Raw genomic sequence first — 57671 nt, forward strand, 5'->3', positions numbered from 1 at the left:
TAGGACCTCGAAGCGGGGACGGGCAGTGCTGCGTGGATGACGCCCGACAGGGCGTCGAGGTCGGCTTCGTAGAAGAACCCCACCCAAGGGTCTGCGGGCTCCTGCGCCCTGGCGAAGGCGTCGTAGGCCCTGGCGAGGGATTCCCCGGACCGCTTGCCGTCACCGAGGACGGCGTAGGCCCACGCCACGTTCGCGCACATCAGGGCCACGGTCCGTTCGCACCCGGAGTCCTGGGCGGCGATCTGCCCCAGCTGGAGGAAGCGGAGGGCCTGGGGCGCGTGTCCGCGGTGTAGGTGGAGCCTGCCCATCCGGTACAGCACGTTGGCGGACAGGGAGGGCTCCTCGATGTATTGGGCCTGTTCCAGGGCCCGGGAGAGATGGGATGCGGCCGTGGAGTAGCGGCCGACATCGAAGCTCGCCCACCCGGCGAGGTTGTGCAGGTCAGCGATGGCGCGGCACATCTGGCGTCCGACATCCTGGGTCAGCTCGGTGGCCGTCAGAAGGCGGTAGGCGTAGGCGAGCTGCGTCATGATCGCGTTCAGGCATGAGCCGCCGCCGAGTTGGTAGTCGGTGGCTCGGAGCGTCTTCGTGGCGGTCGCCACCCGTGTGACGTCGACCGACGTCACACGAGGAGGAGCCGTGCCGCTGGAGCTGGGAACGTCCGGGCCGCTCCACTGCAGAGGGTCGATGTCGGCTGCTCCCATAGCGACCTGCGCGGACCGCGCGAGGAGCTTGGTCGTCTCGTCGCGCTCGCGATCGGCGGGCGTCGCGGGTGCTCGCGGAGCACCGAGTCCTTCGAGGAACCGACGGAACTTCAGGACGTCGCGTAGCTCACGCTTGCCGGAGAGCAGCTGCGAAACCATGGACTGGGACAGACCGGTCAGCCTTCCGATGGCCTCCTGGGACAGAGAGGTCCGTGCATGGAACAGGCGCAGAAGGGCGCTGGCGTCAAGCCGCACCAGGGCCTGCTGTGCTTCCGGGAGTTCCCACAGCCCTCTTGGTATGCAGCGGCACCTCTTCTTCGTACCAGCGCCTGAAGTGCGCATTTTCCCGCAGTTGGTGCAAATGTGCACGAATTCCCCTTTCCGGGTTCTCTCTTTTCCATGGAACAGGGAAAACCCGGAGAGGGCCAGTCCATCGAAGAGAACCATCACCAGCGTAATAGCACTCATCAGCGCTGATTATGGGGCCATGGGGTGCGCGGGCCGAAACTGGGCGTGTACCAGGGCTCCGCAGCGAAGGGCGAAGCCCATAACCGGGAGGCGGTGATCATCGTGGGTTGGCACGTCAGCGTCGACCGCGCCCAGTACGCCGCTGCTGAACGCCTCCACCGGCGTCACCACCGGTTGTGGTGGGTGATGTGGGCCCCCGGAGCGCGACGCTTCTTCGCCTTCTACCAGGGCGACGCCGACCTCGACCCCCTCTCCGACCCCTCCCCGGACGGGTTGGAGGCCCGGATCCGCCGCGCCCAGACGGTCATCGCCCGCACCCACCCCGCCTCCTACTGGCGCTGCCCCCGCTCCGGATGCGCCTGGACCTCCATCAACCCGGACGTCCACAGCCCCTGCCCGCTTCCACCCCACGCCTACCGATGACGACCTCCTCCGTATCTGAGCGCACCCCGTGCCAGGACCTGCCCGACCCGGACCGCATGTTCGGCAACGCCCTCCAGAAACGACGGGTCCGCCACATCTGCGCGCCCTGCCCGTTCCGTCCGACCTGCCTGGCCGACGTCCTCGCCTCGGGTGTGACGACCGGGCTGTGGGGCGGGGATGACCCACTCCGAACGCAGGATCCTGTTCCGCCGCCACCCCGACGTGGCGGACTGGTCCACCGCTCTGACCAGCCGCACCCCGGCCCTGGCCGGAAAGGAAGACCGAACGTGACCCCCGACCCCATGACCACCAGCACCCCGGCGCCGCTGACACCTGCCGAGGTGGCCGCCCTGTTCTGGGTGGACCCCAAGACCGTGACCAGCTGGGCGCGGGACGGCAAGCTCCCCAGTTTCCGCACCCCGGGCGGGCACCGCCGGTATCCGTCCAAGGAGGTCTACGCCCTCCGGACGGCCAACTTCACCGCTGCCCAGGGTTGAGAACAGACGCACGCTCCGCACCGAGGGGCGGACGACCCGGGCCGGGGGTCCTCCTCGGACCGGCCCCGCCGACACCAGACCACCAACCACACACGAGGCAAAGGAGCCAGTGGAATGGCCTCTCAGGGGAGTCGGGGACCACGGCTTCCCCGGCGACGACCACGCCGGGGACACGAGCGCGCCTGCGACGGCACCCCGCTTCTGCGCCCCTATGCCCGCCACGGAGAACAGGCCGCCCCCACGGAGATGGCGCACCGGCGCTTCACTGCTCGGCGGGACCACTCGGGGCTGGTCGTCCTGGGACGCATTGCCGTGGATCAGACCCGCGCCAACGCCCACGCCCACCTGGACGCGCTCACCTCCAGCCTCGACCCGTGGGCCGAACCCGTCGGCTTGGGCGAGCTCGCCCGGGAGATCCGCCGCTTGATCGATCACCGCCCCGACCTCGCACGACCCGCGGAGAACTCCGCGTGGTCTTCCCTGATCCCTATGGAGCAGGGCAAGGGCGAACAATAGAAGAAATCAGAGAATTTCGGTCGATAAGGGCTCGCGGGAATGCTGCTTCAGCGCTTCGGCCGCGTGCCATTCTCGACAGTGCAAACGCCGGGCCCCAAGCGGCCTGGCCGGAACTACCAGGCCAAAAGGAATATCGGTGACCGACACCACCGCCGAATCGGCGCGAGCCGCAGAGCTGCGCCATAAGCTTGCCGACAAGCTCGTCTCCGCAGGCACCATTACGACCAAGCAGGTGGAGAACGCCTTCCGTACGGTCCCCCGGCACCTGTTCGCCCCGGAGGCGACGCTGGAGGCGGCCTACGCCCAGAGCATCGTGGCCACCAAGAAGGACGAACACGGAACCACGATCAGCTCCGTCTCCGCCCCCCAGATCCAGGCCATGATGCTGGAACAGGCCCAGCTCGGCCCTGGAATGCGCACCCTCGAAATCGGTTCCGGCGGATACAACGCCGCCCTGATGGCCGAACTCGTCGACCCCGGCGGAGAGGTCACCACCCTGGACATTGACCCCGACGTCACCGAGCGGGCGCGCACCTTTCTCAGTGAGGCCGGGTACGACCGGGTGAATGTGGTGACCGCCGACGGCGAACAGGGCGACCAGGCACACGCCCCCTTCGACCGGGTGCTGGTGACCGCCGGCTCCTGGGACATCCCCCCGGCCTGGGCGAACCAGCTCACCGAGGACGGAATCCTCACCGTCCCGCTGCGGATGCGCGGCCTGACCCGATCGGTTGCCTTCGTCCGTCAGGGCGACCGCCTGGTCAGCCAGTCAGCGAAGATCTGCGGTTTCGTCACGATGCAGGGAGCCGGGGAACACACCGAGCGGTTGCTCCTGCTGCAGGACAGGGAGATCGCCCTGCGCTTCGACGACGAATGGCCTGACGACACCCACCTGTTGGACGGCGTGCTCACGACCGAGCGCGCACAGGCGTGGTCGGGCGTGACGATCGGACGAGGAGAAACGTTCGACACGCTCCAACTGTGGCTGGCCACCGCACTGGAGGGGTTCTGCCTGCTGGCGGTGGATCCCGAATTCGACACAGGAGTGGTCACACCGCAGAACCGGATGGCGTGCCCAGCGGTAGTGGACACCGGGAACCTCGCCTACCTGGCCATCCGCAACCTCGACAACGACTCAGGCGAGCCCGTGTTCGAGTTCGGCGCGCACGCCTTCGGGCCGCAGGCAAGCACTCTGGCCAAGACCATGAGCGAGGCCATCCAGGCCTGGGACCGCGACCACCGCGGCGGCCCCGGACCGACCATCACCGCCCACCCGGTCGACATCCCTGACGAGGACCTTCCCCAAGGACGCGTCATCACCAAGCGGCACTGCCGCCTCACGATCTCCTGGCCCCCATCGGCTTCACGGGCCAGGTAACCCCCATCCCTACCGAAGAGGAGTGAACTTCCATGGCAGTTCCCCAGACGGGCGCCCCGGCGTTCGCCGACGAGTTCTCGCTCGACATCCAGGTGGTCGAGGAGTCCACCCAGGTCCTTCCCGGCCTGCTGCGCAGTACCAGTGACAACTGCGGTTCCACGTGCGACGGGACCGCGTGCGTGTCCTTCGTCAGCGACCCCGCCTGACGAATCCCGGTGGGGTCGGGCAGGCGCACTGCCCGACCCCACCGGGGCCACCCCACCGCGAGCCAGTCAGGACCCCCGTGACCTCATCGAGAACAGACCACATCCTGTACAGCCAGGCGAGCACGCCCCTGATACGCGCGACGACCTGTCCGCCCGACCTCGCCTTCCCCGACGCCCCGGACCTGACGGGAGATGCCGAGGAGGTAGCCGAACAGGGAACACGGTGGCTGGCCCACGTGTGGCGCAACGAACTCTTCCGGGACGCGGTCGAGACCGCCAGCCCCGTCCTGGCCGAACAAGTTGGTCGGACGTTGACAGGACAGCGCCTCGAAGCGCGCCGCGTGCGCCGCCTGGTCCACTCGCTGGGCGCCTACCTGCTGCGCTGGAAGGGCAGGGCCACGCCGTTCGGCCTGTTCGCCGGTATCGCCGAGGTCCGAGTCGGAACCCGAACGCGAGTGGACTGGACGACAGACCACCTGGTGGCCACCCACCCCGACGCCGACTGGCTCGGTGATGTCATCGACCGCTTGGAACAACATCCGGCGCTCATGGACCTGGTGACGGTGGTCGCCAACAACACCACGGCCGTCCGAGGCGACCGGCTCGTGATCCCCGGGCTCACGTCCGGCGAGCGCCCTTCTGAGCTGGCACCCCTGGAGGTGTCGATCCGCCACACCCGCCCCGTACGCACCGCCATGGTCGAGTCCCGAGAACCGTTGCCCTTCGGCGACCTGGTCAAGGTCCTGACCGCTGACCACCCGCAGGCCTCCGCCGAGCAGATCCGCTCCCTTCTGGCCGACCTCGTGGCGCAGGGCTTCCTTCTCACCGGCCTGCGCGCGCCCATGAACGAACCCGATGCCCTCGGCCACCTATGCGCCCAACTGGAGCGGATCAGCGCCGACCGGCTTCCAGAGGTCGGCCGACTCGTCACCGAACTACGCCAGGTCCACCAGGACCTTCCACGCGGCCGGGGAGCCGCCGAGACGATCAGGCCACTCGTCGGCCGTATGCGCGCGATCAGCGCTACGACCCGTCAACCGCTGGCCGTCGACACCGTCCTGGGCGCGGACATCACCCTCCCCGAGGAAGTGCTCAAGGAAGCCGAAGCGGCCGTGTCCACCATGGTCCGCCTGACCCCGTACCCGTACGGATACCCCCGGTGGAAGGACTTCCACTCGCGCTTCCGCGAACGCTACGGTCCCGGGGCCGTCGTTTCCGTGACCGCTGTCCTCGCCGACACCGGCCTGGGCCTGCCCGCCGACTACCTCGGATCCCCGCACACCAGCACCCGCCCCGCACCCACCGACCGCGACCAGGTCCTGCTCGCCCTCGCACAGGAAGCGGCGCTGACCGGCCGGACCGAAGTGGCCCTGACCGATCAGCTCATCGACCAGATCCGTGTGGGCGACCCGGCCGACGTGGTGCCCCCGCCCCGGGTCGAGATGGCCTTCCAACTGCACGCCCCTTCACCGCAGGCGATGGATCGCGGAGACTTCCGGCTCATGGTCACCTCGGCACCACGGCCGGGGAGCAGCATGGCCGGACGGGCAGCCGGACTCCTCCCCGCCCCGGCGCGCGACCACATCGCCGACAGCTACACCGCGCACCCGGCGCCCGTGGTCACAGCACAACTGTCCTTCCCTCCCCGCCGCCGACGCACCGAGAACGTCGTCCGCACTCCCCGACTCCTGCCCACCACCATCCCCCTGGCCGAACACCACAGGCCGGGAGAAGACGTGATCGGACTGAGCGACCTCGCTGTCACGGCCGACGCCCGCCAGCTCCACCTCGTCCAGCTCTCCACCGGCCGCCGCGTCGAGCCGCGCGTGCCCCACGCCCTCGAAGCAGCGGCGCTCACACCCCCGCTGGCACGCTTCCTCACCGAAGTGCCCACCGGCCGCTGCGCCGTCTACCAGGCCTTCGACTGGGGCGCTGCGGCCTGCCTGCCCTTCCTGCCCCGCCTCCGCCACGGCCGCACCATCCTCACCGCCGCCCGCTGGAAGCTGTCCGCCTCCGACCTCCCCACCACTGCCGCGCCGCCCTCCCGGTGGGAAGACGCCCTGGAGGACTGGCGGGCACGCCTGCACGCCCCGGCCTCCGTCATCATGTGCAACGCCGACCTTCGCCTCCCACTGAACCTGGACCGTGCATTGGACCGGGCGTTGCTCCGCACACGACTGGACCGCTCCGGCAGCGTCAAGCTACGCGAAGCACCCGCTCCGCGAGCCCTCGGATGGATGGGACGAGCCCACGAAGTTCTCGTCGCCTTCCACCGGCCAACGCCTGCCCCGACCCGGACGCCCCTGCCGTCGACCACCGTCACCACCCGCACCGACGCCGGACAACTGCCAGGGTGCTCCTCCCTGGTCCGCGCCCAGATCCACGGCCACCCCGCCCGCCAGGACGAGATCCTCCTGCACCATCTTCCGCGCCTGGTCGACGGATGGGACGGGTTGCGCTTGTGGTGGTTCACGCGCCACCGGGACACCGCGCACCCCGACCGGGACCAGCACCTCGACCTGTACCTCCGCCTGCGCTCAGCACAGGACTACGGCAGGGCGATCACACGGGTCGGGGAGTGGGTTGCCGATCTGCGCAGCCACGGACTCGCCTCCCACCTTCAGCTCGCCACCTACCACCCCCAGACCGGCCGCTACGGCCACCAGGACGCGATGGACGCGGCCGAACAGGTCTTCGCCGCCGACTCCGCCGCCGCACTCGCGCAGACCGAACTCGCCACAGCCGCCGGCACGCCCGGCGAAGCGATCACCGCCGCAGGCCTCACCGACCTCTCCACCTCCTACGTCACCAGCCCCCACACAGCCGCGGAATGGCTGACCACCAACCTCCCTCGCCACCACCTGGGGCTGGACCGCGGAGTCCGCGACCAAGCCCTTCGCCTGGCCGTGCTTGACGGCGAAAGCGAGGCGCTCAACGCGCTTCCCGGCGGACCGAACGTGCTCCAGGCATGGGGACACCGACGCGTCGCGCTGGAGGCCTACCGTGCCCGCCTGTCCTCCCAACGCGACCCGGACCCGGTTCTGCGCTCCCTGCTGCACCTGCACCACGTCCGCGCCCTCGGCGTCGATCCAGACCGCGAACGCATCACCCACCACCTGGCCCGAGCCACCGCACTGCGCCACCTCGCACTCACCAAGGGGGCGAGGCGATGAACACCGGCACCGCGACCACCGACGGTCAGACCCAATCGCTGGCCAAGGGTGCCATCGGCACCGCGCTGCTGCACATCGAACGCGCCCACACCGGCACAGGCGACTGGCCGACCGCACACGCCAGGGTTCGGGACGCGGCCTCCGCTCCGATCATCGCGACCAGTGACGCGTGCCTGTACTTCGGAGCCCCCGCGCTGGCGTTCCTCCTCCACGCCGCCGAAGCCGACGGCGTGCCCCGCTACGCCACCGCCCGCACCCGTATCGACACCGCCGTGACGGCGCTGGCCCACCGCCGTCTCGACCGCGCCCACGCCCGGATCGACCGGGCCGAGCCCGCGGCCTTCGCCGAGTACGACCTCCTCCACGGGCTGACCGGAATCGGGGCACACCTGCTCCACCACGACCCCGACGATGACGCACTCGGCCGGGTACTCGCCTACCTCGTCCGCCTCACCGAACCGCTGCACGTGGACGGACACAAGCTCCCCGGCTGGTGGGTCCACCACGATCCCCAACGGGGCGCTTCCGGCCCATTCCGTGGCGGACACGCCAACCTCGGTCTCGCACACGGCATCACCGGACCACTCGCCCTGCTCGCCCAAGCGCTGCGCCGACAGATCGAGGTCGACGGTCAGCACGAGGCCATCGACACCATCTGCACGTGGCTCGACCGCTGGCGACACCCGGGAGAGGCCGGAGCGTGGTGGCCGCAGTGGATCAGGTTCGACGGGCGAACCGATCAGACAGGGCCGCTGAGACCGAGCTGGTGCTACGGAACCCCCGGGCTGGCACGCGCACAGCAACTCGCCGCCATCGCCACCGGCAACACCGCACGCCAACGGATGGCCGAGACCGCCCTCGCGGACTGCCTCGCCGACCCGAACCAGCTCGCCCGCGTCCACGAGCCCGGCCTCTGCCACGGATGGGCGGGCCTGTACCAGACCGCGACCCGAGCCGCCTCCGACGCACTCACCCCCGCCATCAGCACCCACCTGCCCTTCCTCCTCGACCAGCTCACCCAGGAAAAAGACGACACCGAAGGGTTCCTCGACGGCCACGCCGGAACCGCCCTGACCTTGGACACCGCCGAACGGGGCGCACCGCCGGTCACCGAATGGGACGCCTGCCTCCTGATCAACTAACACCAGCCACGACCGAGGAAGGAACCGCGCACGGTGGACACACCCGGTACCGAACACCCCCTCACCCGAGGAGTCCTCGACGTCCTCGCCGGAACCCCGACAGAGGAGGTGGCCACACTCGTAGGCCTGGCCCCCGGTGAGCTCACCGAAGCGGTCGAGACCTACACGACGGCGGGCAACACCGCCCTCCAGACCCGAACCGCGGACGACGGCTGGCACCAGGTCCACATCGAGTTCACCGAGTGGCGCAGCGCCGAGACCGTCATGGCCGAGCGGCTCCGACCCCGGCTCCAGCGCTCCGGTGCCGTGGACACCTGGTGGTTCATTCGCAAAGCACCCTGTTGGCGGCTCCGCCTGCGGTCCAGCTCCACAGCGCCCGACGCCGACACCGTGCTCGGAGGCATTCTCGAAGGCCTCCCCCGCCCAGGCACCTCCGTCCGATGGGCGCGGACCAGATACGAGCCCGAAGCGTGGGCCTTCGGCGGCACCGAGGCGATGCGCATCGCCCACAACCTCTTCCACACAGACAGCGCCTCGTTCCTCGACTACCTGTGCCACCACACGGCCACCATCGGCCGACGGGAGCTGTCGCTCCTCCTGCTCGGTGCGCTCCTTCGCGGCGCGGACCAGGACGAGTACGAACAGGGGGACGTCTGGCACCGCGTCACGCGCATGCGGCCCCTCCCCGCAGATGTCCCCCCAGCCCGCGTCACAGAACTGGGCGCCTACCTTCGCCGGTTGCTCGCCGCCCGGGCACTGTCCGAGGCAGCGGACAACCCGCTCGCGTTCGCCGCCCCCTGGGAGGCCGCGTTCACCTCCACCGGCCGCTACCTGCACGAGGCCGCACACACCGGCACCCTCCACCGGGGCCTGCGCGCCGTCCTCGCCCACCACGTGATCTTCCACTGGAACCGCATCGGCCTACCCGCCCGCACCCAGAGCATCCTCGCCCACGCGGCCCTCACGCTGACCATGGGCGTCGAACCCGCCGACGACCAGCGGTACGGCCCATGACCCACCCCGAACCCGCCCCCGAAACCGCAACCAGGATGCAGACCGCACACACCCGCGCCCGCGCAGCCCTTGACGTCCACCGTGAGCCGGATTCCCCCGAGACATGGGGATGGCGCGGAAGAACCCTGAGCCAACCCGTGGCCACAGGGGATGGCCCCGCATGGCTGCGCTTGGCCAGCGCGCCGAACGACCAGCGCGTCGACACCTTCTGGAACGGATCTATTGACGCCGAGGACGCCATCCCCGTGACGGTGCCCCGCCCCCGGCTACGCGCGGTGCATGACTGGCAGGAAGGACGGTGGTCCTACCGGGCTGAACTGTACGACCGAGCTCCCGTCCGGGCCGCTTCGCGGTCAGCGGTGCTCAGTACGAACCCGAACGTGTGCCCGCACTGGTGGAACGATCTGCGGAGCACCTTGGACGCGATCTCGACCGTACGGACAAGCCGACTGACCGCCTTCCAGCCGTTCCTCGACCACGCCATGCCCCGCTACCTCGGCACCCCTGTCGACACGCGTGCCCCGTCCTGGTCCACAGCGCACGGAGACCTCCACTTCGCCAACCTCGGTGCGCCCGCCTTCCACCTCTTCGACTGGGAGGGCTGGGGGATGGCGCCAGCAGGCTACGACGCGGCCATGCTGCACAGCTACAGCCTTCTCGTGCCCATGACCGCGGCACGGATCCGCGCCGAACTCGCGCACGTACTGGACACCCCGGCCGGCCGGTTCGCTGAGCTCGCGGTCATCACCGAACTCCTGCACGGCACGGCGCGCGGAGACAACACCGAACTCCGAGAACCCCTCAGAAACAGGGCTCAGCACCTGTTGGGGCGCACGCTGACCGAAACGTGATCGCAGGTAGAGGCCAGATGCCCGTCTTCTTGAAGGAATTGACGTCACCACCTCTACCCCGCCGCCATCGGCATCCCCCGAACCGCCGCGACGGTGGGGCCAGGAGGGCACCGCCATGAGCGACCTGGTGTTCTTTCGGACCGACGCCGCTCACATGGTCCCCTACCCCGCCCCCGCTTCGGGGGCTGGTGACTTTTCCGAACTGTGGGGTTGAAGGTTCTCGCTCACCCAAGCGAACATCGACCAGTCTCACCAGGGCGGACGCCCATTCCCGAGGCGGTTTGGGTGAATTGTGGACGCTTGTGTGGATTCGTGGGTGAGAAGCACAGTTCCGAGGGGCGCGCGACTTCGGGGCCATTGACACTCGCCCCGAACCATACGAGCAGAAGGGCCAGCCCCGACGCGGGGCTGATCAGAAAAGAAAAGGGGTGCCCCGGACCGGTGACGCAAACACCGGTCCGGGGCGTGATTCCCACCTGATGTAGCAGGAGGAAATCGTGGAAAAGTCTAGCGGTCGACACCGCAAACGCCGCCAGGGATGGGGCGCACAAGTGTGCTGGCTGCTCGGGGCGGTGCTCGCCGCCCTGCTTTGCAGCCCAACGAGCCGAAGCGGCGTACGGGCGGCTGAGCTCACCCGGCCGTTGCCGTCGAGGCGGCCACGGAAGAGTCCGGCGCCTGTCTCGCAGCGGTCAGCGGGCGGGGCACAGAGGGAGGTCTCCCGGACCAGGGAAGCAGGGGACCTCGTTGGAGCGGTTCCTCGTCCACGGGCGCCGTACGCGGGGCGGCGCGGGTGGTGTGTGGACGACGAGGGGGTGCGCGGAGTGCGCCCTTACCTCGTCCGTGAAGAGGACCGCGTCCTGCGTGTGCACACCCGGCCACCTGTACGGGCGGACCGTTGCGAACGTGTCACCGCCGATCGCGGGCAGGCGGCGGGGCCGGGCGCCGGTTCGGGAGATGGCGGTGGGGGCGAGTTCGATGAGCTGGCCCGGCTGGTGCGCCGTTGGCAGGCCATCACTGCCTGACGGGTAACGCCGCTCGCTCGGGGTGGTGTTGACCGTGGACGCGGTCAGCGCCACCCCGGGCTGCCTTTCGTCCACCCGGTGTTTTCGCGGGTCAGCTATGCGACATCGGCAGTCGGTGGTTCTCTTCACATTTTTCGTCACGGCGAGTATCTGGAAAGGAGTTGTTTGACTACTCTTCGTGTGGCTAGTGTCGCTCTCCGAGGGCTCCGGGTGGTCCGCGAGCCAGCAGGTAGAGCGGTGGTGCGGTGTGCGTGCGTCGACGGTGTACTGGATGGTGGCGGGCACGGTTGCGCTCGCGGGATGCGCGACGGCTGAGAGCGATCCCGCGGACGAGTCGTCGCGCACACCTCCCACACTGGTGACACCTCCCAGCCTGCCACCGGAAGAGCTGGCCCTTGACGCTTACCGCGGTATGTGGGCCGTGGTGGTCGAAGGTTCCCACGACGGAGCGCTCGACCACCCGGATCTACCGGACTACGCCTCGGGGCAAGCGCTCGAACTCGCCTCGGCGATGTTGACCGGAGTCGAGGCCACGGGTGAACCCTTGTTGTCACCGGAGGTGGTGGACATCGACTCCGAACCCTCGCCACGGGAGGTGTGGGTCGAGGACTGTGGAGAGGATTCCGGCTGGCTGGTCACCGGGCACGAGGGCACAGCGCGCACCGAGTCCAGGTTGATCAAGGCCACGGTCCGCTACGCACCGGAGCCAGGGCGGTGGAAGGTGGACGAGTTGTGGATGGGGGACTACGGGTCATGCTGAAGGCTGGACGTGCGGGGGCCTCCTCCCCGGCCGTGGGGTTGATGGCTGTAGTACTCGTGAGCCCGGCGGCTCACGCCGACACCGACCCCAACTTCTGGTCCGGAATCGACTGCGGCGAATCCTCCTGCGAAGTGAGAGCCCACACCCCCGGCAGAGGCCCGGAGGTGTCCGGGCACGGACACGGCGACGGTGAGAACGCGGTGGAGGAGAGCGGACCGTCGTGTGTGGTGGCGGATCTGGAGTTCGAACAGTCCGGGCAGGAAGGGCCCCAGCAACTCCCTTCCGGTTTGGCTGAGTGCACGGCGTCTGCGACCGGTGGCGGGGGTGGAGCTTTCAACCCTGGGGTGGTGGCGGAGCAGGCACGGGCGATGATGCGTCTGCCCGAGCCCGAGATCGGTACCGCGCCGGCTCCGGACAAGGTGAGGTTCGTGAACCTCCCTTCCTGGATGTGGATCGACGAGGCCGATTGGAAGCCGGTGTCGGCGACCGCGTCGGTGAGCGCGGGGTCGGTGACGGTGACCGCGACCCCGGAGAGGGTGGTGTGGGACACCGGGGACGGCCACGAGGTGGTGTGCGAGGTGGCCAGAACCGTCTTCTCACCCGAGGTCTACCGCGAGGAGGGCTCGCCGGACTGCGGCCACACCTACACGACTCTTCCTCCGGGCGGGGCTGGGGCGGAGGTGGACCTGGTCGCGGATTGGGAGTGGGAGGTGTCCTGGGCCGCGAGCGACGGCCGGGGCGGAGGGCTGGCCCCGTTGACAACGAGTTCGTCGGTGTCCGTGCCGGTGAGCGAGATCCACTCGGTGGTCACCGATATCAGGTGAGGATTGCTCCGTCTGGTCCTTGACGTTGGTGCGTGGAAGGGGTGTCCGGTTTGCCCTGGGCCTGTGACTCCGCCTGTGACTGGGCCTTTCCGGGGGCCTGTGACTCCGCCTGTTCCTGGGCCCGTGGCAGGGCCGCTTTGATCGGCCCACCCCATGGGCGTTATCAGTGCAGGTGGGAGCCGCTTCGGGTGGGCCGTTGGGAAGCCAGACTTATACCCAAGTGGGTAGTCCTGTTCACGTAGGCGGGCGGGCCCGCCCCCGCTTGTCGGGGCGGGCCCGCCCGCCTACGCGTACCTTGACCTGGGCCCGCCTGCGCCTGTCTCCCTCTTCCGCTGCGTCTCCTTCCTGACGGCCTGATTTCTCCTTTCTGCTACGTGCAGGGTTCCCCTGGTCAAGAATCCATGGAAGGCGGGTTTTTCTCCTCCTGGGTGGCATTCACGAATCATTTATGCGAAGAGTCGGCCTGGCGTGATCGAGGTGGTCGGAGTGCTCTCGCCTGTCGGGTGGAAAGGCGCGGATTCATGCTCCTGCAAGGAGTGTAGGTGTGCTCTTCTCGCGACGTTGCGAGGAGGCGAGAAGGCGGGGTGTGAACCTCCACTGAACCCGAAGTGAACCCCTGGGCCAACGCATGGGCCGCCGCCCGGGCCGACGGGTGGGCCGCTCTTAGCTGGCCCACCCCTGCTTGTGCTTCTGCGCAGTTCAGCGGGCATGCGGGTGGGCCAGTGGCCGTCCAGACTTATACCCAAGTGGGTAGTCCTCTTCACGTAGGCGGGCGGGGCGCCCTCGCTCAGGGGCAAGCTCGCCCGCCCCGCCCGCCTCCACGGGCGCTCTACTCGTGTTGGACACCCCCCTTCTTCGTCTCTTATCTGATGAAAGACTTTCGTCTTCATTATGAGAGACAAAGCTGATCCCTTGATCCTGTGCAGGCTCCGAGATCGCCCGGTCCCGAGCGCTGTATAACGGCACTCTCTGTTGACTCCTGCCGCGTATTTTTTGTTGCCCAGCCTCGCGCTTGACACGGTCTCGTCTGCCAGCGGTACGAGGCGACGGAGGTCGAGCCGGATGAGGTTCTGATGCGGGTGTCGCATTTTCGTTGAGTGCGTCTTCATAGGAGTTCATCAGGGCGAAGAGGCCCAAGACGGCGTCATGGGAGGGGTCGAGGCGTGGTGATGAGGAGAAGCGTCGCTCTGGACCGGGGCGGTTCGGGGCGGTGTTCAGACCCATGGGGTGGTTCCGGGGTGGGGGCGGGTGGTGTGGGGCTGTCAGCGCCCCGACGTCGGCCTCGCTGTGCGGTGACGCCTCAAAGGGCCTGGGGCGTGCCGGTCGGCGCGGACGGGCCGGGTGGTGGGCTCGGTGGGGTTCGTGTCGTTGACCCCTGGATCGGCCCTGGTCGGAGCGGCGGCAGAAACAGGGCCACATCGGGCGTATCGGACGGTCTGGTGGGGTTCTGTGCCCATTGGACGACGTTCCTGCCGAATCCGCTTGCACTTCTCTACGAGGTCGAGCGTGGATGCGTGGTGCCCCGCCACACGCGGGGCCGCACACCGTATCCGCACAGTTCAGAGGGGGCGGGGAGGTGGAACGGGTGGGTGTGAGTACCCCGGTCACCGTGGCCGAGGTCGGCTCGCTGCCGGTGGTCCTGGAGCCGGTGACGGCCGGACGGATGCTCGGTCTGGGACGCACCACCACTTACCGGCTCCTGCGTCAGGATTCCTTTCCCGTTCCTGCTCATCGGGCCGGAAGAGCCTGGATGGTGCCTACCGCTGGAGTGCTCGCCTACCTCGGACTGCCGGTGGTCATCGGGTGTGGTGGGTGCGGTGTGCGTGGAGATCGAGACGAAGGTGAGGCTGCGCATGGCCGCGCGTGAAGGGTCCACGTTCAAACGGTGCGGATGCCGCGACGAGAACACCGACAGGGCGCTGGGGGTCAAGTGCCCACAGCTCAAGCGCAGGACCGGAGGCTGGAATCCAGCCCATGGAGCGTGGGCGTTCCAGTACGAGCTTCCCCCGACCAGTGAGGGCGGGCGTCGCCAAGCCCGACGGGTCGGCCTGGCCTCCCAGGAGCAGGCCCGTCAAGAACTGGAGCACGTCAAGGCACTCATCGCCCTGGCCGAGAGGGATCCGGTGGTGGAGGTGCAGATTGCCGACCTGGTTCAGGCGGCGTTGAAGCAGCGCCGACCACTTCCCAACCTCGAGGAGGTGCGTAGGCGGGTTGCGATGGCGGTGGACGTGCGCACTGAACCACCCGCCCTCGCCGCGTGGCTGGCCGAGTGGTTGGAGGGCAAGCCCGACCTCGCCGCGGGAACCCGGGCCTCCTACGCCGGGCACATCAACAAGTACCTCTCACCCCATCTGGGCCGGCTGCGGGTGGACAAGCTCCAGGCCCGCCACGTCGAGGCCATGTTCAACCTCATTGAGGAGACCAACACTCACATCCTGGAGTGCCGTGAGTCCGAGGACGCGAAGATACGGGCCTCGGTGCGCGGGCGGCGGGTGATCTCGCTGTCCACCAAGCACCGCATCCGCGCCACGCTGCGCAGTGCCCTGTCGGAGGCGGTGCGCCGCCCGGATCTACCGGTGTCGGTGAACATCGCCTCGCACGTGCGGTTGCCGTCGTGTCCGAGGAAGCGTCCGCTGGTGTGGACACCCGATCGAGTCCGCCAGTGGAAGAAGGACGGAACGGTACCGGGAGAGGTGATGGTGTGGACCCCGGAGCAGACCCGCGCCTTCCTGGCCCACACGAGGAAGCATCCGTGGCTGTATCCGATGTTCCATTTGGTCGCGGTCAAGGGCCTGCGCCGGGGCGAAGCTGTGGGGCTGCCGTGGTCCAACACTCGGTTGACCGATGGGCAGGTCGATATCCGCGTTCAGGTGGTGCAGTTGGCGTGGGAGACGATCACCTCCACGCCGAAGAGCGCGGCGGGCCAGCGCACGATCGCTTTGGACGCCGACACCATCAAGGTGTTGCGGGCCTGGAGGAGGTTCCAAAATGAGGCGCGGCTCAAGGCCGGTACGGGGTGGGTGGACAGCGGCTTGGTGTTCACCCGCCAGGATGGTTCGGGGTGGCATCCGGGGCAGGTCAGTGACTGGTTCTGCCGGATCGTCAGGGCCGCGGGGCTGCCGCCGATCACGTTGCACGGGCTTCGCCACGGCGCGGCTTCGCTGGCGTTGGCGGCGGGCACGGACGTGAAGGTCGTCTCGGCCGAGTTGGGGCACGCGACCACGCACTTCACTCAGGACACCTATCAGACGGTGTTCCCGGACGTGGCCAAAGCGGCGGCTGAGGCCACCGCCGCGCTGCTCCGCGGCAGCTCGGCTCCGGTCGGGTAGCCGGACCGGCGAGCACACCAGGAGCCACACGGCACCATCAACCCCAGGCCGGCCCACGGGTTCGCCCCTGCTGGCCTGGGGTTTCCTCCTGCCCCGGGCCGACAACCGATCGGATCAAAGGTCCCCTGGGTCGTTAAGCAGCATCGACGCTTCTTGCCGCTCGAACGCGGGCGTTCAGCCAGATCAAAGACACAGGCGAGGTGCCGAACGCTTCCAGGTCGCACCCATCCACCGCCCGCACGTGGGCGAAGCGCTACCGTGAACACGGCGAAGCGGGCATGGGCGACCGCTCGAGCCGCTCGCACCGCTCGCCCCGGCGCACCCCCGCCCGGTGCGAGCGCCGCGTCATCAAGCTCCGTGTCTTGCAACGGTGGGGGCCGGCCCGCATTGCCGGGCACCTGGGCATGCACACCTCCACCGTGCACCGGATCCTGACCGACAACGGGGCCTGCTACAAGTCCCGTGCCTGGCGCGAGGCGCTGGCCTCCCAGGGCATCAAGCACAAGCGCACCCGCCCCTACCGGCCCCAGACCAACGGCAAGGTCGAACGCTTCAATCGGACCCTGGCCGAGGAATGGGCCTACGCCCGCCCCTACACCTCAGAGGCCCAACGGCGGGAGGCGTTCACCGGATGGCTGTACCACTACAATCACTGTGAGACTTGGGGTGGCTGGTCTGGGACTGGCCGGTCAGAGTAGATGTCGGCCGCTCCGGCCCAGGTCGTGACCCATACAATCGCTGGCCCCGCCTGGGTGCCCTTCGGTGGACTTGTCCGTCCTGGAGCCGGAGCGGCCGACGCCGCCCTGGCCCACCTCGGTGTCCTGATCAGGAGATTGCCCGACCGTCAAGTCGTGGCCCGCCACAGTGCTGCCCCGAAGTGACTTCCCCCAGGCCGACGCCGGCCGCAGGCGGCCGGACCGTGTTCCTGGACCAGGAAGGACTTCCGACCGCCGTGGCCATCGTCGCGCACAACCACCCGTTCGTCATCGGCGTGGACACCCACGCCCGCAACCACGGCCTGGCGGTCCTGACCGCCACCGGGCAGCAGGTCGACTCGGCCCGGTTCCCCACGAGCAAGGCGGGCATGGCCCGCGCGATCGCCTGGGCCGCCCGCCGCACCGGCGGCGACCTTGCCACCCTGTGGGTGATCGAGGGCACCGCCACCTACGGCGCCCAGCTCACCCGTGCTGTGGCCGGAGCCGGATACGAGGTCCTGGAGGCGCCGCGCATGAACGCCCGCGCCCACCGCGGGGCCGGCAAGTCCGACCCCTTGGACGCGCGCAGGATCGCCGAGGCCGCTTTGCCACTGGAGGAGAACCAACTGAGGCACCCGCGCCGCGGTGAGGGTGAACGCGCCGCACTGCGAGTGCTGGTCGCTGCCAGAGACCACATGACCGGCGAGCGCACCGCGGCCGTCAACGCGCTCACCGCGCTCGTGCGGGCTGTGGACCTCGGTGCTGAGGCCCGACGCCCGCTGAGCAACCGGCAGATCGTCGAGATCTCCCGCTGGCGCACCCGCGAGGAGCCGCTGGCCGCCGCGATCTCCCGCGCCGAGGCGGTGCGTCTGGCCAGGCGGATCGTCGCTCTCGACGAAGAGCTCGCCACCAACCACGATTCGATCGAGACCCTGGTACGCGCCACCCCCGCGGCCAGGCTGCTGGACAAGACCGGAGTCGGGCCGATCACCGCAGCGGTCTGCCTGACCGCCTGGTCGCACCACGGCCGGGTGCGCTCAGAGGCTGCCTTCGCCTGCCTGGCCGGCGCGAACCCGGATTCCCGCATCGTCAGGCAACACGGTCCGCCACCGACTCAACAGGGGCGGCGACAGACGCCTGAACCGCGCCCTGCACATCGCGACCATCACCCGTATGACCCACGACCCCGCCACCCGCGAGTACGTTCAGCGGCGCCGCACTGAAGGGCGCACCACGAAAGAGATCCGACGCTGCCTCAAGCGCTACCTCGCCAGACAGATCTACCGGCACCTGAACGCAGCCCGCACCTCGCCGCTACCTACTTGACAGACATAGGAGAGTCCACCGGTTCCACACCGCACTCGGCGGCCCTCCCGCCTCACGTGTTACCAACCTGTCAGGTCAGTACAGCTAGGCATCTGGTTTTCATGCTCCTCTCGTCCACGCCCAAGGCTGGCGGTTCGCACCACACGTCAGCACGACTCCGGGAACTATCCTCTGAGAGGGGTACAGGTATTACCTACCGGTCAAGTTGGGATTTCTCTCTGTGGCACTGAAGTTTCGTATTCCTCTGGAAGCTTCGGAGGAAGCTGGTTATTCTGATATGCAGAACTTGTATAATTGCGGATTGCTCTTTGGTGATACGGGGCGACTGGGAAGTGCATGGAGTCGTAATCCCCGGCGTGAGAAGGGGGCTTGGTGATGGAGGCCGAAAAGCAAGAAATACTGAAGCGATTTGTGCTGCGCGCTCGAAGGATTGAGTCGCATTCTCTGGTGAAAAACTGGGATGAGCTTGTTTATCACGCCCGAGGGGTGTGGAAGATTAGCATTAACGATTCCGGAAACTCGACCTTGGTTCGCCGCCTCCCGGAAAGCGAAGAGGTATTTGAATCATTGGCCGCTCGGGTTCGCCCTCTGATGTTGCAGAGCGAGTCGATCTACTACACCAAGGTAATCAATGCGGTCACAGTTCTCCTTGGGGAAGACAGAAAAAGCAACCCCTACTGGAATGCCCTTCAGGAACTCAGGAAAAAATGGATGGAGGCTGAAGTTCGAGGCAATAAAATTAAGGGCTACGGTGTACAGATGTCTAGTGTCGACGGATCAATTAAAACGAAGATGATCTCGGACACGGCGCTCGCAAATGCCTGGCTTTACACCGACCTCGTTCACTCCGATCTTGATGGTGGGGAAAGTGAATCCCTCCTCTTCTCTCTCGAGGATCGGTATCAGGCAGGAGTCCATCTTTTTTCTCTGGTGGCTGTCTTGGCAGTTAAGACTCTTGCGTTGGTGAAGGTCCTTCACGACAGCGGGTATATCTTAATTCCCGAGTCTGCTTGGACCGAAGGGGTGGTGATTGAAAGTTCCGAAATTATAGAAACAGGAAAAGCTTACTTCGCGCCTGTGGGAACTGATGTCCCAGATATAGATCAACCCCTTTCCTTTGCAGATGACTGGAGCCAGGTGACGACTCCAAGCATGGCGAAGATGAATTCAGAAAACCATGTAAGGGTGTTTATGGAGAAGGAGTCCGGCGACAGTAAAACCAAAGAAGCAGTGATCCTTCGGCGATCCTTGGAGGGCGATGAGGTTTTTTGGGAAGTGCTCGTCGCCGATGGATCCGTATTCAAGTTCACGTTCGATCTGGACGATGAGGTGGTCGTCGGGGTTAAGTCGGCTCAGTGGAAAGGGTATGATGCTTCCACCGAGACAAGGCTTGCATGGTTCCGTCTCTTGCTGGAACTGAATGGCACTTCAAGAATCGTGTTCGAGACTCAAGGAGTGAGATTCGCCAGCGTGCACGTCCCATCATTCTCGGATTCTGAGGTGCAGCGACACAAAATCTGCGAGCAAGTTTACCTTGACCTTCTCGAGATTGAGCGTATCAAGGGAATTTCGTTCGCCGCGCCGAACCAGGCAATGAATAATTCACAGCGGGTGCAACTACGTCAGGCCAGGCTGCTGTGGCAAGGTCACATCGTGAACTATACCAACCGGCCGTTGGTAGTTGTAAAAGAGGATGGTGAGTCTCCTGCACTTATAGAAATCCCCGAAGGTGTGCTCTGTATAGGGGGTGTGGAAATTCCTATCCCTCGGATCTATGTGTGCCATCCGGAAATGACCGTGTCCGATCAGGGAGACGCCCCTGATGTCGGTCCGGAAGCGAAAAAATATCTGATACTATCCCCAGATGATGAGATGCTCCTCGCTTGGGCTCCAGATATCATGCAAGTTTCCACAAGCGAAGACCTAGTCCCTACCACCACATGGGACCTTCCAGGCATCAGTTAAAAATAATCGAGCGGTCGCGTGATACCTTCCATAGCCTTTACGTCTGATCCTGGAACTAGTGGTTGGCAGATGCGACATCGACAAGTAGCTTCGTCCGCGCGTCCTTTCGAACGGCAAGCCGATCAATGGCTATCTGGACATGGTCGACTGACTATCTCTCTGGTGCTTCGATTACTTCGCCAGAAAGCACAAGCGTCATGGCGGCGAGCGCTGAATCACTCGCCCACCCTCCTGGGGGATATAATGACGGGCATTTTTGAATGCATTCAGCTTGGGCTTGCGTTTAGTGTGAGCAACAGATACCGCTTCACGGACATTGCCGACACCGGTCTGAAAAAGACCATGGAGCTTTGACTGCAGTGCTTTCTGGAGCCCGAATGAGCGGACGAGGCGTGGGGTGACGTCTTCCCGAAGTGCTTGCTCAAGCACTCGGTAGTGCTTTGGAGTAAGTTGGTCGACGAGCGTGTCCAGAGGGTTTGTAAGTGCCTGCCCTGGCCTGGGGTTTCCTCAAGAGACCTATAATTCAGTTGCTTCGTATGCCCCAAAGCCGATGAATGGATACGGTTGGATATCGACGCTAGGACAAGAGCGCATCAGCGTCAACGGTGATTCCAGCGGCCTTAAGCTCGCCGAGGAGCCGTGTTTTCCACGCGCCTGCAGTGTCCAACGGATAGTAGGCGACGCCAGCGATGTCCGAGGGAAGCTCAAGTCCGTCCTGGTGGAGAATTGCTACTCGACGTCGGCCAAGTGTTCCCATCGCATAGCCAAGTTCGAGGACGACGTTCTGTCGTGCGCGCGGCCGAAGTTCTTCTCCTTCTTCATTAAGCTGACCGATGTCGTCGCCAGTCATGACAATCACTGCGAAGGTGGCGTTAGAGTTCTCACCGAGATGCTCCTCGAGCTTCTCAATCAGCGTTACGGCGCCGCCGCTGATCTGATCCGCCAGTACTACAGGCTCAATCCTTGTCGCGCGGCGTACGAGGTTCTCGACCTCCAGTCGGGGCGTTGTAGCTCGCCCATGGACAACGAAGATTGTTGCTGGTCCTGTGACCTCGGTGTCTGTGGACGTATCATCAGCGGGGCCCTCGTAGACATCGAGCGTATCAAGCACTCGTTGCAGCCGAGCTATCTTGGTTTCCATGTCAGACGCCAGTCCAGAAATGGTTACTTCTTCGGCCCCTTCAGTTCCGAGTGGAAATTTCAGACCAATTGCACTGACGTATTGATCCTTGGGTGTGGAGTCCAACCACCCCGTTTTCTCGAAAGCGCTCTCAAGGACGATCTCGTTCCGTTTGTCCCAGGTGTCGAAGGCAGTGCGAAAGACCGTAACGTCACTGGTGTCCTTACTGAGTGCGGTGCCTGCTTCAATCGCTTCTTGAACCTGTGCCCGGATTTGACTCTCTGGGAGACGGCGCTTGACTGTCATGGGTCCATCTTTCCACGGCAGCAGGACTGGCAAGCGGTCTTTGATCAATGTCATCTCGGTTGTTGCGAAGGTCTCTGCTGTTCCTCAAGGGGTGCTGGAGGGACCGGCTCGGCTTCGGATCGCTCCCAGTGTCGGTAGCGCAGGGTAGTCACATGTTCGGAGGACTGGATTTCGGTCATGTGGATGATCGACGTGGCCAGTGATGGAGGAGTGCTCGATGTCTCGAGTGACTGGCTTGGTCACCCTGGTCGAGGGCTTCGGCGGGATCGGCCGTATGCGGCCGGTGGGGCGGCGGTGCCCGGGCCCTGGATGCCCTGCGCGACGGTGTCGGGGCGGCTGTGGGGCGTTGGTGGGCGGACACGGGCCGTCCCGGTCAGGAGCCGCCTGGGTCACGGGACGGCAAAATGCTCCGCGAGGTGGCCCTCCACCTGTACTGGACCTTGCACTGGGGAGCACACACGGAGCATTTCAGGCCCCGATCCAGACCCGGCGCCTCGTCTGTTCGACTCGCGCACCCCGTATGACCTGGGGTTTTGTGGCGCACCCGGCAGGATTCGAACCTGCGGCCATCGGATTAGAAGTCCGGTGCTCTATCCACTGAGCTACGGGTGCTTGATTCAATTGTCGCCCGCCGTGGCGGGTTGCGACCACGTCGTTGCCCGTGGTGGCAGGGGGCGCTGCATCACGGAGGCGGGGCGGTGCCGAAGGTGGTGCCTGCGGTCGGGGGTCCCGTGTCGTGGCGCCTGTGGCGTCTCGGGCAGACATTCTAGAGTATTGGCCCGATCTCGCCCACAGGCGGGCAAAGCCTCATCAACTACGGTGATCCGTAGTTGCTTCTCTTTACCACGCGCGTTCCACCAAATCGGTCGCTATGGTCCTCCCGCACCACGTTACCGGTGATTAACTCCTGGTGCGGTGCTGTGCCGCTGGCGTTTCGCGAAGTCCCGGCGGCTCGGGCGGCCCGGAGGGTCAGAACATCCACCACTGACCTGCGAAGACCATCAGGGCGATCGTCACGGCCAGCATCCGACACCTCCTGGCGGGTGACTGATTGTTACTCTATGCGCATATATAACTACTAGAAGTAACAAAGATGGTGCGCTGTGATGAGGGTTCTCTGGCGCGGCTAACGTGGCCGCGTGCGATCTCTGGGACTGGTGGCTGGTTTTCTACTCGACAGGGCGGTGCCCGACCCGCGTCGGGGACACCCCGTGGCCCTGTACGGACGCGCCGCGGAGCGGTGGGAGAAGCTCGTCTACGGGGACTCCCGAGCGCGCGGAGCCCTGTTCGCGGCTGGGGCCGTGCTTCCCGTGGCGGGCACCGGCTCCCTGGTCCGGGGCGGCGCGGCGACGGCGGTCACGGCCTGGGCCGTGCTCGGCGGCGGCATGCTGTGCCGCGAGGCCGAGCGGATCGCCGCGGCACTGGAGGACGGCGACCTCGGGAGAGCACGCGAGCTTCTGCCGAACCTGTGTGGCAGGGACCCCTCGGAACTCGACGAGGCGGGCATCGCCCGCGCGGTGGTCGAGTCGGTCGCCGAGAACACCTCCGACGCGGTGGTCGGCCCCCTGGTCTGGGGCGCTCTGGGCGGGGTGGCCGGGCTGGCGGGTTTTCGCGCGGTCAACACCCTCGACGCCATGGTCGGTCACCGCGACGAGCGCTATGAGCGGTTCGGCGCGGCCTCAGCGCGGTTGGACGACGTCGCCGGATGGGGTCCGGCGCGGCTGACCGCGATCCTGGCCGTCCTGGCCGCGCCGGTGGTGGACGGCGACGTCCGCGTGGCGTGGCGGGTGTGGCGGCGCGACGGCGACAGGCACCCCAGTCCGAACGCCGGGCAGTGCGAGGCCGCGTTCGCGGGCGCGCTCGGCAGGACCCTGGGCGGTGCCAACGTCTACCGGGGGCACCGGGAGCGCCGTCCCACGATGGGGGACGGGCCCGGGGCGCGGACGGCCGACATCCGCCGTGCCGTGCGCCTCGCACGGGCGGTCCACCTGGGAGCCCTGGCCGTGGCCGCGGCGGTGGCCCGATAAGCGCCCAGCCGGTGGCCGGGACCACTTCGGACGCGGACAAGCGCGGGCAGGAGCGTGGTGACCGCAGGAGCCTGTGTCACTGGCCGGTCCGGCGGGGATTCGCGTAGCCCCCTCCGAAGCGCGGAACATGTCACTGAACTCGGTGGTCACCCCCGACGGAGCGGAGCTCCGCCGGGGAGAAGGCCTCGGGCCGATCCCGGGCCCGCCGCGTGCCCGAAGCGGGCCCGCCTCGGGCACGCGGGGTCGGGGTCGGGGCCGGCTCAGGCCAGGTTGCGCGCGTAGTTCACCTGTTGGTGGATCTGGCCCACCATGGCCGGGTGGGTCACCATGATCGACGTGCCGTAGTGCTGGCCGTGCCCCTGCACGGTGACCTGCACGTGCCCGGTGGTCTTCTGCTCCTTGACGAGGAGGAAGAGCAGCCCCAGCAGGCAGGTCCACCAGAAGACCAGGACCGTCACGATGATGGCCCAGGTGGGCGTGGACCGGTCGGTGCGGCTCATGTCGTTCACCGTCCACACCGTCCCCCTGATGGGGAAGCGTCCCATGGGGGTGATCACGGTGTGCTGGGAGAACGCGATATCGCCGATGGTGCCGATGGGAGTGTCATCGCCGGCCGGGGGATAGGGCATCGCGGGCTGGTGGCCGCCGGTGGCGCCGTAGACCTCCATCGCGCCGCCCTGGTAGGGCTCGGGGGGAAGGCCCCATCCAGGGGTCCCACCGCTGGGCTGGTGCCACGGTTCGCCCGGGCCCGGGTTCGGATACTGGTTCATGCCGTGATTGTGTCAAAGCCTCATCCGCCCCAGGGCCCTCATCCGCCATCCGCCCCAGGGCCCTTATGCGCCCCGAAGGCACGCAGGAGCAGAGCCAGGCACGAGCCGGGACCGGGGCACCGACACCAGCGCCGATCCGCTTCCCGGTTCGGCCCGGCCGGGCCGGCGGCGGGGGAGAGGGCCGTGGCCGGATGTGGCCACTTCGGCGCCCCCCGTGTCGGCCCCCTCGCCGGTCGGGGCCCGGGATCCGGGCTGCGTGTGGCGCGGATCACTCCAAACCCCCGGTTTCGGCGGTACGCGCCCCGCCCGCCGCACAAAACATGAAACTCTTTCGCGATTTCCCTACTCGTACGTAGCATGCCGCTGATCCATCGCCCGCACCCCCAGGTGGTGACAGCTCTTGTTCCCCTCCCTCGCACGACGGCTACGCATCGGCGCCACGGGCGCCGCCCTGGCGGTGACCGCGGCCACCGCCGGCGCCCTTCCCGCCGCCCCGGCCCTCGCCGACCCCGAACCCCCCGCCGACTACTGCGCTCCCGACGGATGCCACGACATCCTTCCCCCCGGCCAGAACGGCAGCGCCACCCTCGTCGAGATCCTCGGACACCAGGTCTTCGGCACCCGGCCCCAGCACTCCTCCAGCCAGTTGGACATGTACGACGACCTCGTCCACCACTACGACGGCCTCACCGAGGAGGGGCTGGACGACTTCTTCCTCGACGCGAGCTTCGGCGTCGACCCCGGCGACGTGGGGCGCGAGTACCAGCCGCGCGAGGACGTCACCATCACCCGTGACGCCGGCCACGGCATCCCGCACATCCGGGGCACCACACGCGAGGGCACCATGTTCGGCGCCGGGTACGCCGCCGCCGAGGACCGGCTCTTCCTCATGGACGTGCTGCGCCGGGTCGGCCGCGGCGAACTCACCTCCTTCGCGGGAGGCGCCGAGGGCAACCGGAGCCTGGAACAGGACCTGTGGCGCAACGCCCCCTACACCGAGGAGGACAAGCAGGCGCAGATCGACCGGGTCGCCGCCAGCGGCGAGCGCGGCGAGCAGGCCCTCGCCGACGTCGACGCCTACCTGCGGGGTGTCAACACCTACGTCGAGCGGGCCGACCAGGGACGCTACTTCCCCGGCGAGTACGTCCTGACCGGGCACAAGGACTCCATCACCAACGCCGGGGAGATCGAACCCTTCACCGCCACCGACGTGGTCGGCATCGCCTCCATGGTCGGCGGCATCTTCGGCGGTGGCGGCGGCGGTGAGGTCCAGTCCGCCATCGTGCTCGCCAACTTCCAGGACCGCTACGGCGCCGAGAGGGGAGCCGAGCTCCACAGCGCCTGGCGGATGGAGAACGACCCCGAGGCCCTGGTCAGCGTCGGGGGCGAGTTCCCCTACAGCGGTACCCCCGACGACCCGGTCGGCGAGGCCCTGCCCGACCCCGGAACCGTCGAGCACTACGGCATCGTCCACGACGAGCACGGTTCCGCGCTCAGCGGTGGGACCGCCGGGACCCCCGCGCCGCTGGCGAGCACGGTGGAGGAATCCGGGGAGGGCGCCGGGGCCCCCACCGTCGAGGACCTGTCCCGGAAGCAGCAGAGGGAACTGGAGCGGATGGTCGAGAAGGGCGATCTGTCCGCGGCCGAGGGCGTGTTCGACGACGGTGTCCTGCCCGAGGGCTTCATGGACCCTCGCGGCATGTCCAACGCCCTGCTGGTCTCGGGCGAGCACACCGAGAGCGGCGACCCCGTCGCCGTGATGGGTCCCCAGACCGGCTACTTCTCCCCGCAGCTGCTCATGCTCCAGGAACTCCAGGGTCCGGGGATCAGCGCGCGCGGCGCCTCCTTCGCGGGCGTGAGCTTCTACGTCCAGATGGGCCGCGGCGTCGACTACGCCTGGAGCGCCACATCGGCGGGCCAGGACGTCACCGACACCTTCGCGGTCGGGCTGTGCGAGACCGACGGCTCCGCACCCACCACCGCCTCGCGCGCCTACGTGGACGGCTCCGGGGCCTGCGTCCCCTTCGAGGAGCTGAGCGTCACCAACGAGTGGTCGCCCACGGTCGCCGACGGTACCGCCGCGGGCGGCTACACACTGACCTCCCTGCGCTCGGAGTTCGGCCTGGTGCACTCGTTCGCGACCGTGGACGGCGAGCCCGTGGCGTTCACGACGCTGCGCTCCACCTACATGCGCGAGGTCGACTCCATCATCGGGTTCCAGCGCTTCAACGACCCCGACGAGATCACCTCCGCGGAGACCTTCACGGAGGCGGCCGAGGACATCGGCTACGCCTTCAACTGGCACTACGTCGACGACGAGGACATCGCCTTCGTCAACTCCGGCGCCAACCCCGTCCGCGTCGAGGGGACCAACCCCAACCTGCCCATCGACGCCTACTCCGGCTCGGGCTGGTCCGGCTGGGACCCCGGGACCAACAGTGCCGACCAGCACCCGATGGAGGACCACCCGCAGGAGGTCAACCCGGACTACATCGTCAACTGGAACAACAAGCCCGCCCGGGGCTACACCTCGGGCTGGGCGACCGGATCGGTGCACCGAGGTGACCTGCTCGACGGCCGGGTGTCCTCGCTGGTCGCCGACGGGCACGAGTTCACGACCGCCAGCCTCACCCGGGTGATGATGGAGGCCGGCGCTGCCGACCTGCGCGCCCAGGAGGTCCTCCCGCTCCTGCTGGAGGTCATCGACACCGGGGCCGTGGACGATCCCGAGCTGGCCGCCGTCGTGGAGGAGCTGCGGCTCTGGCACGAGGCCGGCTCACTGCGCCGGGAGCCCTTCCGCGACGCGGGGTACTACTCCTACGCCGACGTCATCCGCACGCTGGACGCCTGGTGGCCGCTGCTGGTGCGGGCGCAGTTCGAGCCGGAGCTGGGAGAGGACCTCTACACCCAGCTCACCCGGGCCGTCCAGACCGACGAGTCCCCGTCGGGCGCCACCGGCGGAGGCGAACCCGGCAGCGTCAACCAGGGCCAGCCCCACCGGGGATCGGCGTTCCAGTACGGCTGGTGGTCGTACGTGGACAAGGACCTGCGTACCGTGCTCGGGCGGGACGTCGACGGGGCGCTGGGCGACACCTACTGCGGTGGCGGCGACCTGGACGCCTGCCGTACGGTTCTGTTGGACACCCTCGCCCAGGCCGCCGACACCCCTGCGGGGGAGGTCTATCCCGGTGACGACCACTGTTCGGCGGGCGACCAGCTGTGCGCCGACACGGTGATCCACCAGGCGGTGGGCGGTATCGACATGTGGCCGATCGCCTGGCAGAACCGGCCCACCTACCAGCTCGTCTACCAGTTCTCCGGCGGACGGTAGGACGAGCGGAGCGGACGCGGCTCGCGGCGGTCCTGAGCGGGTACCGCCGGGGGCCGCGTCCGTGCGTCACGGCTCGAGAACGCCGGCACGGATCACGTGCTTCGCCGGGGTTGTGTGGGTAGCGTAAGGGGTACCCGAACGCAGCGGGAGGGTCACACGGATATGGGCGCCTGGTTGGTCTGGCTCATCCTCGCCATCGGCCTGGGAATCGCCGAGGCACTCACACTCACCTTCGTACTCGGGCTCCTGGCCGTCGCGGCCCTGGTCGCCGCCCTCCTCGGAGCCATCGGAATGCCGGTGGCCGTGCAGATCATCGGTTTCACCGCCAGCGCGGCGGCCGGAATCTACCTCGTCCGACCGATCATGCAGCGACAGATGAGGGGCGGCCCCGAAACCAGGTCGGGCGCGGAGGCGCTCGTCGGGCGCTCCGCCGTCGTCCTGGAGGAGGTCGACGGGGAAGGGGGAAGGATCAAGCTCTCCGGAGAGGAGTGGTCCGCACGCTGTATTGACGAAGACCTGGTGATCCCGGCGGGTACGCGCGTCGACGTCATGGAGATCGACGGAGCGACGGCCGTGGTCTACCCGCGGGAAGCACTGCCCTGAACCAGCCACCTCCCCACACCTAGGCCAGGTGCAGACCATGGAACCAACCATCGCCCTCATCATCCTCGCGGTCATAGTCGTCGCCGTCGCCCTGTCGGCGATCCGCATCGTCCCTCAGGCGAGGGCGTACAACATCGAGCGCTTCGGCCGGTACACGCGCACCCTCGGCCCCGGCCTGAACTTCCTCATCCCGGGTGTCGACCGGGTCAACACCAAGTTCGACCTCCGTGAGCAGGTCTTCACCTCGCGCCCGCAGCCGGTGATCACCGAGGACAACCTCGTCGTCAACATAGACACCGTCCTCTACTACCAGATCACCCAGCCCAGGGCCGCGGCCTACGAGGTCGCCAACTACATCCAGGCCATCGACCAGCTCACCGTCACCACGCTGCGCAACGTCATCGGCTCCATGGACCTGGAGCGCACGCTCACCTCCCGCGAGGAGATCAACACCCGGCTGCGCGGCGTCCTGGACGAGACCACCGGCAAGTGGGGGATCCGCATCAACCGGGTCGAGATCAAGGCCATCGACCCGCCGCCCACCATCAAGGAGGCGATGGAGAAGCAGATGCGGGCCGACCGCGACAAGCGCGCGGCCATCCTCCACGCCGAGGGTGAGCGCCAGTCCCGCATCCTCAAGGCCGAGGGCGCCCGCCAGCAGGCCATCCTGGAGGCCCAGGGCGACCAGCAGGCCGCGATCCTGCGCGCCGACGGTGAGGCCCAGGCGATCGAGCGCGTGTTCCAGGCCGTGCACACCAACAACGCCGACGCCAAACTGCTCGCCTACAAGTACCTGGAGACCCTGCCGAGCCTCGCGCAGGGCGAGGGCAACACCTTCTGGGTGATCCCGGGCGAGCTCACCGAGGCCGTCAAGAACGTCAGCCACGCCTTCTCCGGGGACGTTCCCCAGCAGGCGGAGACGCCCTCCACGGAGAAGGAGGGCCGGGCGGCCCCGAGCGGCCCGGCGCAGATCGGCGGCCCCGACCCCGCCCAGTCCTCCTCCGCCCAGGCCGCCGCGGACGCCGCCGAGGCCGCCGAGCGGGCGGTCGCCGACGCGCGCGACGACGTCCGCAGGGCCGGAGCGAAGATGGGCACGGCAGCGGAGCCCCGCGAGGAGAGGTAGCCCTCCGAGGACGACGGGGGAGGGCGGGCGCCCTCCCCCGGGCCGTGTCCGGGTGGACCCGGGCTCAGACCAGCAGCAGCTTGCCTGTGGTCCTGCGCGAGGCCAGGTCGCTCTGGGCGCGTCCGGCTTCGGACAGCGGGTAGCGGCCGCCGATCCGCACGTCCAGGCGGCCCGCCTCCACCAGCGCGAACAGGTCGCGGGCCCGGCCCAGCAGCTCCTCGCGGTCGGCCACGAAGTAGGCCAGCGAGGGCCGGGTGAGGTACACGGAACCGGCGGAGTTGAGCCGCTGCGGGTCCACCGGGGCCACCTCGCCGGAGGACTGCCCGAACAGGGCCAGCACACCGCGCGGGCGCAGCGAGGCCAGGCTGGCGTCGAAGGTGTCCCTGCCCACGCCGTCGTAGACCGCGGCGACGCCCTCGCCGCCGGTGAGGTCGCGCACCGCCTCGGCGACGGGGGTCTCGGTGTAGCGGACGACCTCGTCCGCGCCCGCCCCGCGCGCGATCCGCTCCTTCTCCTCGGTGGAGACGGTGCCGATGACGCGCGCGCCGCGCTCCTTGGCCAGCTGTGTGACCAGCAGTCCGGTGCCGCCCGCCGCCGCGTGCACCAGCACGGTGTCGCCCTCGGAGACCGGGTACACCGAGCGGACGAGGTAGTGGGCGGTCATGCCCTGCAGGAGCAGGGCGGCGGCCTGTTCACCGGGGACCGCGTCCGGGACGGGGACGACCAGGGAGGCCCTGACCACGGCCCGGTCGGCATAGGCGCCGGGGGCCATCGCCCAGCCGACCCGCTGCCCGGCGGACAGGCCGGTGACGCCGTCGCCGACGGCGGCGACCACACCGGCGGCCTCCATCCCGGGGACGTAGGGGAGCGGGACGTCGTACAGGCCGCTGCGCTGGTAGATGTCGATGAAGTTGACCCCGCGGGCCTCCACGTCGACCAGGACCTCGCCGGGGCCGGGCACGGGGTCGTCCGTATCGGTCAGCCGCAGTACCTCGGGTCCGCCGGTCTCCTCGATCACGATGGCGCGCATGGGTCCACTGCTCCTTCCGGGTCCGTTTCCGGCATCATGCCAGTCCGGCTCCGGGTCCGCCATGGTGGTCGGGTCCTCTCCCTACCCCTCGTCCTCCTCGAGGATCTCGTGGAGTTCGAAGCCGGTGAAGAACGCCCCGAGCGGATCGTTGCCCCATCCCTGGCGGGTCAGGAGGCCGACCCGGCGGCGGTCCTCCGCCTCCTCGGCGTCATCGGGGAGGGGTTCCGCGTCCACCGTGGTCAGGACGTGTTCCTCGTTGACCCACATGGACAGCTCCATGGTGTCCGCGGTCTCGTCGAAGCGGCAGGCCATCGTGACGGTGTTGGTGGGGACCGCGTTGACGTCGAAGTCGTACGGGTCGTCGCGGGGCTCGTAGCCGTACTCGGCGCGCACCGACTCGTCGAAGAGCGGGTAGGGGGTGTAGCCGGGTACGTCGGTGGCCTCCTGGAGGACCTCGTCGCCCTCCGTCTCACTCATCCGGCGGATCTCCGCGCCCTCGCCGTCGTAGCGCAGCAGGGCCTCGTACCGGCTGAGGCCGTCCTCACCGTCGTTGTCCCAGCAGCGCACACCGAACCAGGCCTGTTCGGGCCCCTCGACCACGTACGCGGTGGTGCTGACCAGGACGCTCGGGGGCAGTACCTCCTCCCGCTCCAGGCCCACGACCTCGCCGCGGCTGGGCTGGCGCTGGGGGTCGAGCTGGAGCAGGATGCCGCGTTTCTCGGCCCAGTAGCCGTCGGACTGCCCGTGCTCGAAGGTGGTGCTGACCCAGCCGGGGTCGGAACTGAAGTCGGGGGTGTAGTGGGAGACGGTGTTCTCCGGGATCGCCTCCGTGCGGTCGAGCATGGCCACGGCGCCGACGGCGGCCACCAGGAGCACCGCGCCCGCGGTCGCGCCGATCACCGCCGTCCGCCCGCGTCCGCGCCTGGACGGTGTGCCGTCGGGTTGGCCCGGACCACCGGGAGCACCCGGGCCACCCGGGCCACCCGGGCCTGAGTACAGGCCGAGGGCGGGCTGGCCCTGCGGCGGGGACACGTAGCCGCCGTGCGCCTGGTGGGCCGGGGGGAGGTGCCCGCCGGAGGGGCCGTAGTGGCCGGGGGGCTGCTGCCCCTGGGGCGGGTACCCGCCGTACCGCGTTCCCCGCTGGGGGCCGGAGGGCGGGAATCCCTGGTGACCGGGCTGCTCCACTCCGGTCTGCTGGGCCGTGGGGGGCGGCGGGCCCGCCTGCCGGTCCCCGGCGGGCGGGCCGTACGGGGAGTGCGGCGTGTGCTGTGGCCGGGCGGTCTGGCCACCGGGCGGTGTCCCCGCGTCCCGCTCGGCGCCGTTCTCCTGCTGCGGCATGCCCGTCCGCCGCGGTCCGCCCGTCGCCTGGGAGCCGGATTCCCCGACCTGCTCCCCGGTGCTCCGCGGGGGCTGGCCGGGGACCGGGTCGCTGCTCGGCGGGGCCCACGAGGTGCTGATGGTGTGGCTCACCTCCGCCTCCTCCGGATCGTCCTGCCCGGTCAGCCGGGCCAGGATCTGCTTGGAGGTGGGGCGGTTCTCCGGGTTCTTGTCCAGGGCCGACTCGACCAGGTCGTACAGGCTCGGGTCCAGGCCGTCCAGACGGGGCGGTGCCGAGGAGATGTTGTGCAGCACGGCGGGCACCGTGGCGGCGTCGAAGGGGGCCGATCCGGTATTGGCGAACGCCACCAGGCAGCCCCACGCGAAGATGTCGGCGGCCGCGGTGGCCTGCTGGCCCAGGATCAGCTCCGGTGCCATGTAGGAGGGCGTCCCCATGAGCTGACTGGAACGGGTGACCGCGCCGTCGGATCCGTCCAGGGCACGGGCGATGCCGAAGTCGATGACCTTCGGCCCGACCGGTGACAGCAGCACGTTCGCGGGCTTGAGGTCGCGGTGGATCACCCCGGACCCGTGGATGGCGGTGAGCGCCGCGGCCACCCCCATGGCCAGGCCGTCCAGGGTGCCGCCCGCCATCACGCCGTCCGCGCGGACGGCCTCGTCCAGGTTCGGACCCGGCACGTACTCCGAGACGATGAAGAGGAGGTCGCCCTCCAGGTGCGCGTCGATCACTCCGGCGGTGGAGAAGCGGGCCACGCGGCGGGCCGACTCGACCTCACGTGCGAAGCGGAGCCGGAAGGACTCGTCGTCGGCCAGGTCGGGGTGGATGAGTTTGACGGCGACGGGGCGGTCGGAGGCGTCCCTGGCGAGGTAGACGGTTCCCATTCCGCCACGTCCGAGACGGCTCACGATGCGGTAACCGTCGAGTTCGCGCGGATCCCCCGCGCGCAGGGGTTTGCCGCTCTGGTGCCCGTTCGACGTCACAGTGGGGGTCCCTCGTATGAATCGTGGAGTTCGCGCCTGACAGCGTACCGATGTCGACACGCCTGCACGTTCTGGATTGGCTGGTCCCGCGGGTCCCCCGGAGGGTCCGGGGCCTGTGGGACGGGGGGTTCTTGGGGGTTCGCGGGGTGGCGCGAAAGGTGCGCCGGGGGTCGGTCCGGACGGATCTCGTGGGGAACAGTACGCCGATGGCCTGGACGTCGGAACCGGGGGGAACCGCCCGGCGCCTCCACCCGCGCCGAACACACGGGGTCCCCTCGTGGGCCCGTAGTCACATGAGGGGATGCGGTTCGGCCAGAAACAGTTCCACGGGAGCCCTGGTTTCGCTAGGATCGGAACACACGTTCGAACACCTGTTCGCGTCTTCCCCACGGGTGGGTGCCCCGGTGGCGTGTGCCGAGACTGTCAGGAGGCGGATGATGCTGAGGGGAAGTGCCGTGGGACGTCACTACGGGGCGGAGGTCACCGTTGTCGAGGATGACGGGCGCCCGACCCGGTTCACCTGGAACGGCAGGGTGTACGGGGTGCGCAGGATCCTCGACCACTGGGTCACCCTGCGCATGGACTGGACTCCCGCGCGCGAGTCCCAGGTGCCCGAGCGCAGGCACTGGAGGGTGGAGGCCGGCACGGCGCAGTCGCAGGGGGTGTACGAACTGCGCCACGACACCTCGACCGGCGGGTGGCTGCTCTCCCGGGTGTGGGGTTAGGGAGGCACCCCTCGAACACGCCCTGCGCACCGCGGCGGAGGACCGGGGAAGCGGTGGAGCGGGACCACCGGCCGCATGGCCGCGGGATCAGAGCAGGTCGGCGGGCAGGAGGCCGTACACGGCCAGGTCGGCGCGGCCCTCGTGCAGCGGCATCGCGCTGCGCTCCACACCCTCGAAGCTGAGCCCGGACCGCTCCGCCACCCGGCGCGAGCCGCTGTTGTCGGTGGCCGCCTTGATCTCCACCCGCTGGAAGCCCTGGCCGATCGCCCAGCGCGAGACGGCCACGGTCGCCTCGGTCGCGTACCCGCGGCCGCGGCCCCAGGGCGAGACCCAGTAACCGATCTCGGTGGTCATCGCGGTCCACAGGGTGCGCACCAGGCCTATCGAGCCCACCAGTCGCCCGGTCTCGTGCTCCACCATGGCCCACTGCTGTCCCTCGCCGCCGGTACGCATGCCAGGGGCCACCTCGCGGCACCACGCCTCGGCGTCCTCACGGGTGTAGGGCACGCCGGGGCTGGGGATGGGGATCCACCTCTGGAGCTCCGGATCGGTGCAGGAGGTGTACACGTCGTCGATATCGTCCTCGACGAACGCGCGCAGCCGCAGGTGCTCGGTCTTCAGGATCACGGACGGCAGGATCGGTCTGCCCTGGGTGGTGGTCACGCTGGCGTCTCTCCCATCGGTTCGGGGTGCGCTCACGATACGCGCCGTTCCGAGGGGCCGACACCTGTTCTCCACCCTTCCCGGGGCAGGGGAGACCAAGGCCACGACACCGCCTCCGGGAACCCGTCCGCGAACCCCGGCGCCGCCCGGCGGTACCTCAGGCCAGGCCGGAGACGACCCGCTGGCGGACGGCGGAGTCGAACACCTCCGCGAACGCGTTGCCCGGGCACTCGGTCGCCAGCCAGTCGCGGTGCCGTGAGAGGGCGTCGCCCGGTGTGACCACGCCCGTACCGGGGTTCACGTACTCGATCCGCTCCGCGGGGTTCACCCCGGTCACCGCGCACAGCACGCGCAGCACGTTGACCAGTGAGTCCTGCGCGGCCCTCGTGGGCAGTTCGTCGGTGAAGTCCCCGAGCAGGCACACCCCCACGTTGCCCTGGTTGAACCCGTAGGCGTGTCCTGCGGTCACCGAACGGGCCCGACCCGGCAGCGGGAGCCCGGAGAAGACCGGCACGCCGTCCTCACCCGAGTGGCGGCCCTCGTAGACCACGCCGTCGGGGTCGATGAGCACGTGGTAGCCGATGTCGCCCCAAGCCTGCTGCACCGCGTGCAGGTAGTACACCGCCCGCACGTCCGCGGCGTGGTCGTCCCCCGTCGGTATCGCGGTGTGGTGCACGGTCAGCGCCTGCACCGGGTGGAACTCCGCCTCCCACAGGTCCTCGCCCGCCTCGCCGAAGCGCCAGGACTCGTCGGCGCCCCAGCCCGCGCGGGTGCGGAACGGGAGCGCGGCCGGGCCCGGGCCGCGTGACACGTCGGAGGACTCCGGCGACAGCCACACCTGTTCGGGGCCGCCCAACCGCAGCCCCTCTCCGTCACGCAGGTTCACGGCGGCGGCCTCTCCCCCCGAGCGCACCTCGTAGCCGGTGGCGCCCCTTGGCGCGCGCACCAGTGTTCCCGCGACCCGGCCGCGGTCCTCGCGGCCCTCGGCGTGGAGGTGTACCGGTCGCCATCCGTCCAGGCCGTCGGCGGTCTCGAAACGGACCGCGGCATCGGCCTCCCCGGGCTCCCCGGTGACGGCCACCATGTCGAAGCGCATGCCGGGCCGGACGAGTCCGCCCGGCGCGGAGGGGCGCGCCAACACCCGGGGCACGACCCGGTCGCCGGAGTGCCCGGCGAGAGCGGAACGCGGAGAGGGGAGGGCGGTGCCCAGCGCGGTCAGGCCCGCGGCGGTGGCACCGGCCAGGAGGGTGCGCCTTCGCATGTGTGTCCGTCCGTTCGGTTCGTCCGACTGGGTTCCCGGGAGCGGGAACCCCGACACCCTTACACGGCGTTATGCCCCGTGTCACCAGAGGCACGGCCAATCCGTGACAGGTGATGTTCCTGTGACTATGAGTGGTCGGTGATGCCGTGGTGCACGGTGATTTCGCTGGTGCGCGGGAGGAGTGCATGGACACGGGGCACATGACCTGCGCCACCACGGGGACGCCGAGGCCGGCGGCGGCCTGCTCGACTTCACCGTCGACGTGGTGCGGGCGCCACCGGCCTGGCCGCGACGACACCTCCGTGCGGATCGTCCGCTGTCTCACCCGCCCGCACGGAGTCGCTATCGCACATGCTCTGACCTGGGGAGGAGGGGGCCAGGTCTTCCGTAAACCCAGCGTGCTCACGCCGACTCTGGCACAGTTGGTGATGACTTTGAGGGTCCCGGTATCGAGCCGGGGCCGGTGGCCCGGGGTCTCGGGGGACCCATGCGGAAGGCGAGATAGCCACTGGCTACGCTTGTCGGTCAGTATCGGACCAAGCGGAGACGGGCCGTCGAAACACCTCTTTTCGGGGAGCGACATGACCAAGGATGACCGCGAGGACGCCCGGCGCGGCGAGGAGAGCGGACACGAACCACTCCCATGGCACGGCGGCAGACCCGCTCCAGGGACCGGTCCCCGCCTCGGCGGCCTACTGGACGGGCTTCCCGAGAGCGGGCGCGGTACCCAGGCCCAGACGCACGGGAGCGGCGCACCGACCAACCCGTTCCGCCAGCGGCCCGTCTCACCACGGCCGGCCGAGTCCGAGTCCTCCTCTCCCTACGGCGCGCTCCCCCTGGACGCTCCCCCGGTCCCGCGGCCCCAGCCCGAGACCGCTTCCGAGACCGCGTCCGAGGCCGGGACCGAGGTGGCGCCCCCGAGCGAGCCCGCGGTGGACGCGCCGCACCACCGTCCCAACGTCATCCCCTTCAGAGGTGGGGAGCGCACCCCCGGCCCCGGCACCGAGACCGTCCACCAGGCACCTCCCGCGCACACCCCCGACCAGGGGGCCGGGCACCACGAGGAGCAGTCCTCCTCGACCGCCGAGGCAGAACAGAAGATGCACGTACACCAAGCAGCCAAGCCCCCGCCCGAGCCGCAGCACACCGGACCGCCGGTCCATTCCGTCCCCGAGGCGCAGGAGGCGCCCGCACACGCGGGCGTCGGCGCCGGCCGGCCCGACCACGCCTACGACGAGGCCGAGCGCGCCGCCGTCTACCGGGCCATCCGCGAACGCCGCGACGTCCGCGTGGGTTTTCGTCCCGACCCGGTTCCCCACGACGTGCTCACCCGCGTGCTGGAGGCCGCCCACCAGGCACCCAGCATCGGCCACTCCCAGCCCTGGGACTTCCTCGTCATCGACGACCCGGGGCTGCGCGGCCGCGTCAGCGGCCTCGCGGAGGCCGAGCGCGACGACTACACGCACGCCCTGCCCAGCACACGCGCACGCGCCTTCTCCGGGCTCAAGGTCGAGGCGATCCTCGACGCGCCCCTGAACATCGCCGTCACCGTCGACCCCACACGCGGCGGTCGGCACACCCTGGGCCGCCACGCCAAACCCGTGGCCGCCTCCCACTCCGCGGCGCTCGCCGCTGAGAACCTCTGGATCGCCGCGCGCGCCGAGGGCCTGGGCGTCGGCTGGGTCACCTTCGTCGACGAGCGCGACGTCGCCCGCGCCCTCGAACTCCCCTCCCACCTGGACGTGGTCGCCTACCTGTGTGTCGGCTATGTGGAGGAGTTCCCCACCGAACCCGAGCTCAGCCTCTCCGGCTGGGCCCGGGGACGCCCCCTGTCCTGGGCGGTGCACCACGACCGCTACGGTCGCCGCGGTCTGCCCGGCCAGGAGCCCACGAGCCTGCTGGAGGAGACCATCACCACCGTCGGAGCTCTGCACACCCGCGCGGTGGAGGAGGCCAGAGACCGGCAGAACCGGATGACCAAGCCGCCCGGCTCGCTCGGTGTCCTGGAGGATGTCTCGGTTCAGCTGGCCGGACTCGCGGGGGAGTGCCCCCCGCCCGTTCCCGAGCCGGCCGCCGTCGCCGTGTTCGCGGGGGACCACGGCGTACACGCCCAGGGGGTGACCGCCTGGCCCCAGGAGGTCACCGCCCAGATGGTGCACAACTTCCTGGAGGGCGGGGCGGTCGTCAACGCCTTCGCCTCCCAGGTCGGCGCCGAGGTCACCGTGGTGGACGTCGGCGTGGTCGGCGACCTGCCCCACACCGTGGGCCTGCTGCCCCGCAAGGTCGCGCGCGGCACCGCCGACTTCACCCAGGGCCCCGCGCTCACCCGCCAGCAGGCCCTCCAGGCGCTGGAGGGCGGTATCGAGGTCGCCCGCGACCTGGTGTCCGCGGGTAACCGCTGCCTGGTCACCGGCGACATGGGCATCGCCAACACCACCCCGGCCGCCGCCCTGGTGTGCGCCTTCACCGGCGCGGACCCGGCGCAGGCCACCGGCCGGGGCACCGGCGTGGACGACGCCATGTACGCGCACAAGGTCGACGTGGTGCGGCGTGCCCTGGCCGCGAACCCGGTCGACCCGGACGACCCCGTCGGCACCCTCGCGGCGCTGGGCGGTCTGGAGCACGCCGCCCTGGCCGGGTTCGTGCTCGGCGGCGCGGCCCTGCGCGTCCCGGTCCTGCTCGACGGGGTCATCGCCGGCTCGGCCGCCCTGGCCGCTGCGGCGATGTCCCCGGACGTGGTCGGGGCCTGCTTCGCGGGGCACCGCTCCAGCGAACCCGGCCACGGCCTGGCCCTGGAACACCTGGGCCTGCGGCCCCTGATCGACCTGGAGATGCGTCTGGGCGAGGGGTCCGGCGCGCTGTTGGCCCTGCCGCTGCTCCAGGGCTCGGCACGCGTCCTGCGCGACGTCGCCACCTTCGACGACGCGGGCGTGTCCGCCGCGCGCTGACGGCGGTCCCGGCCCCGCCCGCACCGACCCCCGGTGCGGGCGGGCTCACACTCCCCGGGCGCGACCCGTTTACGCCCGCGTAACACCTGTTTGACAACGTACGGTGGAACAATCACCGATATCGCCGGTGGCTGGCGTGCCTCCCGCCGCCAGCACCCCGCCGTCGCCGCCGGGGGCCGGTACGGACGACCGAAGGGGCGCGATCCGTGACCTATCTCCTTGGTTTGCGCATGCAGGGCCGCGACGTCCTCGTCGTCGGCGGGGGCAGAGTCGCCCAGCGCCGGGTGCCCGTACTGATCGAGGACGGTGCCCGGGTCACCCTCATCTCCCCCGAGGTGTCCGCGGTCCTGGAGGACCTCGCCTCGGCCGGACACCTCACCTGGCACCGCCGCGCCTACGCCCCCGGCGACGTCGCCGGACCGGACGCTCCCGCCTACTGGCTCGTGCACGCCGCCACCGACGAGCCCGGCGTGAACGCCGCCGTCGCCGAGGAGGCCGAGGACGCCCGCGTGTGGTGCGTGCGCGCCGACGACCGGAACGCCTCCTCCGCCTGGACCCCCGCCAGCGGCACCGCGAGCGGGGTCACCGTCGGCGTCGTCGCCTCCGGTGATCCCCGACGCGCGGCCGGACTGCGCGACGCGGTCGTCGACGGCCTCGCGGACGGCACCCTCGACGCCCGCCGCGGGCGCGAGCGGCTCCGAGGCGTCGCACTCGTCGGGGGAGGCCCGGGTGATCCCGGTCTGATCACGGTTCGGGGCCAACAGCTCCTCTCCCAGGCCGACGTGGTGGTGGTCGACCGGCTCGCCCCGACCTCCCTGCTGGACCGGCTGCCCGCCGACGTCGAGATCGTCGACGCGGCCAAGATCCCCTACGGCCGGTCCATGACGCAGGAGGACATCAACGCGGTCATGATCGACCGCGCGCGGCAGGGCAGGTTCGTGGTGCGCCTGAAGGGCGGCGACTCCTTCCTGTTCGGCCGCGGCGGCGAGGAGGCCGCCGCCTGCGCCGCCGCCGGAGTCCCCGTCATCGCGGTGCCCGGTGTGACCAGCGCTCTCGCCGCCCCGGCCAGCGCGGGCATCCCCGCCACCCACCGGGGCGTGGCCCAGGACGTGCACATCGTCTCCGCGCACGTCCCTCCGGGGGACGACCGCTCCACGGTCGACTGGGCCGGACTCGCCCGCGCGGGCGGTACCGTCATGGTCCTCATGGGAGTGGAGCGCATCGATTCGATCGCCGACGCCCTCGTCTCCCACGGGCGCTCCTCCGACACGCCCGTAGCCGTGGTACAAGAAGCCACACTGCCGGGCCAGCGGACCGTCACGGGTACGCTGGCCACCATCGCCTCGTCGGTCCGATCGGCCGGAGTGCGACCCCCCGCGGTAGTGATCATCGGAGAAGTGGTCAAAACAGCGCGGGAACTTGACATACTGCACACGGGGACCCAGTTCGAGACCCGTCGACTGGCGACCGGGCGCGATCTCCAGTGAGACCTTCGTCCGCGGCGTACGTCGTTCACGCGGCGGGGGACCGTCAGCACCGATGAGGAGGGCACACCGATCATGACCCGGCCGTCGGCAGCACCGGGGACCACAGGTCCCGGTGCCCCGGACCGGTTCGGAACCGGACCGGCCGCCACCTCCGACCAGCCCGCCCCGGGCCCCGAGCCCGCGCCCGACGCGGACGCCGGCGCCCGCGTCGGACCCACCGCCCCGGCCCCCGCGGGGTCTGCCAGGCACCGCGCCTCCGTGTCCGAGGACCACCGTTTCGAACAGGTCCTGGAATCGCTGCGCAAGCACATCCGGGACCTGGAGTTCGCCGACGGCCTGCCCCACGCGGAGGAGGGCCGCACCCTCCAGACCGACGTGCTCGCCCAACTGTCCGACTACGTGCTGCCCCGGGTACGCCGTTCCGACATCCCGCTGCTGATCGCGGTCGCCGGATCCACCGGTGCGGGTAAGTCCACCCTGGTCAACAGCCTGGTCGGCGAACAGGTCACCACCACGGGCGTGCGCCGCCCCACCACCAACAGCCCCGTCCTGGCCTGCAACCCCGCCGACGTCGACTGGTTCAGCGAGGCCTCCTTCATCCCGTCCCTGCCGCGCGTGCGCCAGCAGGGCCTGGCGATGCCGGGCAAGGACGGCATGCTGGTGCTGGCCGCCACCGAGGCCATGCCCCGGGGCGTGGCCCTGCTCGACACCCCCGACGTCGACTCCGCCGTCGCCGCCCACCACGAGTTCGCGGCCAAGTTCCTCGACGCCGCCGACCTGTGGATGTTCGTCACCACCAGCACCCGCTACGCCGACGCGCGTGTGTGGGAGTTCCTGCAGGTCGCCCGTGACCGCGACACCTCCCTGGCCGTCGTGCTCTCCCGGGTGCCGCGCAGGGGGCGTCGCCAGCTCCTGGACCACTTCGGGGCCATGCTGGAGGCCAACGGTCTGGGCACGGCCGCCCGGTTCGCCATCCCCGAGACCGACCAGGTCCGCGGTGAGCGCTTCACCTCCAACGTCGCCGACCACATCCGTGGCTACCTGGCCGACGTCGCGGGAGAGGCCGATCAGCGCGACCGCGTCACCCGGCGCACCTTCATCGGCGTCATCGACAGCTTCCGCTCCCGGGTGCCCGAACTGGCCCGCCAGGTGGAGGCGCAGATCGAGACGGGGCGCACGCTCGCCACCGCCGTGGACGACTCCTACGCCACCGCCCGTCACCGTGTCGAGACCAGTCTGGGCGACGGCTCCCTGCTGCGTGGGTCGCTGCTGGCCCGCTGGCAGGAGGTGGCCGCCGGAGGAGAGCTCGCCAGGAGCCTGCGTCTGCGCGGAAAGCGCGCGCGCAGGGTACGCCGTGCCGGGCCCCCCGAGCGCAGCCAGCGGGTGATCGCCCTGGAACGGGCCGTCCGCGACGCCCTGGAGGCCCTGGTGGTCTCCGCCTGCGAACGCGCCTCCGACGAGATCGAGCAGAGGTGGCGGGAGGTGCCCGGAGGCGGCGACCTGGCCGCCAAGGCCCTCAACCAGCCCGGAACCGGCCTGTTGGCGCAGCAGATCCGCCAGGAGGTCGCCGAGTGGCAGCGGGAGGTCGCCGAGATGACCACCGCCAGCGGCGCCACCAAGCGCTCCGTGGCCCGGTTCGTCACCTTCGACCACGACATCGTCGCCCTGGTCCTGATCATCGACCTGCTCGGCTACGAGCGGTCCCATTCCGGAGGCGGCGCCCACGCGGCCGACCCCTCCGGCCCCTCTCCGCAGCGCCTGCTCAAGGGGCTGTTCGGCGCCCAGTCACTGCGTAGCATTGGCGCATCGGCGCGGGACGACCTGCGCCAGCGCGTCCTCGGGCTGCTCAACCGCGAGCGCGTGCCCTTCGACAACGCCCTGGCATCGGCCGGAATCCCGTCCGAGGACAGCGCCGTCCAGCTCTATCAGGCCACGTACAACCTTGAGATAACGAGATGACGACTCAGTGGAACCCCGCGCAGGCGCACGGGGAACCCGGTGCGCGAGACCGTGCCGAGGGCGAGGACCGCGAGAGCGTGCGGCCCGCGTCCGGTGCCCGGGACGAGGAGCGCACCCGAAGCGACGCCCGGCCCGAGGGCGGACCGTGGCGCGGATACACCATGCCGGTCCCCGAGCACCCCGAGCACTCCGCTTCCGGGGAGGACCCCGAGGAGCCCGCCTACGACGGCATCGCGGGCTATCCGGACCCGTCCGGAGCCATCGCGTCGAGGACGGCCTCCGAGGGTGACGAGAACGCTCCGGAGGGCGAGGGGGCGGCCCTGGGCCGCCCCGAGGCCTCCCCGGGCGCGCAGCGGCGTTCTGGGCGGCACGCCCGGCACTCCGCTGGTCCTGGGCGGGACCAGGAGGGCGTTCGCCGTGCCGACACCCCCGGCGCCGCCGACCACGAGGATCCCGAAGGGCTCGCCGGATGGGTCGGCAGCCTCGCCGACGCGGTCGACGACACCCGCATCGCCGGACGCAACACCGGCGCCTTCCCGGTCGTGGGACAGCAGCGGGACACCGGGGAGGGTGGCCCGTCCGGCCAGGGAGCCCGCGCCCGGAGGATCTCCGGGGCGCAGGCCCGCGGCGGTGCCTCCGCCGGGGCCCCCGGCCCGGGCGAGGAGGACGAGCGGACCGGGGACCGCGTCGATTCCGACCCCGGGCCGGGCCAGCGCCAGGACCAGCGCGCCCCCGCGCCCGTCTCCGGACCCGGGACCGCGTCCGGGGCGTCGGAGACCGGAGGCGACGGGACCACCGCACGGGGACCGGAGGAGCCCGCGCCGCTGCCGCGCCGTGTTCCCGGCCCCTCCGTCGTCTCCGGAGCCTTCCGCGCCGTGGGACCCGACACCGTGGCCGGGGAATCCGGTGAGGAGGAGGACTACCGCCCCACCACCCACGACGGCTGGGAGTCCGACCGGACCATCACCCGCGCCGAGCTGATCGAGCGCCTGGACGCGCTGGCCACCCTCACCGAGCTGGGCCGGGAGGACCTCCCCCAGGAGCTCACCGCACGGTCCACCCAGTTGCTCGACCACGCGGGCGCCCGGCTGCGGCTGTCGGGCGACCACACCGTGGTCGCGCTCGCCGGGGGCACCGGAAGCGGCAAGTCGTCGCTGTTCAACGCCCTGTGCGGGCTCCAGCTGTCGCAGACCGGCGTCACCCGCCCCACCACCTCCAACGCACACGCCTGCGTGTGGGGGCACGAGGGCGCCGACGCCCTCCTGAGCTGGTTGGGCGTGCCCACCCGCTACCGGCACTCGCGTACCAGTGTCCTGGACGCGGGCAACTCCGAGCTGACCGGCCTGGTCCTGCTCGACCTGCCCGACCACGACTCGGTCCGCAGCATGCACACCGCCGAGGCCGACCGGCTCATCGGCTCGGTCGACCTGTTGGTGTGGGTGCTGGACCCGCAGAAGTACGCCGACGCGGCGGTGCACCACCGCTACCTGGCGCAGATGGCCGGGCACGGCGCGGTCACCGTCGCCGTCCTCAACCAGGTCGACAAGGTCGGGTCCGACGAGCTCGAGGAGCTGCTCACCGACCTGCGCCGCCTGCTGGAGGCGGAGTCGGGGGTGCACCCGCGGGTGATCACCACCTCCACGGTCACCGGCCAGGGCATCGACGACCTGCGCGAGTTCCTCGCAGGGACGGTGCGCGAGCGGCGTGCGCTGGTGGACCGGTTGGCGGCCGACCTCGACCAGGTGATCGAGCCCTTCGAGGAGTTCCACGGCGAGACGGTCCCCGAGACCGTTCCGGCCGAGGTACGCGCCCGGATCCAGGAAGGCCTGGCCAGCGCGGCCGGTGTGGCGGCGGTCGCCGACGTCACCGAGACCAACGACGTCAGGCGCGGCAAGCGCCAGGTCGGCTGGCCCGTCGCCCGCGGCGCGGTGCGCCTGCGCAAGGACCCGCTCGCCGCGGTCCAGCTCGACTTCCTGCGCCGCGACGGCGAGAACGGCGTGGGCGGTCCTGTGGACGCGCCCGAGGCCGAACTGGAGACCGCTCTGGGCGAGGCCGCCGACACCGTCTCCGAGGGGATGCCCGCGCCCTGGCGCCGCCGGATGCGCGCCGCCGCACGCAGCGGGGTGCCCGAGCTCCCGGCCGAACTGGGGGAGGCCGTCTCCGGAGCGGTCGGCGACCCCGACCTGAGCCCGTCGTGGTGGAGGGTCGCCCGCGCGTCCCAGTACGCGCTGCTCGCTGTCGCGGGTGGGGGACTGGCCTGGGCGGTCGTGGCACTGCTGAGCTGGTTCGGCGGCGGTATCACCGGGCTGCGCGCGTTCGACGACCCGTTGTTCGCCGTCTACTCCGGCGCCGTGGTGGTCGCCGCCCTGCTGGTGGGATGGCTGACCGGGGTGGGCTGCGGGAACCTCGTGGAGGTGGCCGCGGTCCAGCGCCGCGAGGACGTGGAGAGGACGGCCCAGAACCGGGTCCGGGAGATCACCGGCCTGCGGGTGGTGGAGCCGATGGAGACCGAACTGGCCAGGTACCGGGCGTTCCTTGCGGCCTACGAGGTGGCCAGGGCCGCGGACTGACCCGGCGGTGGCGGACGGGGGCGCTCTCCCGCCGACGTCCTCCACCCACCGTTCGACGACCCGGGGGCGGGCGGCACGGTGCCGCCCGCCCCCGGCGCTGTCAGTGTTTAGATCCAGGTGACTTGCTTGGACATGTCGTGCTCCTTGGGTCGAGTGCCGTCAGGGCCGGGACGGTCAGGATGCCAGGCGGTCGGCATCCTGTGCCGTGGAGCGGCTACCGTCACGGGTCCCTACGGAAGGATGCCCCAAAACGTCACCGGGGCCAACCCTCGCGAGTCCGTTCCCTCGGACAGGGGGGTGCTGCCCATGTGTTCCATACAATAAGCAATTAATATATTACCCAAGGTAATGTAAACTGGCGTCGGTAACGGCGGTGCTACACGACGAACAAGTTTTCGGGGTTACGGGTACCCAACCCTCGTAACCGAGTGGCACCGTAAGGGAACGCGCGGCACATTCGGCTCGTCGGAGGGAGAACCATCGTGGGGCCGGGCCCGTCAGAGGCGGTTGTAAGAGCCTGATGGCGCGGAGCGACCAAGGAGGGAGGGCGCAGCAGTGAGCATCTCGGAGAAACCGGTGAGGACCGGGGGGCCGCCACCTCACGGAGGCCAGGCGCGCTGGCCGTTCCTGCAGCAGCCCCGGAGCCTGATCGTCTACATGGGACTGCTCCTGTCCGTCACGCTGTTCCTGTTCGGGGTGGTCGTCGCCCTGTACCCCCCTGCGTGGCCGGACATGCTCACCTTCGCGGCCCTCGTGCTCTGCGCCGCCTTCGGGGTGGAGGCGATCCGGAGACTGGGCCTTCCCGCGGGCGTGTCCCGCGATCTGTTGGGCGCGTGGTGGTTTCCCGCGATACTCCTCCTGCCGCCCCTGTACGCCCTGCTTCTCCCCGTCCCCGTCTTCGTGATGATGCAGCTCCGCTCCCGCCGCGCGCTGGTGCACCGCCGGGTGTTCAACGCGACCGCCGTCGCCCTGTCGGGTTTCCTGGCCTCGGTGGCCTGGCACGGCGTTCAGGGCGGCAGCCTGATGGCGGGGTTGCGCGGGGTCTCCGGCGCCCACGAGAGCCTGACCACGGTCAGCGGAGTGCTCGTGGCGCTGCTGTGCTGCGCCGGGTTCACCGTCCTCAACACGTTCATCGTCGTGCTGGCCGCACGGATGAGCAGCGATTCCGGACAGCGCTTCCGGCCCATGTGGGACCGGGAGGCCTTCACCGTGGACGCCGTCGAATTATGCGTCGGCGTCACCGTCGCCATCCTCGCCCACCTTTCGCTGCTGCTACTGGTCATCGCCGTCCCCCCGGTGCTGCTGCTGCAGCGCAGCCTGCTGTACAACCAGTTGCAGACGGCGGCCCGGACCGATCCCAAGACGGGCCTGCTCAACGCCCCGACCTGGGAGCAGGAGGCGTCGGTGGAGATCGCCAGGGCGCGTTCCTCACGGGGCCGGGCCGCGGTGCTGATCATCGACATCGACCACTTCAAGAGGGTCAACGACAGCCACGGGCACCTGTTCGGCGACCAGGTGCTGCTGGGCGTGGCCACCACCATCGCCCAGCAGTTGCGCCAGTCCGACCTGCTCGGCCGTTTCGGCGGAGAGGAGTTCGTGGTGCTGCTGCCCGGCTCCGACACCGCCGAGGCATGGCGCGCCGCCGAGCGTCTGCGTTCCCAGGTCGGGTGCATGGAGATCGCGGTGGACGACGTGCCGGTGTCCATCACCATCTCGATCGGCGCGGCCGTCATCGGTGACCACGGCAACGACCTGGTGGAGCTGCTCACCGCGGCCGACCTCGCGCTCTACCGGGCCAAGGAGACCGGCCGCAACCGCGTGTGCCTGCCCGCCGGGCGCACCGGCGTCGGCGGCAGGATCCCCGGCCCCAGGGGAGGGAAGCTCCCCGGTCGCACGGCGTCCACCGATCCGACCGATCACACGGAGATCCCCTGACCCGCGCATCCACGGTTCCGCGGAGTTGTCCACAGCCTCGGAGAGGCCATTGTGTGAGACCGGCTCCTCACCCACCGTGAGGATATGCACTCCGAACAGCCACATCGCCCCCTCCGCTCCTTCGACCCCCTCACCCCCGCCACTCCCACGCGGCGCCCTGACGCCCCTGCTGCCGCCGGACCGTCCCCGGCCGACGGCTCCGCCCCCGACACCCCCGCCGCTTCGGACGCCCCCTCTGTTCCCGCGCCCCGCGACCCCGGTGGTGCGGCGCCGAGCCCCGGCCCCGGGGCGCGCGGCACCCTCGTTCTGACCAACCCGACCGACATCATCGCCACCCTGCCCTACCTGGTGGGGGCGCCCCCCGATCCGGGGATCGTCATCCTCGCGATGCGGGGCAAGGGCGTGCGCTCCGCGTTCCGAGGCGACCTGGACCGGCTGGACGCGTCCGGTGATCCGCTGGAGCGCGCCGCAGTCCCCGTCGACGCGGCCGTGTCCGACGGCTGTACCGCCCTGGTGGTCGTGGCCTACGGGCCGCCCGAACGGGTCACCCCCTACGTCGACAGGCTCCTGTCCGCCGCCCGCGAGCACACCCTGACCGTCCTGGACGCCCTCCGGGTCACGGGCGGCCGGTACTGGTCCTACACCTGCGGGAGGGCCGACTGCTGTCCGGTCGAGGGAACCGTCGTCAACGTCGACAGCTCCACCATCCCGGCCGACGCGGTCCTGCACGGGCTCGTCCCCGCGCAGCCCCTCCACGCCATGGCGGACGACGCCGCACGGATACGGGCCCTCCTGGAGCCCGTGGACGGCGAGGAGCGGACCGCGATGGACGCGCTCGCCGAGGAGGTGGAGGCGCGTACCCGGCGGCTGCGGGAGCGGGGAGCGCGCGGCGTCCTGACCGACCGGGGCCTGCCCGCCGTCCTGGCGGCCGTGCGGGCCGAGCGGGCGGGGCGGGGGATCACCGACCGGGAGGAACTGGCCTGGCTGGGCGCGTACCTCGCCGAGACCCGCGTGCGCGACGAGGTGTGGGCGCGCATCACCGCCGAGGCCGCGCCCGCGCACCAGGAGCTGTGGAGCCGGGTCGCCCGCCACCTGCCCCAGCGCCAGCGGGCGGCGCCCGCCTCGCTGCTGGCGGTCGCGGCGTGGCAGCGTGGTGACGAGCCGCTGGCCGCGGCGGCGCTGGACGTCGCTCTGACCGCTGACCCCGGTTACTCCATGGCGGTGCTGATGAGCCGGGCGCTGGCCTGGGGTCTGCCGGTGGAGCGGTGGCGGGAGTTCACGCCCCGCTGGCTGCGTGAGAGGAGCGCGTACCCCGAGGAGTGAGTGGTCACCGTCGCCGTACCGGCCCGGGCGGACCGAGCCCTCCGCCCGGACCGGTGCCCGGACGCTCACGCGATGGCGGGGGCATTGGCCCCGACACCCTAGGCTGGAGGCATGCCGGAGTACATCTACACCATGAACAACGTGCGCAAGGCGCACGGCGACAAGGTCGTCCTGGACAACGTTTCGGGGTCGTTCCTGCCCGGAGCCAAGATCGGCGTCGTGGGCCCCAACGGTGCGGGTAAGTCGACGCTTCTGAAGATCATGGCCGGCATCGAGCAGCCGTCCAACGGCGAGGCGAGGCTCATGCCCGGTTTCACCGTCGGTCTGCTCGCGCAGGAACCCCTCCTCGACCCTGACAAGACCGTCCTGGAGAACGTCGAGGACGGCGTCGCCGACACCAAGGCGATGCTCAACCGCTTCAACGCGATCGCCGAGCAGATGGCGACGGACTACTCCGACGACCTGCTCGAGGAGATGGGCAAGCTCCAGGAGCAGCTCGACCACCGGGGCGCCTGGGACCTCGAGAGCCAGCTGGAGCAGGCGATGGACGCGCTGCGCTGCCCGTCCGGCGACGCCTCCGTCACCCAGCTCTCCGGTGGTGAGAAGCGCCGCGTCGCCCTGTGCAAGCTGCTGCTCGAACAGCCCGACCTGCTGCTGCTCGACGAGCCCACCAACCACCTGGACGCCGAGAGTGTGAACTGGCTGGAGCAGCATCTGGCCAAGTACCCCGGCACCGTCATCGCGATCACACACGACAGGTACTTCCTCGACCACGTCGCCACGTGGATCCTAGAGCTGGACCGGGGCCAGTTCTACCCCTACGAGGGCAACTACTCCACCTACCTGGAGACCAAGCAGACCCGTCTGAAGGTCGAGGGGCAGAAGGACGCCAAGAAGGCCAAGCGCCTCCAGGACGAGTTGGAGTGGGTCCGCTCCAACGCCAAGGCCCGCCAGACCAAGAGCAGGTCCCGCCTCCAGCGCTACGAGGAGATGGCCGCCGAGGCCGACAAGACCCGCAAGCTGGACTTCGAGGAGATCCAGATCCCGCCGGGTCCGCGCCTGGGCAACACCGTGGTCGAGGTCAAGAACCTCACCAAGGGCTTCGACGACCGCGTGCTCATCGACGGCCTCAGCTTCTCGCTGCCGCCGAACGGCATCGTCGGCGTCATCGGCCCCAACGGCGTCGGCAAGACGACGCTGTTCAAGATGATCGTCGGTGAGGAGACTCCCGACCAGGGCACCATCAACGTCGGCGACACCGTCAACATCTCCTACGTCGACCAGTACCGAAGCCGTATCGAGGACACCAAGAACGTCTGGGAGACCATCTCCGACGGCGAGACCTTCATCGAGGTCGGCAAGGTCGAGATCCCCAGCCGGGCCTACGTCGCCGCGTTCGGCTTCAAGGGCTCCGACCAGCAGAAGGCCGCCGGTGTGCTCTCCGGCGGTGAGCGCAACCGCGTGAACCTGGCGCTCACCCTCAAGCAGGGCGGCAACCTGCTGCTCCTGGACGAGCCCACCAACGACCTGGACGTGGAGACCCTCGGCTCGCTGGAGAACGCGCTGCTGGACTTCCCCGGCTGTGCCGTGATCACCTCCCACGACCGGTGGTTCCTCGACCGCGTCGCCACGCACATCCTCGCCTGGGAGGACGACGCCTCCTGGTTCTGGTTCGAGGGCAACTTCGAGTCCTACGAGAAGAACAAGATCGAGCGCCTGGGTCCCGACGCCGCGCGTCCGCACGCGGTCACCCATCGCAAGCTCACCCGCGACTAGCCGTCGCCGGCCCACCCGTCGCCCGCCATCGCCCACCGGGGCGCTTCGCGCGGCGGGTGGGCTACCACCCTCAACGGAGGCGCTTCGCGCCCAGCCGGTCCTTTCGTCGCCCGCCATCGCCCACCGGGGCGCTTCGCGCGGCGGGTGGGCTACCACCCTCAACGGAGGCGCTTCGCGCCCAGCCGGTCCTTTCGTCGCCCGCCGTCGCCCACCGGGGCGCTTCGCGCGGCGCCCAGCGCCACGGCCCGTCGCGTGTCCGCCGGCTGCACGTGTGGCCTTCCGGGGACGGCGTCCGCGGACGTCTCATCGGCGATCTGGCGGACGCTCGGCCGTGACGTTCGGGACACTCTCCCGCGGCCCCAGGAGGCGAACCGGAAACGTGGCATACCCTGGTGGCGATGACTTCCGCGCGTGATCACCAGCAGAGCGCGGGCGACGAGCCCGCGCGTATGACGTTCTACGAGGCAGTGGGCGGTGAGGAGACCTTCACCCGCCTGGTCCGCCGCTTCTACGAGGGCGTGGCGGAGGACCCCGTGCTGCGGCCCATGTACCCCGAGGAGGACCTCGGCCCCGCCGAGGAACGCCTGCGCCTGTTCCTCATCCAGTACTGGGGCGGACCGCGGACCTACAACGAGCGGCGGGGGCACCCCCGGCTGCGGATGCGGCACGTCCCCTTCCGTGTCGGCGTCACCGAGCGCGACCTGTGGCTCAAGCACATGCGTGCCGCGGTGGACTCCCTCGACCTGCACGAGGTGCTGGAGCGGCAGCTGTGGGAGTACATGGTCATGGCCGCGCACAGCATGGTGAACGTGCCGGAGGAGACCACCGTCCCGGAGGCGGTCAACCCGACGCGGATGTCGGTGTCCGCCACCGACGACGGGGACGACGGGGACGACGGCGAGGCCGTCACCATCTCCCTGAAGTGAGGACGCGGGGGCCTCGGAGCCCCGCGCGCCTCAGGCGTAGTCGGCGAGGAGGGCGCGCTCGGCGGTGTTGAGCCGCCGGGCGCTCTGCGTCGGCACGTCGAAGCCGACCAGCACCGTCTTCGCCCGCAGGTACACCTTCGTGTCGTCCAGGATCTCGTAGGCCAGGGTGAAGCTGGCGTTGCGCACCTCGGTCACCCACATTTCCACGCGCACCGGTTCCGACCGGGGCAGCAGCGGTGCCACGTAGTCGGCCTCCTGGCGGGCCACGACCGTCGCACCGAAGACCTCGTCACCATCGACGGCACCCTCGTAGCGCAGGAACGAGATCCGGGCGTCCTCCAGGTAGGTCAGCATCCGCACGTTGTTGACGTGGTGCTGCGGGTCGAGATCGGCGTAGCGGACCTGGGCGAGATGCACGTGCCGCCGGGGCGCCGCATGGGTACCGACGGCTCCGGGCTCGGTCTGTGTCACGTCCGCGATCCTCTCCGCTGTTCTCCTGGGGGTGGTCTCACACCCTCGATTGTCTCAACACTCCCCAGGAGAACAGGCCGTGCCCCCTGCCCGAGACCTGTGTCGTTGCTCTCGAAGGGGCAGGGGGCGGCCGTCAGCCCACGGAGAGCCCCAGGTAGTGGGCGAGGAAGGCCAGCTGCTCGGCGCTGAGGGCCACGCTGCGGCTCACCGACCGCGAGCTGTGGCCCACCTCGGACTCCCCGCGCAGCAGGATCGGCCGCTCCTCCAACGGGGCCGACGTGGCGTGCTGCATGTGCGCGCACAACTTGCGCGCGTGCAGCGGGTCCACGCGGGTGTCGTTGTCGAACACGGTGAACAGCGTCGCCGGGTAGCGGGTGCCCTCACGCACGTTGTGGTACGGCGAGTAGCCCAGCAGCCACCCCAGCTGCTCGGGGTCGTCGGCGGTGCCGTACTCGACGTTCCACAGCTGGCCCAGCCCGAACCTCTCGTAGCGGACCATGTCCAGCAGCGGGGCCGAGCAGACGGCGGCGGTGAACAGGTCCGGCCGCTGGGTGACCATGGCGCCCACCAGCAGGCCGCCGTTGCTGCCGCCCATGACGGACAGGTGCTCGGCGTCGGTCACCCCGGTGGCGACCAGGTGCTCGGCCGCAGCCGCGCAGTCGTCGAAGACGTTCTGCTTGTCGGCGAGCATCCCCGCCCGGTGCCACTCCTCGCCCTCCTCCAGGCCGCCGCGCAGGTTGGCGACGGCGTACACGCCGCCCGCGCGCGCCCAGGCCAGCGCCACCGCCGAGTAGGCGGGGGTGAGGGAGATCCGGAAGCCTCCGTACCCGTAAAGGATGGTCGGCCGCGGCCCCTCGGCGGGGGCCTCGGGCGAGACCACCAGCATGCGCACGGGCGTGCCGTCCCCGGAGGTGTAGGTGACCTGTTCCACCTTCACCCCGGGCAGGTCGATGTCGCCGGGGGCGTCGGCCCACAGCGACACCTCGCCCGAGAGCGCGTCGTAGCGGTACACCGAGGACGGGTGGGTGTTGTCGGTGTAGCCGAACCACGCCTCGTGGCCGCCCTCGGGGCGCTCGACGAGTCCGCCGACGGTGCCCAGGCCCGGCATGTCCAGCCCGCCCAGGCGCTCGCCGCTGCTCAGGTCGTGCCGGGCGATCTCGCTGATCGCGTGGCGGCTGAGATCCACCAGCAGCTCGGGCCGCTCCATCCCGGGGCCGTCCAGGATCGCGTACCCCTCCAGGACCGCCTCGGGGTCCTCCGGGACCAGGGTGGTCCAGTTCCCGTATCCGGGGTCGGCGGGATCGGCCACGCACAGGCGACCGCGCGGGGCCTCCCGGTCGGTGAGCAGGTACAGGCGCCCGTCCCTGCCCACCTGCGGGTACAGGGCGGCGTCCACGCCCTCCTGGACCGGTGCCAGCCGGGGCTCGTCCGGGTTCCCGTCGGACAGGTCGGCGATCCAGGCGTCGGTGGCCGCCGAGGTCCCCCGGTTGGCGAGCAGGATCAGCCAGCGCCCGTCGCGGCTCACGACGGGGGTGAAGTACTCGGTCTTGTCGCGGTCCTGTCCGAAGACCAGGGTGTCCTGGCCGGTGGGGGTGCCCAGCCGGTGCAGGTAGACCCGGCGGTGGTAGTTCTCCTCCCCCTCGGGAACCTCCTCTGGGGGCAGGCGCCGCACGTAGTAGAAGGCGGAGGAGTCCGGCAGCCACGCGATGGGGCTGTAGCGGGCCCGGTCGATGGGCCCGTCCAGCACGTCGCCGCCGTCGACGTCCACGATCCGGAGCACGGACTCCTCGTCGCCGCCCTCGGACAACTGGTAGGCGAGCAGGCGGCCGGAGTGGTCGGGCCTCCAGGCGTCCAGGGTGGTCAGGCCCTCCGGGTCGAGCGCTCCGGGGTCCACCAGGACGCGCTCGGGGCCGTCGCCGTCCTGGACGTAGAGCACGCCGTGCTCCTGTTCGGCGGTACGGCGGACGAAGAAGCGGCGGTCGCCCCGCCACACGGGTGCTCCGACGCCTCCGGCGCCCAGCAGGGAGCGCACCTGGTCGGCGAACCAGTCACGTGTCCCGAACCGTGAGGAGACCTCGGCGTACAGGGCGTCCTCCGAGGTCGCCCACTCCTTGGTCTCCGCCGACTCGGCATCCTCCAACCACCGGTAGGGGTCACCGACCGTGTGGCCGTGCAGATTCTCGATGATGTCCAGCCGTGTGGCCGGGGGGTAGCGGAGTTCACGCATGCTTCGCACCCTATCCACCGCTATCCACCCCGGTGTGTCCGGCGCGGCGGCAGGGCGGAATCGGGTCCGGCCGACGCACAATGGGACGCGGAAAAGGGAGAACACGCGGTTTCTGGGCGGCCTGGCGGAAATTGGGGTGGCGCCGGGGCGGTCCGACCACGCAAACTGAATGCGGGACGCAACTCGGCGGGACCACCGGGAGGTCCGTGTGGCAAGGCGTACGGAACCATCGATCCTCGGATCGGTGCACAGGGAGGTCTCCTGGCTGGCCGAACGGCTGGCCGGGGAAGAGACACAGCCGTCTCGGACGACGGCTGGGGCGACACGATGAGCGCTCGAGGCAGCCGGGAGGGTGGCACAGGAACCGCCCGCCGCCACGTGCTGCTGCTCAATGCCAGCTTTGAACCACTGACGACACTGCCTCTGCGCAGGGCGATTCTCCTCGTCCTCAGGGAGAAGGCGGAGGTCGTCCACCAGGATGACGCGGGCGCGATACTGCACTCGGCGACACGTGCCTACGACGTGCCGTCGGTCATCCGGCTCCGGCGCTACATCAGCGTCCCGTACAGCCGCAGAGTGCCCCTCACCAGAGTGGCGCTCATGCGTCGGGACAGACACACCTGTGGCTACTGCGGGAAGAAGGCCGAGACCATCGACCACGTCGTTCCGCGTAGCCGCGGAGGCGCACACGTGTGGGAGAACGTGGTGGCCGCGTGCAAGCCGTGCAACCACCGCAAGGCCGACAAGTTCCTGGACGAACTCGGCTGGGAACTACACGTCACCCCCAAGGTGCCCAAGGGTCCCCACTGGCGTCTGATCAACGGGGACCTGCACGGCGACCCCCAGTGGGAGCCGTACATGGCCCATCTGGTGGCGTGACTCGGCGGGACCGGAACCGGGCGTCCCACCCGGTCCCCGCCGTCCACCCCTTCGCCCTTCGGTGCGTTCACCGGAGGGCGGACGTATTCTGACGGCATGCCCAGATACGACTTCCGCTGCCGCGAGTGCGGCGACACCTTCGAGCTCTCCCGTCCGATGGCCCGCGCCGGGGACCCGGCGGCCTGCCCGCAGGGGCACGACGACACGGTCCGACTGCTGGCCACCGTGGCGGTGGGCGGCCGGGCGCCCGCTCCGGCGCCCTCCGGTGGAGGGTGCTGCGGAGGCGGCTGCTGCTCCTGAGGCCACGGGCGGCCCCGGCCGGGGCCGCCCCCACCCCTACCTCTCGATCTGGGACACGTCGCGCGCCGCGCCGGTGGAGGCCGAGGTCGCCATGGCCGCGTAGGCGCGCAGCGCCGCCGTCACCGGACGCTGGCGGTCGCGCGGCTGGAACCGGCCCAGCTCCTTGATCAGGCGCTCGCGGCGGGTGTTCAGCTCGTCCCCGGAGACCTCCAGCGCGATGCTCCGGTTCGGGATGTCGATGCTGACGACGTCTCCGTCCTCCACCAGGGCGATGTCCCCGCCCGCGGCGGCCTCGGGGGAGGCGTGGCCGATGGACAGTCCCGACGTGCCGCCGGAGAAGCGGCCGTCGGTGATGAGCGCGCAGGCCTTGCCCAGCCCGCGGCCCTTGAGGAAGCTCGTCGGGTACAGCATCTCCTGCATGCCCGGGCCGCCCTTGGGGCCCTCGTAGCGGATGACCACCACGTCACCGGGCTCGATCCTCTTGTTGAGGATGCCGTCGACGGCGTCATCCTGCGACTCGAAGACCTTGGCGGGACCGGAGAAGGTCCACAGCTCCTCCTCCACACCCGCGGTCTTGACGATCGCGCCGTCCGGGGCGAGGTTGCCGAACAGCACCGCCAGTCCGCCGTCCTTGGTGTAGGCGTGGGAGACCGAGCGGATGCAGCCCTCCTCCCGGTCGGTGTCCAGGGTGTCCCAGCGCACGCTCTGCGAGTACGCCTTGGTCGTGCGCCTGCCGCCGGGAGCGGCGTGGAACAGCTCCACGGCCTCGGGCAGGACGGTGTCGGAGGCGATGTCCCAGGAGGCGATGAACTCGCCGAGCGTCTTGCCGTGCACCGTGGGCAGCGAGGTGTCCAGCAGCCCGCCGCGGGCCAGTTCGCCCAGGATGGCGGGAATGCCGCCCGCCCGGTGCACGTCCTCGATGTGGTACTTCTCGGTGTTCGGCGCGACCTTGCACAGGCACGGCACCCGGCGGGAGACCTCGTCGATCTCGGTCAGGCCGAAGTCGACGCCCGCCTCGGTGGCGGCGGCCAGCAGGTGCAGGATCGTGTTGGTGGAGCCGCCCATGGCCACGTCCAGGGCCATGGCGTTGCCGAACGCCGAGGGCGTGGCGATGGACAGCGGCAGGACGGAGTCGTCGTCGTCCTCGTAGTAGCGCTTCGCGGCCTCCACGACCCGGCTTCCGGCGTCCTCGTACAGGGCGCGGCGGGCGGTGTGGGTGGCCAGCACGGTGCCGTTGCCGGGCAGGGCCAGGCCGATCGCCTCGGTGAGGCAGTTCATCGAGTTGGCGGTGAACATGCCCGAGCACGAGCCGCAGGTGGGACAGGCGGCCTCCTCCATCTCGTCCAGCTCGGCCTGGGAGACGCTCTCGTCGGCCGCGGCGACCATGGGGTTGATCAGGTCCAGCTTGCGGACGGTGGTGGCGGTGCCGTCGACCACCGTGACCTTGCCCGCCTCCATGGGCCCTCCGGAGACGAACACCGTGGGGATGTTCAGGCGCAGCGCGGCCAGCAGCATGCCGGGGGTGATCTTGTCGCAGTTGGACACGCACACCAGGGCGTCGGCGCAGTGCGCGTTGACCATGTACTCCAACGAGTCGGCGATCAGCTCGCGGCTGGGCAGCGAGTAGAGCATGCCGCCGTGGCCCATGGCGATGCCGTCGTCCACGGCGATGGAGTTGAACTCGCGGGGGATCCCGCCCGCCTCGCGGATCGCGTTGGCGACCACCTCGGCCACCTCCCGCAGGTGGACGTGGCCGGGCACGAACTCGGTGAAGCTGTTGGCCACGGCCACGATGGGCTTACCGAAGTCCTCGCGCTCCACACCGGTGGCGCGCATGAGGGCGCGTGCGCCTGCCATGTTCCTGCCGTGGGTGACGGTGCGCGAGCGTAGGGCTGGCATGGGGCGGACTCCCATCGTTACGGGTGTTTCCCCTCGATGGTAGTCCTTTGGCACACCGGTGTGGTCTCGGAGTGGAAGACGGGGCATCCGGATCGTGAGACGCCTTCGATGGTCCGCGGCGGTCCGGGACCGGGATCGTGGCCGAGGCCGCGCGGTCCCACGGAGCACGCCGGCGCGCGGAGCGCCCCGGTATGGGGAGCGTCCGGTACGCGGAAGGCCCGGGTGCCACGGCGCTGTGGTCGTTCCCGGGCCCGGAGCGCGTAGGAAGGGGGGTCAGTGTCGGGGGAGCAGGACCTTCTGCGCGGCCTGGTAGATCTCCTGGATCTCGGTGTCGGTCAGGCGGTCGCGGCCGCTACGCAGCCACTTGCGGACCTTGGTCCCGGTGATGATGTCCACACCCCGCAGCCGATGGCTGTCCCAGGGCATGCCGGGGCCGTAGATGGCCAGTGACGCGCGCACCCTGATCTCGCGTCCCAGTTCCTTGCTGAGCAGTTCCTCCGCCCGTTTGGCCTCCTCCAGTGCCTCGTCGATCCGCTCGTTCTTGCTGAACCGCCCGTGGTAGAGCTTCTCCAGCTTGTTGCGCAGCGGCAGGCGCTTGTCCCACGACTCGGAGTCGATCGCGAACGCGCCGCGCCGACCCACGACGAAGTGGTCGATCTGACCGTTGCCGCCGGGCACGACACGGGCGTGCAGGACCCGGTAACCGAGCTGCTTCATCACCTTGAGCTGGGCCTCGGTCTTGCGTTGGGCCGCTGAGGGCTTGCGCCACCGGGGAATCTCCGACTCGCGCCGTGAGGAGTACACCATGAGCCCGATCAGGGTGATGATCCCGAAGGTCACACCGACCCGCCACTCGGACGTGAGCACGCCGGTCACGACGGAGACCACGACCGAACTGCCACCGCGTAGGAGCCACCGGCGGGCGTTCTGGCTGTCTCGGAGCGCGCCGTAGACCGCTTTGCCGCCCGAGATCTCCTTGTCGTTGTTCTTGTTGGGGAAAAAGAGGTTTTCGGGCCTTTTCTGATCCGAACCCTCGGACGATGGGGTAGGGCCGTTTACTCTGGTTGCCGATTCCACGTCGGACACGTTAGTTCGATCCATATCCGAGTCCTAGTGCATGACTTCTCACACTTTTCTTCCCCTGTTTCCCGGCTCACATACGTGTTCGGTCCGCCAGGACAGGGAATGCTTACTCTTTGGTCAGCTTCTCTAGAGAGGGACCTCCCGTCTTCGTGGTGCCCGGTGGCGTTCCCGCTAACCTGGATCGGTATGACCCAGATCCATGACCTTCCGGCCCACCGCCTCCTGGCGATGGTCCGCAGTCGTGAACTGTCCCCTACTGAGATCACTGAGCACTGTCTGAGCCGGATCGAACGGTATGACCACCGTTATGGTGCGTA

39 protein-coding genes, 1 tRNA gene and 4 pseudogenes (1 of these 44 running past the window's edge) are annotated in these 57671 nt (G+C 69.7%); 32 read left to right on the forward strand and 12 right to left on the reverse strand.

All coding sequences use genetic code 11. The features are described from left to right. Window positions 1-959, reverse strand: a 959-nt coding sequence (locus tag FYX01_RS22635) for a helix-turn-helix domain-containing protein (RefSeq protein ID WP_150244678.1), incomplete at its 3' end; no start/stop codon positions are given. Window positions 960-1265: 306 nt separating this feature from the next. Between FYX01_RS22635 and FYX01_RS22640 the strand changes: the two genes are divergently transcribed. From FYX01_RS22640 to FYX01_RS22720, 16 genes and pseudogenes are all read left to right on the forward strand, one after another. Next, the gene (locus FYX01_RS22640) at window positions 1266-1595 is read left to right on the forward strand and encodes a hypothetical protein (RefSeq protein ID WP_223830602.1); all 330 of its coding nucleotides are present in this window, start codon (window positions 1266-1268) and stop codon (window positions 1593-1595) included. Continuing rightward, a pseudogene (locus FYX01_RS27320) lies at window positions 1592-1759 on the forward strand (WhiB family transcriptional regulator); the annotation flags it as partial. The gene FYX01_RS22640 and the pseudogene FYX01_RS27320, both read left to right, overlap by 4 nt. Before the next feature lie 123 nt (window positions 1760-1882). Beyond that, the gene (locus FYX01_RS26870; RefSeq protein ID WP_394350503.1) at window positions 1883-2092 is read left to right on the forward strand and encodes a BldC family transcriptional regulator; all 210 of its coding nucleotides are present in this window, start codon (window positions 1883-1885) and stop codon (window positions 2090-2092) included. A 312-nt stretch (window positions 2093-2404) separates the two neighbouring features. Next, window positions 2405-2608, forward strand: coding sequence for a hypothetical protein (locus FYX01_RS22655; protein WP_150244681.1), 204 nt, complete (start codon window positions 2405-2407; stop codon window positions 2606-2608). 136 nt (window positions 2609-2744) lie between these two features. Continuing rightward, complete coding sequence (gene fxlM, locus FYX01_RS22660; protein WP_150244684.1) at window positions 2745-3986, forward strand: methyltransferase, FxLD system; 1242 nt, start codon at window positions 2745-2747, stop codon at window positions 3984-3986. Between the two features lie 32 nt (window positions 3987-4018). After that, window positions 4019-4192 carry an FxLD family lanthipeptide gene (locus tag FYX01_RS22665; RefSeq protein WP_150244687.1) on the forward strand — a complete coding sequence of 58 codons (174 nt, stop codon included), beginning with the start codon at window positions 4019-4021 and terminating at the stop codon, window positions 4190-4192. 77 nt (window positions 4193-4269) lie between these two features. After that, entirely contained in the window at window positions 4270-7365 is a 3096-nt protein-coding gene (locus FYX01_RS22670) for a lantibiotic dehydratase (protein ID WP_150244690.1), read from the forward strand. Continuing rightward, complete coding sequence (locus FYX01_RS22675) at window positions 7362-8507, forward strand: lanthionine synthetase C family protein (protein WP_150244693.1); 1146 nt, start codon at window positions 7362-7364, stop codon at window positions 8505-8507. Before FYX01_RS22670 ends, FYX01_RS22675 begins: the two co-directional genes overlap by 4 nt. Before the next feature lie 33 nt (window positions 8508-8540). After that, entirely contained in the window at window positions 8541-9521 is a 981-nt protein-coding gene (locus tag FYX01_RS22680) for a thiopeptide-type bacteriocin biosynthesis protein (RefSeq protein ID WP_150244697.1), read from the forward strand. A gap of 137 nt (window positions 9522-9658) precedes the next feature. Then, window positions 9659-10372, forward strand: coding sequence for an aminoglycoside phosphotransferase/kinase family protein (locus FYX01_RS22685; RefSeq protein WP_223830603.1), 714 nt, complete (start codon window positions 9659-9661; stop codon window positions 10370-10372). 1269 nt (window positions 10373-11641) lie between these two features. Next, window positions 11642-12154 carry a hypothetical protein gene (locus tag FYX01_RS22690; protein ID WP_150244702.1) on the forward strand — a complete coding sequence of 171 codons (513 nt, stop codon included), beginning with the start codon at window positions 11642-11644 and terminating at the stop codon, window positions 12152-12154. A 347-nt stretch (window positions 12155-12501) separates the two neighbouring features. Next, a complete protein-coding gene (locus tag FYX01_RS22695; RefSeq protein ID WP_150244705.1) occupies window positions 12502-12978 on the forward strand; it encodes a hypothetical protein in 477 nt (158 codons plus the stop codon). 1853 nt (window positions 12979-14831) lie between these two features. Then, window positions 14832-16307 carry a tyrosine-type recombinase/integrase gene (locus FYX01_RS22705; protein ID WP_150244708.1) on the forward strand — a complete coding sequence of 492 codons (1476 nt, stop codon included), beginning with the start codon at window positions 14832-14834 and terminating at the stop codon, window positions 16305-16307. Window positions 16308-16449: 142 nt separating this feature from the next. Continuing rightward, window positions 16450-17005 (forward strand): annotated as a pseudogene (locus tag FYX01_RS22710) (integrase core domain-containing protein). 254 nt (window positions 17006-17259) lie between these two features. Further along, window positions 17260-18328: pseudogene (locus tag FYX01_RS22715) on the forward strand (IS110 family transposase). 372 nt (window positions 18329-18700) lie between these two features. Next, on the forward strand, window positions 18701-20293 hold the full coding sequence (locus FYX01_RS22720; protein WP_150244711.1) for a hypothetical protein: 1593 nt from the start codon (window positions 18701-18703) through the stop codon (window positions 20291-20293). A gap of 577 nt (window positions 20294-20870) precedes the next feature. Here the strand turns inward: FYX01_RS22720 and FYX01_RS22725 are convergent. Next, window positions 20871-21719 (reverse strand): TIR domain-containing protein, encoded by an 849-nt coding sequence (locus FYX01_RS22725; RefSeq protein WP_190394450.1) that lies wholly within the window; start codon window positions 21717-21719, stop codon window positions 20871-20873. A 536-nt stretch (window positions 21720-22255) separates the two neighbouring features. Then, window positions 22256-22331 (reverse strand) — tRNA-Arg (locus tag FYX01_RS22730). A gap of 527 nt (window positions 22332-22858) precedes the next feature. On the opposite strand from FYX01_RS22730, the gene FYX01_RS22735 reads away from it, so the two are divergent. After that, the gene (locus FYX01_RS22735; protein ID WP_150244717.1) at window positions 22859-23746 is read left to right on the forward strand and encodes a cobalamin biosynthesis protein; all 888 of its coding nucleotides are present in this window, start codon (window positions 22859-22861) and stop codon (window positions 23744-23746) included. 260 nt (window positions 23747-24006) lie between these two features. Here the strand turns inward: FYX01_RS22735 and FYX01_RS22740 are convergent, their stop codons facing one another. Beyond that, window positions 24007-24516 carry a hypothetical protein gene (locus tag FYX01_RS22740; protein ID WP_150244720.1) on the reverse strand — a complete coding sequence of 170 codons (510 nt, stop codon included), beginning with the start codon at window positions 24514-24516 and terminating at the stop codon, window positions 24007-24009. 400 nt (window positions 24517-24916) lie between these two features. Here FYX01_RS22740 and FYX01_RS22745 point away from each other — a divergent pair, with 400 nt between their 5' ends. The 3 genes from FYX01_RS22745 to FYX01_RS22755 all read left to right on the forward strand — a co-directional run bounded on the left by FYX01_RS22745 (window position 24917) and on the right by FYX01_RS22755 (window position 29573). After that, window positions 24917-27847 (forward strand): penicillin acylase family protein, encoded by a 2931-nt coding sequence (locus FYX01_RS22745; RefSeq protein ID WP_150244723.1) that lies wholly within the window; start codon window positions 24917-24919, stop codon window positions 27845-27847. Between the two features lie 162 nt (window positions 27848-28009). After that, window positions 28010-28450, forward strand: a complete 441-nt coding sequence (locus FYX01_RS22750) for an NfeD family protein (protein WP_150244726.1) — start codon at window positions 28010-28012, stop codon at window positions 28448-28450. 37 nt (window positions 28451-28487) lie between these two features. After that, window positions 28488-29573, forward strand: a complete 1086-nt coding sequence (locus tag FYX01_RS22755; RefSeq protein WP_150244729.1) for an SPFH domain-containing protein — start codon at window positions 28488-28490, stop codon at window positions 29571-29573. 64 nt (window positions 29574-29637) lie between these two features. Here FYX01_RS22755 and FYX01_RS22760 read toward each other — a convergent pair whose 3' ends face one another. Beyond that, window positions 29638-30603 carry a quinone oxidoreductase family protein gene (locus FYX01_RS22760; RefSeq protein WP_150244732.1) on the reverse strand — a complete coding sequence of 322 codons (966 nt, stop codon included), beginning with the start codon at window positions 30601-30603 and terminating at the stop codon, window positions 29638-29640. A gap of 81 nt (window positions 30604-30684) precedes the next feature. Then, window positions 30685-32922: a serine/threonine-protein kinase gene (locus FYX01_RS22765; RefSeq protein WP_150244735.1), complete on the reverse strand. Its 2238-nt coding sequence runs from the start codon at window positions 32920-32922 to the stop codon at window positions 30685-30687. Window positions 32923-33356: 434 nt separating this feature from the next. On the opposite strand from FYX01_RS22765, the gene FYX01_RS22770 reads away from it, so the two are divergent. Then, entirely contained in the window at window positions 33357-33647 is a 291-nt protein-coding gene (locus FYX01_RS22770; protein WP_150244738.1) for a DUF6504 family protein, read from the forward strand. 87 nt (window positions 33648-33734) lie between these two features. On the opposite strand, the gene FYX01_RS22775 is transcribed toward FYX01_RS22770, so the two are convergent. Both FYX01_RS22775 and FYX01_RS22780 read right to left on the reverse strand, forming a co-directional pair. Then, entirely contained in the window at window positions 33735-34310 is a 576-nt protein-coding gene (locus FYX01_RS22775) for a GNAT family N-acetyltransferase (RefSeq protein WP_150244741.1), read from the reverse strand. A gap of 157 nt (window positions 34311-34467) precedes the next feature. Further along, complete coding sequence (locus FYX01_RS22780; RefSeq protein WP_150244744.1) at window positions 34468-35571, reverse strand: peptidoglycan recognition protein family protein; 1104 nt, start codon at window positions 35569-35571, stop codon at window positions 34468-34470. 581 nt (window positions 35572-36152) lie between these two features. Between FYX01_RS22780 and cobT the strand changes: the two genes are divergently transcribed. The 8 genes from cobT (at window position 36153) to FYX01_RS22825 (ending at window position 50495) form a co-directional block, all read left to right on the forward strand. Beyond that, complete coding sequence (gene cobT / locus FYX01_RS22790; RefSeq protein ID WP_150244750.1) at window positions 36153-38519, forward strand: nicotinate-nucleotide--dimethylbenzimidazole phosphoribosyltransferase; 2367 nt, start codon at window positions 36153-36155, stop codon at window positions 38517-38519. Between the two features lie 206 nt (window positions 38520-38725). Further along, entirely contained in the window at window positions 38726-40006 is a 1281-nt protein-coding gene (cobA, locus tag FYX01_RS22795) for a uroporphyrinogen-III C-methyltransferase (protein WP_150244753.1), read from the forward strand. A gap of 72 nt (window positions 40007-40078) precedes the next feature. Beyond that, window positions 40079-41965, forward strand: a complete 1887-nt coding sequence (locus FYX01_RS22800; RefSeq protein WP_150244756.1) for a dynamin family protein — start codon at window positions 40079-40081, stop codon at window positions 41963-41965. Beyond that, window positions 41962-44535, forward strand: a complete 2574-nt coding sequence (locus FYX01_RS22805; protein WP_150244759.1) for a YfjP family GTPase — start codon at window positions 41962-41964, stop codon at window positions 44533-44535. Before FYX01_RS22800 ends, FYX01_RS22805 begins: the two co-directional genes overlap by 4 nt. A gap of 555 nt (window positions 44536-45090) precedes the next feature. Then, window positions 45091-46470 (forward strand): sensor domain-containing diguanylate cyclase, encoded by a 1380-nt coding sequence (locus tag FYX01_RS22810; protein ID WP_150244762.1) that lies wholly within the window; start codon window positions 45091-45093, stop codon window positions 46468-46470. Between the two features lie 84 nt (window positions 46471-46554). Next, the gene (locus FYX01_RS22815; RefSeq protein ID WP_150244765.1) at window positions 46555-47793 is read left to right on the forward strand and encodes a DUF4192 domain-containing protein; all 1239 of its coding nucleotides are present in this window, start codon (window positions 46555-46557) and stop codon (window positions 47791-47793) included. A gap of 111 nt (window positions 47794-47904) precedes the next feature. After that, window positions 47905-49569 carry an energy-dependent translational throttle protein EttA gene (gene ettA / locus FYX01_RS22820; protein WP_150244768.1) on the forward strand — a complete coding sequence of 555 codons (1665 nt, stop codon included), beginning with the start codon at window positions 47905-47907 and terminating at the stop codon, window positions 49567-49569. Between the two features lie 398 nt (window positions 49570-49967). Further along, complete coding sequence (locus FYX01_RS22825) at window positions 49968-50495, forward strand: globin (RefSeq protein ID WP_223830604.1); 528 nt, start codon at window positions 49968-49970, stop codon at window positions 50493-50495. 30 nt (window positions 50496-50525) lie between these two features. On the opposite strand, the gene FYX01_RS22830 is transcribed toward FYX01_RS22825, so the two are convergent. Together FYX01_RS22830 and FYX01_RS22835 are read right to left on the reverse strand one after the other, a co-directional pair. Beyond that, the gene (locus FYX01_RS22830) at window positions 50526-50966 is read right to left on the reverse strand and encodes an acyl-CoA thioesterase (protein WP_150244771.1); all 441 of its coding nucleotides are present in this window, start codon (window positions 50964-50966) and stop codon (window positions 50526-50528) included. Between the two features lie 133 nt (window positions 50967-51099). Then, complete coding sequence (locus FYX01_RS22835) at window positions 51100-53193, reverse strand: prolyl oligopeptidase family serine peptidase (RefSeq protein WP_150244774.1); 2094 nt, start codon at window positions 53191-53193, stop codon at window positions 51100-51102. A gap of 378 nt (window positions 53194-53571) precedes the next feature. Here FYX01_RS22835 and FYX01_RS22840 point away from each other — a divergent pair, with 378 nt between their 5' ends. Next, on the forward strand, window positions 53572-54072 hold the full coding sequence (locus FYX01_RS22840) for an HNH endonuclease (protein WP_077691475.1): 501 nt from the start codon (window positions 53572-53574) through the stop codon (window positions 54070-54072). A gap of 96 nt (window positions 54073-54168) precedes the next feature. Beyond that, window positions 54169-54372, forward strand: coding sequence for an FmdB family zinc ribbon protein (locus tag FYX01_RS22845; protein ID WP_150244777.1), 204 nt, complete (start codon window positions 54169-54171; stop codon window positions 54370-54372). A 36-nt stretch (window positions 54373-54408) separates the two neighbouring features. Here FYX01_RS22845 and ilvD read toward each other — a convergent pair whose 3' ends face one another. Next, window positions 54409-56271 carry a dihydroxy-acid dehydratase gene (gene ilvD, locus FYX01_RS22850; protein ID WP_150244780.1) on the reverse strand — a complete coding sequence of 621 codons (1863 nt, stop codon included), beginning with the start codon at window positions 56269-56271 and terminating at the stop codon, window positions 54409-54411. A 273-nt stretch (window positions 56272-56544) separates the two neighbouring features. Beyond that, window positions 56545-57372: a nuclease-related domain-containing protein gene (locus FYX01_RS22855; protein WP_150244783.1), complete on the reverse strand. Its 828-nt coding sequence runs from the start codon at window positions 57370-57372 to the stop codon at window positions 56545-56547. Window positions 57373-57582: 210 nt separating this feature from the next. Here FYX01_RS22855 and FYX01_RS22860 point away from each other — a divergent pair. Continuing rightward, window positions 57583-57671: pseudogene (locus FYX01_RS22860) on the forward strand (amidase) (its annotated part continues 1180 nt past the right edge of the window); the annotation flags it as partial.

It is taken from the genome of Nocardiopsis quinghaiensis (genome assembly GCF_008638365.1).
GTDB classification, from domain to species: Bacteria; Actinomycetota; Actinomycetes; order Streptosporangiales; family Streptosporangiaceae; genus Nocardiopsis; species Nocardiopsis quinghaiensis.

Coding starts and splice junctions, on each gene's coding strand:
- FYX01_RS22665 (WP_150244687.1), top strand. CDS start 4,019: ATGGCAGTTCCCCAGACGGGCGCCCCGGCGTTCGCCGACGAGTTCTCG.
- FYX01_RS22675 (WP_150244693.1), top strand. CDS start 7,362: ATGAACACCGGCACCGCGACCACCGACGGTCAGACCCAATCGCTGGCC.
- FYX01_RS22705 (WP_150244708.1), top strand. CDS start 14,832: ATGGCCGCGCGTGAAGGGTCCACGTTCAAACGGTGCGGATGCCGCGAC.
- FYX01_RS22725 (WP_190394450.1), bottom strand. CDS start 21,719: ATGACAGTCAAGCGCCGTCTCCCAGAGAGTCAAATCCGGGCACAGGTT.
- FYX01_RS22740 (WP_150244720.1), bottom strand. CDS start 24,516: ATGAACCAGTATCCGAACCCGGGCCCGGGCGAACCGTGGCACCAGCCC.
- FYX01_RS22750 (WP_150244726.1), top strand. CDS start 28,010: ATGGGCGCCTGGTTGGTCTGGCTCATCCTCGCCATCGGCCTGGGAATC.
- FYX01_RS22755 (WP_150244729.1), top strand. CDS start 28,488: ATGGAACCAACCATCGCCCTCATCATCCTCGCGGTCATAGTCGTCGCC.
- FYX01_RS22760 (WP_150244732.1), bottom strand. CDS start 30,603: ATGCGCGCCATCGTGATCGAGGAGACCGGCGGACCCGAGGTACTGCGG.
- FYX01_RS22770 (WP_150244738.1), top strand. CDS start 33,357: ATGATGCTGAGGGGAAGTGCCGTGGGACGTCACTACGGGGCGGAGGTC.
- FYX01_RS22780 (WP_150244744.1), bottom strand. CDS start 35,571: ATGCGAAGGCGCACCCTCCTGGCCGGTGCCACCGCCGCGGGCCTGACC.
- cobT (WP_150244750.1), top strand. CDS start 36,153: ATGACCAAGGATGACCGCGAGGACGCCCGGCGCGGCGAGGAGAGCGGA.
- FYX01_RS22800 (WP_150244756.1), top strand. CDS start 40,079: ATGACCCGGCCGTCGGCAGCACCGGGGACCACAGGTCCCGGTGCCCCG.
- FYX01_RS22805 (WP_150244759.1), top strand. CDS start 41,962: ATGACGACTCAGTGGAACCCCGCGCAGGCGCACGGGGAACCCGGTGCG.
- FYX01_RS22815 (WP_150244765.1), top strand. CDS start 46,555: ATGCACTCCGAACAGCCACATCGCCCCCTCCGCTCCTTCGACCCCCTC.
- ettA (WP_150244768.1), top strand. CDS start 47,905: ATGCCGGAGTACATCTACACCATGAACAACGTGCGCAAGGCGCACGGC.
- FYX01_RS22825 (WP_223830604.1), top strand. CDS start 49,968: ATGACTTCCGCGCGTGATCACCAGCAGAGCGCGGGCGACGAGCCCGCG.
- FYX01_RS22835 (WP_150244774.1), bottom strand. CDS start 53,193: ATGCGTGAACTCCGCTACCCCCCGGCCACACGGCTGGACATCATCGAG.
- FYX01_RS22845 (WP_150244777.1), top strand. CDS start 54,169: ATGCCCAGATACGACTTCCGCTGCCGCGAGTGCGGCGACACCTTCGAG.
- ilvD (WP_150244780.1), bottom strand. CDS start 56,271: ATGCCAGCCCTACGCTCGCGCACCGTCACCCACGGCAGGAACATGGCA.
- FYX01_RS22855 (WP_150244783.1), bottom strand. CDS start 57,372: ATGGATCGAACTAACGTGTCCGACGTGGAATCGGCAACCAGAGTAAAC.